Origin of the sequence: Flavobacterium sp. BFFFF1 (assembly GCF_002256285.1) — a bacterium.
Taxonomy (GTDB): domain Bacteria; phylum Bacteroidota; class Bacteroidia; order Flavobacteriales; family Flavobacteriaceae; genus Flavobacterium.
Window position 1 is genome coordinate 101851 of the sequence record NZ_NKJE01000001.1, and the last position, 57671, is coordinate 159521.

Below are 57671 nucleotides of genomic sequence, written 5' to 3' on the forward strand. Positions count from 1 at the left end.
GCATCGGCCTGGGAGCGGCTTCGCTTCCTTTGGAAACCTCCACTAGGCAGCAACGGCATTTTCCGCCGCTTCCCTTCAATTTGGAATAGTAGCACATGGCCGGCGGGACAGATTCCCCACCGATCATACGCGCAGCCTGCAGGATCGTTGTTCCTGGTTCTACGTCTATACTTTGACCGTCAATTGTTACTTTCATAATTTTAGTCTAAAGTCCAAAGTCTAAAGTCTAAAGTCGGATTCAGCGGCTGCTTCTTGCGACTTGGGACTTGCGGCTTTCGACTGGTCTTATACTGTTGCTTTTCCGACCAAATGCTTCACCTGCTCAAACGGCTCGGCGACAAAATGGTCCCTGTTCTTTATTTTCTCCGGAAAACGGACATGGTATTCAAATTCGTCCCTGAAATGACGGATCGCAGCCGCCACCGGCCATGCCGCAGCATCTCCTAATGGACAGATGGTATTCCCTTCAATCTTGCTCTGGATGTCCCACAACAAATCAATATCTTCTTCCCTTCCTGTACCCGTTTCAATGCGGTGCAATACCTTTTCCAACCAGCCTGTTCCTTCACGACATGGCGAACATTGTCCGCAGCTTTCGTGGTGGTAAAATCTGGAGAAATTCCAGGTATTGCGCACAATACACGAAGTGTCGTTATATACTATAAATCCGCCGGAACCCAACATCGATCCGGTAGCAAAACCACCATCACTTAAACTTTCATAAGTCATCAAACGGTCTTCACCATTGGCGGTCTTATAAATTAGGTTGGCCGGCAAAACCGGTACCGAACTTCCTCCGGGCACAAATGCCTTCAAAGGACGATCAGAACTCATTCCGCCTAAATATTCATCAGAATTCATAAACTCGTAAACACTCAATCCCAATTCAATTTCGTAAACACCAGGATTCTTAATATGTCCTGAAGCAGAAATTAATTTGGTTCCCGTAGACCTTCCAATACCGATTTTAGCATATTCAGCACCCGAATTGTTCACAATCCAAGGCACTGCCGCAATCGTCTCCACATTATTTACTACGGTTGGGTTGGCCCAAAGACCTGAAACTGCAGGAAACGGCGGCTTAATTCTTGGATTGCCACGTTTCCCTTCGAGTGACTCAATCAAAGCGGTCTCTTCGCCACAAATATAGGCTCCGGCGCCGCAATGTACATATAACTCGAGGTCATATCCTGAACCTTGTATATTTTTACCCAGCCATCCCGCGTTTTTGGCTTCAGCAATAGCCCTTTCAAGGATTTTATAAACCCACATGTATTCGCCACGGATGTAGATGTAAGATAAGTTTGCACCCAATGCATAACTCGATGTGATCATGCCTTCGATCAATAGGTGCGGAATGTATTCCATCAGGAAGCGGTCCTTAAAAGTACCCGGCTCTGATTCATCGGCATTGCAAACCAAGTGCCTCGGCTTTCCTGATTTCTTATCGATAAAGCTCCACTTCATACCAGCCGGGAAACCCGCACCGCCACGCCCGCGAAGTCCTGAAGTTTTCACTTCCTCGACCACTTCATCCGGAGTCATTTTCAGGGCTTTCTCTACAGAAGCATAACCACCTTCACGGCGATAAACCTCATAGGTTTTGATGCCCGGAACGTTAATCTTGTCTAATAATATTTTTTTTGACATATTATTTATCGTGTAACGTGATTTTATTATCGCGGCAATCAACAATCAGCTGATCGATCTTCTCTTCGGTAAGATGTTCTTTGTAAAAATCCCCCAGCTGCATCATCGGTGCGTAACCACAAGCCCCAAGGCATTCCACGCCACGCACTTCGAACATACCGTCCGGAGTAGGCTCGCCTACTTTCACACCCAACTTACTACAGGTGTAATCCATCAGGTTTTCCACGCCATTCAGGCAACAAGGCGAGGTCTGGCAGAACTCAAACATATATTTCCCGACTGGCCTTTGATTATACATCGTATAAAAAGAAACCACTTCATATACCTCAACCGGCTTGATCCTGATAATTTCAGCGACTTTATCCTGTAATTCGATACTGAGCCAGTTGTCATGGGCATCCTGGACCTCGTGCAAAACAGGCAGCAAAGCGGATTTCCTTTTGTCTTCAGGATAGTGGCTGCATAACTCTTCTATACGGGCCATAAGCTCCGAAGAAATATTGATATCCTGTTTATATTGTTTTCTTTCCATTTTCTCTATTTTAAATTTTGAATGCTAAATTTCAAATGTTTCGAATCTCATTTATAATTTAAAATTCATCATTTATAATAATCTATTATGCGTCTAATTCTCCGGCAATCACATTAAGGCTGGACAAAGTCGCAATCGCATCGGAAAGCATCTGTCCTTTTACCATATCGTTAAAAGCCTGGTAATAAATAAAACATGGCCTGCGGAAATGCAGTCGGTATGCCGTACGGCTTCCATCAGTCACCAGATAAAAACCCAGTTCTCCGTTTCCACCTTCAACCGGATGGTACACTTCAGTTACCGGAACAGGTACTTCTCCCATTACAATCTTGAAGTGGTAAATCAACGCTTCCATATTGTTGTAAACCTCATCCTTCGGTGGCAGATAGTAATCCGGCACGTCAGCGTGATAGGGCCCTTCAGGCAGTTTCGCCAAAGCCTGTTTGATGATGCTTAAACTTTCCCAAACCTCAGCGTTCCTTACGCAGAAACGGTCATAGGTATCTCCCGATTTCCCAACCGGAATATTGAATTCAAAATCTTCATAGGAAGAATACGGCTGCATCACACGGATGTCATAATCAACGCCGGCAGCACGCAGGTTTGGTCCTGTAAAACCGTAACTGATCGCCTTCTCGGCAGAAATAGAGCCCACATCAATCGTACGGTCCATGAAAATTCTGTTTCTTGTCAATAGGTTTTCAAATTCTGTCCAGATTGGCGGAAATTCTTCTAATAAGGTATTTAATTTTTCAAAAGCCAGCGGACTCCAGTCTCTTTCGAAACCGCCGATCCTTCCCATATTTGTGGTAAGACGTGCGCCGCAGATTTCTTCGTAAATTTCGTAGATTTTTTCACGGTACTGGAACACATACAAAAAGCCTGTTAACGCACCGGTATCCACCCCCAAAACGGAGTTGCAGATGATGTGGTCAGCGATACGTGCCAATTCCATCACGATCACGCGCAGGTATTGCGCCCTTTTGGGAACTTCAATCCCCAATGCCTTTTCCAATGTCATCCACCAGCCCATGTTATTGATAGGTGACGAACAATAGTTCATCCTGTCGGTTAGTGGCGTAATCTGGTAAAACGGCCTGTTTTCGGCAATTTTCTCAAAAGCCCGGTGGATATACCCCACAGTCCCTTCGCCATCAACAATCCGCTCCCCATCCATTAACAGGATGTTCTGGAAAATTCCGTGAGTAGCAGGGTGTGTCGGACCTAAATTAAGAATCGAAAGCTCACTTCCGTCTTCATTCTTACGCTGCTCGATGATGCCCGCATACCTTAATTCAGGTGGTAATAATAAGTCTGACATTTGATGTTATTTCAATGACATGATTAGCAATTATCTGTTGTTCTTCCGAAGAAACGGTCGTCTTTATCAGTCCTCCCACCGTCCTCCATTGGAAATTCCTTACGCATCGGAAAAGAGACCATTTCATCCATATTCAAAATACGTTTCAGCTGTGGATGCCCTTTAAAAATGATTCCGTAGAAATCATAGGTTTCACGCTCCTGCCAGTTGGCACTTAGGAACAACCCTGTTACCGTATCAATTTCCGGTTTATCCGCCGGCATAAAACATTTGATGCGGATTCTTACATTATCGAGCCAATTGTGCATATGATATACCGTCCCAAATTGCCTTTCCGGACTCGCATCAGGAAAATGCATGCCGCACAAATCGGTCAGGAAATTAAAACGCATGGTTTTATCATCCCTCAGGAATTGCATCACTTCAATAATTGCATCAGTATCGACTTCAAAAGTCAGGATGTCGTGGATTTGGATAAAGTCGCTGACCTTAGAACCAAAATGATCTGTAAGCGAATTTTGTATAACCGAATTTTCTAAAGCCATTATTATTTGATGTTATAAGAATTCAGCAATTCTGTATACTCGGGCGAACTTCTTCTTCTTACAGACTCCGTCCTTACCAATTCCTGTAACTGCATGATGCCGTCCAAAATCTGTTCCGGCCTGGGCGGACAGCCCGGCACATATACATCCACCGGAATAATTTTGTCGATCCCCTGCAATACCGAATAAGTATCAAAAATACCTCCAGAGCAAGCGCAGGCACCTACTGAGATTACCCATCTTGGCTCGGCCATCTGCTCGTATACCTGGCGTAAAATGGGCGCCATCTTCTTAGCTATCGTTCCCATTACCAGCAACATATCAGCCTGACGTGGAGAGAAACTCATACGCTCCGAACCGAAACGCGCGACATCATAGTGGGAAGCCATCGTCGCCATAAACTCAATGCCGCAACATGAAGTAGCAAAAGGCAATGGCCAAAGTGAATTGGCACGCGCCATCCCAACAACTGAGTCAAGTTTCGTGGCAAAAAAACCTTCCCCTGAATATCCATCAGGTGCGGGTGCATTTGTTATTATTTTTGAATCGCTCATTTCTTTTAATATTTTAAATTATAAATTTTGAATTTTAAATGTCCGCTCAATCCGTTTTGTCATTTAAAATTTAACATTCAAAATTCATCATTAATTTCTATTCCCACTCCAGGCCTTTTTTCTTCATCACATAAAAGAAGCCAACCAGCAGCAAAAGCATGAAAACACCCATTTTCAACAACCCGTCGATACCCATTTCCTTGAAGTTTACCGCCCATGGATACAGGAAAATAACCTCCACATCAAAAAGCACAAAAAGTATTGCCACCAGGAAATACTTTACTGAAAATGGAACGCGTGCGTTGCCGATAGATTCGATACCACACTCAAAATTTTTGTCTTTATTTTTGGAATGCCTTTTCGGGCCTAGAAAACTGGATCCTATGATTGTCAACACGACAAACCCGACAGCAAGAAGCATCTGTATTAAAATCGGAAGATAATCCGTTTGGGTAGACTGCATAATTTCGTTTAAAAATTTTGGATACAAAGATAGCTTTCATGTATTTAAATCACAACCCAAATCACAAAATTAGTGCACGCTATATCGATGTAAATTCGTAATTTTTATTCATTATAAATAATAGGGTGACCGTATCAGCGATTCAGCCACCATATGCTTCCATTGAGTACCGTTGCGAATGTCACCCACAAAAGGTATGGCACAAAAAGATATCCTGAAACCGCATTAATCCTACGGAATTTAAACCATGTTTCATAAATCATCAGCCACAAAACGATAATTTCAATAAATGCCAGCAACGGGTTTTTAAGCATAAAAAACAAAAACGACCACGCGGCATTCAGCAACAATTGGATCCAGAAAAAACGAAGTGCCCCAGTCACTTCCTCCCGACGTCCTTCAATCTTATCCCAAACCAGACCTGCTGCGATTCCCATAAACACATACAGCGTTGTCCACACTGGCATAAAGACGGCAGCTGGCGGATTAAATACCGGCTTTGTAAGCGTTGGAAACCAGTCTTTCACACCGGATTGCGTGGCCATCCCGGAAAAGAATCCAATTCCAAGACAGGTGGCTACAAAAATTAAAATCTTAAAATATCGGTTCATCTTTTTTCCTTAAAAGTAATAAAAACAGCCGGAAATAAAAATTTAGTCCGGTGTCCATTCTAAATTAACAACGTGTGTCTCCCCAAAAAAAGGTTTCAGCCTGAAAATGCATTGCTCCTCCCGGGTTTTATACACCGCAAATAAAACACAACAAATCAGGAAAATAGACAGCATAAAATACTATTATGATAATATTATAGTAAGGTTATAGTAACTTTATAGTAACTTTATAGTAAGGTTATATCTATTTAATAAAATATAAAAGTCAATCGCAAGACCCTTCCCCGACGCTAGTGAACAGCAACCCATTTAGCGTAACTGTCCTTAAAATTCCATAAAATCATAGAAATAAAATATCTTTGCAACAAATAAACCCTATGGCATCAGTTTTGAATTTCATCCCTGCCGATTATAAACAAAGCATCAATAACGGATCAATTACCGTTTCAGCGCCAAGCAACATCGCATTGGTAAAATACTGGGGCAAAAAGGAACACCAGATTCCGGCAAACCCATCATTGAGTTTTACGCTGAATCACTGTAAAACGATTACAACATTGGCTTTTTCCAAAAAAGATAATGCTGATGAATTTTCATTTGACCTACTTTTTGAAGGAAAACCAAAAGAAGATTTTAAACCAAAAATCCAAAAGTTTTTCCAAAGGATTGAAGTTTATATGCCCTTCCTGAAAACGTTTCATTTCACCATCGACACCCAAAACACGTTCCCACACAGCTCCGGAATTGCATCCTCCGCATCCGGCATGGCCGCTTTGGCAGTCGCATTGATGCAGATTGAAAGACAGCTTAATCCGGAAATGGATGATAAACACTTCAATCAAAAAGCATCATTCTTAGCACGACTGGGTTCGGGAAGTGCCTGCCGCAGCATCAAAGGCAGCGCTGTTATCTGGGGAAAACACGCTGATTTTTCAGAGAGTTCAGATTTATATGGCGTTGAATTCCCATTCCCCATCCATGAGCATTTCAAAAATTATCAGGACACCATTTTACTGGTCGACAAAGGTAAAAAAGAAGTGTCCAGCTCGGTCGGACATGATTTGATGCACGTCCATCCGTTTGCTGAACAGCGGTTTTCACAGGCGCACCACAATTTACATCACCTAAGTACCGTTATGCAAAACGGAAATCTCAGCGATTTCGTAAATATAGTCGAAAGCGAAGCGCTGACGTTACACGCGATGATGATGACCTCAATGCCGTATTTTGTTCTGATGAAACCAAATACATTGGAAATTATCAACCACATTTGGAAATTCCGCAGAGACACCGGCATCCCCGTTTGTTTTACGCTGGATGCAGGCGCGAACGTGCATGTCCTTTATCCCGAAAACGTTAGCGTTGAAGTTTTAAACTTTATAAAGAAGGATTTAGTTGGCTATTGTGAAAATGGTCAGTATATTTGTGACTTGATAGGACAGGGAAGTAAATTAATAATGAATAATTAATAGTTAATAATTTCTGTCAGACTCAGCTATACGCCATACAACAATGATCAATGAGAGAAAATGTTCTTAAAGAGAAATCTTTTGCTTTTGCTTTAGACATCATACGATTATACAAAACACTCTGTTTTGACAAAAAGGAATATGTGTTATCAAAACAAATGTTACGCTCTGGAACATCAGTTGGCGCAAATATCAGGGAAGCCGAATATGCTCAGAGCAGAGCGGATTTCATCAACAAATTATCAATCGCCTTAAAAGAGGCAAATGAAGCTGATTACTGGATTGAGTTACTCTATTTATCAGAATATATAGATTCAATTTCATATCAGCAAATAAAAATAAAAGCAACCGAGCAATTAAAATTACTCACGAGTATCATTAATCGTTCAAAACAAAGTAATTATTAATTATCCATTATTAATTATTAATTTATTCTTATGAAAGGACCTTTATTCTACTCCAAAATACTACTCTTCGGAGAATACGGTATCATCAAGGATTCCAAAGGCTTATCAATTCCTTATAACTTTTACAACGGCGCATTGAAATCAGACGGCAACGCCGCCCCTGAAGCAATCAAGTCCAATGCCAATCTTAAAAGATTCATTTCACATCTCGAAACGCTTCAGTCAGAACAGCCGGATTTGGTTCAATTTGATTTGGAAGGATTGAAAAAAGATGTCGAAGCCGGAATGTATTTCGATTCCAGCATCCCCCAAGGGTATGGCGTAGGCAGCAGCGGCGCATTGGTCGCGGCGATTTACGATAAATATGCCAAGAGTAAAATCACAGTTCTGGAAAACCTCACCCGCGAAAAACTGCTTACACTGAAAACGGTTTTCGGACAAATGGAATCTTTTTTCCATGGAAAAAGTTCAGGCCTGGATCCTTTAAACAGTTACCTGAGCATTCCAATCCTGATCAATTCAAAAGACAATATCGAAGCGACCGGAATTCCGACGCAGAGCACAAACGGCAAAGGCGCCGTGTTCTTGCTCGATTCAGGAATCGTGGGTGAAACAGCCCCGATGGTCAACATTTTCATGGAAAACCTTAAAGACAAAGGCTTCCGCGCGATGCTAAAAAATCAATTTGTAAAATATACTGATTTGTGCGTAGAGAATTTCCTTGGCGGAGATAGGAAATCGCTTTTCTCAAACACCAAAAAGCTTTCCAAAGTAGTCCTCAATAACTTTAAGCCGATGATTCCGGAGCAATTTCACGGTATCTGGCAAAAAGGCATCGATACGAATGACTATTACTTAAAACTTTGCGGTTCGGGCGGTGGCGGTTACATCCTCGGATTTACCGAAGACCTCGAAAAAGCACAGGCTTCACTAAAAGATTATAAGCTCGAGGTCGTTTACCAATTCTAATTAATGATGAATAATTAATAATTAATAGCGGCTTGCATTTTGTGTGGCCATTACTTTCCGTTATTAATCATTAATTGTTAATTATTAATTGTTAATTATTAATTGTTAACTATTAATTAAATGCGTCGGAAGAACAGGCTACTACTGATGAAAATTGCGAGTTTGTTTTCCGTAATACGCGGCTACAATATCCCTGTCATTGTCCTAGCGCAGTACCTTTCCGCTATTTTTATACTCGCCCCGGAAAACAGCCGTGCACTTGATGTTGTCCTTGACTCGAATCTTTTTATACTTGTCATCGCGTCGGCGTTTTGTATTGCATCGGGTTATATCATCAACAATTTTTATGATGCCAAAAAAGACCTGATCAACCGGCCTCAGAAATCAATGCTGGACCGGCTCGTAAGCCAAAAAACAAAGCTTCAGGTGTATTTCGCGCTGAACTTCATCGCGGTCGCGATGGCGCTCTTGGTTTCCTGGAGGGTGAGTCTTTTCTTTTCAGTGTATATTTTTTTATTATGGTTTTATTCCCATAAGCTCAAGAAATTTGCGATTATAGGAAATATTTCCGCAGCATTGCTGGCGGTGTTCCCGTTTTTCGGTTTGCTGATTTATTTTTTTAAAACCCAGCATGAGGATTACGACCTACAGAAAGTGGGGATCATTTTCTGCCACGCTACTTTCTTATTCCTGTTGCTGCTCATCAGGGAAATTATCAAGGACTTTGAAAATCTCGCCGGTGACCTGGCCAACAACTACAGCACAATTCCGATTGAGTACGGCGAAAAAACAGCAAAAAAAGTCATTACGGCATTGGCTATCGCTACAATAATCCCGATATTCCTTCTCATCGAGGACTATGACGTAGGTTATATGGACATTTATTTTTACAGCTGCCTGATCACATTAATTTTCTTCATTGGCTACCTATGGAAATCAGAGAATAAGGCGCAATTCCTTCGCCTCCACATTACGCTGAAAACGTTAATTGTCTCAGGAATTTTCTGCATTATCCTCATTGATCCTGCCGTCTTATGGCATGGCAGGAACCTACTTTGATTTTTTAATTGGAGCTGTTTCCGGCTGTTCGCTGTATCTTTTTATTGCCCATCAACGATTGGCATTCAATTGAATCAAGTCTCAGGGCAAATAAAAAGGATGCCGCTTCCATCCGGGCTAGGGCATCTCGTTGATAATAAAACCCTATCTTTGCAAAAAATTTCAGAATACCATGACGAACAGGGAAGGAAGTAACAAAAGAGGAGGTTCGAGGCCAGGCAGCGGCAGACCATCATCCAATAAGCCAAAACCGGCGATGGCAAAACGCGCCCAGGGACCAAAAAAAGCAAAGCCGACAACAGCATCTGATAAAGATAAACCTGCGAAAACATACAGCAAGCCGGCCACAACACCCAAAGCACCAAAAGCACCAAAAAATCCTGATGAAATACGCCTGAACAAATACATTGCCAATTCCGGCATGTGCTCCCGTCGCGACGCAGATATTTATATCCAATCCGGAAATGTCAAGGTAAACGGCGTTCCCGTTACTGAAATGGGCTATAAAGTCAAAATTGGCGACGTGGTTAATTTTGACGGCAGCCTGATTACTCCAGAAAAGAAAGAATATATCTTATTAAATAAGCCTAAAAATTTCACTACTGCTTTTGACGAAGGCGCCGAACTGCGCAACGTGCTTGAATTGGTGAAAGGTGCTACCACGTCAAAAATGACTGCCGTCGGGAGGATGGATAAAAACACCACCGGATTACTGCTGATTACGAATGACAATGACATGATCACGAAGTTTACACAGACCAGCCAGAAATCATCAAAAATTTATCAGGTGTCCTTAGACAAAAACCTGAAATACGAGGATCTCGAAAAGATTTCCAAAGGCCCGATGATTGAAGAACATAAGATCTTTGTAGAGGAAGTGAGTTATGTGGAAGAACAACCGAAAAGTGAAGTCGGGTTAAAACTGAAAACTTCCAACGTGAAAGTGGTGCGAACGATTTTTGAACATTTTGGTTACGACGTTTTGCGCATTGACCGTGTCGCATTTGCAGGGCTTACAAAGAAAAACCTTCCAAGGGGCAACTGGAGATTCCTGACCGACCAGGAAATCATCAACCTCAAAAATATGTAAACTTGGAAAACCAGAACGAAAATATCGCGAGACAATGGTTTGATGCCTTCAACAGCCACAACCTCGACAAGTTGTTGTCGCTTTATGATGACAATGCGGAGCATTTCAGTCCAAAACTGAAGATTCACAGGCCGGAAACAAATGGTTTTGTAAGCGGAAAAGCAGCGTTACATAACTGGTGGCAGGATGCATTTGACAGGTTGCCGGGTCTACAGTATAAAGTAACATCGCTAACCGCAAACGGGGAACGAGTTTTTATGGAATACATCAGGATTGTTGCCGGCGAAGGAAATATGGTTGTTGCTGAAGTGCTGGAAATAAATAACGGAAAGATTATTGCTTCACGCGTATACCACGGATAATAACTTGACTTTTAAAAAATTAACATAGATTAACACCGGCTGCTTTTGCAGGCTTACCAAAAAACGATATTTTTACGGACTTAAAAAATTTTGTCCCTCAAAATAAAAAAAATCAAATGAAAAAATTATTGATCTTAGCCACGATTTCAGTGATGTCAGTAACCGTAGTATCGGCACAGTCGAACATGAGACTGACAAGTAAACTCAATACAACAAACGGCGGCAGTGCAGATCTTGCTGAAAAAATCGGGAAGAAAGAGTCTCAGTCAGCAACTGGAAGCCCATACACACTCCCATCTTTTGTACTTGCAAGCATTAGCAATGTCAAAGAAATGATCCTGGTGAAGTACAATGCTTACACGGATGAAATGGAAGTAGACAACGGAGATGGGAAAATATTTATCCTTCCCAAAGAACAGGATTTCAATACGATTACCTTAAAAACCGGAACGGTATACAAATACCTGCAATACAATAACAGCGAAAATGAATCGGTAAAGGGTTACATGGTCGAGACAACTACTGTAAACGGCGTAACACTTCTGAAAAAAGAAAGAGTTACCCTCATTCCTGAAAAACAACCTATGAATGGTTATGGAAGCTATGCCCCACCTCGTTACGACAAACAATCTGAAGAATATTATCTTCTGTTAAAAAACAACAAAGTGGTTTCATTTCCAAAAAACAAGAAGAAATTACAGGAACTTTTTCCTGAGCAAAAAGAGAAAATAGACACTTACCTTAAACAGAATGATCTTTCTTTCAAAAAAGAAAATGACATGGTAAGACTCACACAGTTTGTCGCCACGTTTTCTTAAACAGTTGGCTTTGAAGTAAGAAAAAATTCTTTCAGATAAAAAGGCTCAAAATAAGCGACATCAACGGTGTCGTTTTTTTTATGCTTATCAAAACTGATGGCACACATCTCTTTGGCCGATGGATAAACGATGCCTTCGACAAAAGTGAATCTCCCCGCAGTGAGTACTGGGCGGCACTTTTCGGCACAATCGCCAACAATATAGATTAAGGAATCAATATCCTGAAAGCTTTCCGGAGTGACAATTTCTGCCTGTGTGTCCCGTATTTTCTTAAATTCAGCGTCAAAAATGGCGCTGTATACCTCCATTCGGCGCGCATCAATCATCGGAATTACAACTGCATTTCCCGATAATGCCAGAGATTTCGCCTGAAGCGACAACGTTTCCAAAGTGTCAACCGCAATCAAGGGTATATTCAACGCATAACACAATCCTTTCGCTGCTGAAACCCCAATCCTAAGCCCGGTATATGAGCCGGGACCCTGGCTAACCGCTATCGCAGAAAGGTCATTATACCGGACATCATTCTCCTTTAGGACATCATCAATAAAAACGTGGAGTTTTTCGGCATGGGAATAGCCCAAATCGGCTATTTCCTTATAACTTATAACAACTCCATCTTGGGCGAGCGCAACGGAACAATTCTTTGTTGCCGTTTCAATATTAAGGATATAAGACATTATTTTTTAGCCGCATTTTTTTCGCTTCCGGTGAGTACCATATCGCCGGAATTGAGCTCTTTTGTCAAAACGTTGTAAGGACCTACGATGATGCTTTCGCCTTCCTTCAACCCGGAAATAATTTCAATATTCGTATCGTCCTGGATTCCGGTCTTAATTACACGGATTCTCGCCTTATTGCCGGATTTCACAAAGACACACTCTAGTTTCTTATCGGTTTTGGGTAGTGATTTTTCATCCTCTGGTCCTTCCGTATTCTTTACTGGCAAAGTATCCGATTTAATCACAACGGCACTGATTGGAATGGAGAGCACATTTTCCCGGCGCTTGGTTTCGATATCGACAGTAGCAGTCATTCCGGGACGGAAGGGAGAATAGGTCTCTGGTTTTCCTTCGAGCAAATCAGCGTATGATTCTTTCAGTATCCTTACCTTCACCTTAAAATTGGTCACCTGATCTGCAGTTTGGGTCACACTCGCTGAATTCGAAATACTGGTTACGATTCCCTTAAATTTCTTCTTTAGGTAAGCGTCAACTTCAACGTTTGCGGAATCACCGACACTTATTTTCACAATATCATTCTCATTGACATCCACCTCAACTTCCATATTGTTCAGGTTTGCCACCCGCATCATTTCGGTTCCTGTCATCTGCTGTTGTCCGAGCACCCTTTCTCCTAGTTCCACAGCAAGCGTCGAAATTGTGCCGTCAGCAGGTGAGTAAATTGTAGTTCTTCCCAGATTATCCTTGGCTTCATTGACTGTTGCTGAGGCACTTTGGACGGAGTAGTAAGCCGATTGCTTACTTGCTTTTGCTACTTCAAAAGCTGAGATCGCTTTGTCCCAATCTGATTTGGAGATAATGCCCTTTTCAAAAAGCGTTTTGTTCCTGTCGTAATTGGATTTGGCCTCGTTGAACTGGGCGTCCGCCTGACTAAGACCTGCTTTTGTCTGCGATAAACCTGCAACGGTCCTGTTAAATCCGGAAGTATATAAATCCGGGTTGATTTTCACTAGCAAATCTCCCTTTTTCACAGCCTGGCCTTCTTTTACAGGCAATGCTATAATTTCACCAGACACTTCCGGCATAATCTTGATTTCGATTTCCGGCTGGATCTTTCCGGTTGCCGACACGGTTTCGATGATCGTCAACTGTTTTACACTTGCAATTTCGACTTCCTTTCCCTTATCCTCTTTCCCGGTAAAAAATTTGTAGCCGATAAATACCAGCAGCAATACAACAAGCGTAATAATGATTGACTTTTTTGACATGTTCTTATTTTTGCGTTATGGGTATGCCGAAATAAAATTCAACAACTTTTACCCTGAAAATATAATCGAATTTTGTTCGTAGTACTTCTGACTCCGCGTTGGCATATAGCGTTTGTGCCTGATTCAGGTCAAATGCATTCATCAACCCCACGTTGAACTTTTCTTTAGCATAATTAAACGCCTCTGTTCTTGCCTCCAATGCAGATACTGCTGCTTCGTAAGAATTCAGCGCGCCTTTTGCATCTGTAAATGCGGTATAAACATTTCGTTCCAAGTCCAACTCCTGTTGGCTGTAGGCAATCTTAGAACGTTCCAGGCTGATCTTAGAACGCTCAACATTATTCCTGACTGAAAACCCATTGAGGATTGGGATGTTCAATTGCAACCCAAAAGAATGTCCTTTGTTGTCGCTGAACTGATCAAATAAAGGCTGCGGCCCGGCAACAATTGGATCCCCGTTGCCGTCAACGCCCAAAATACGGTCTGAATACGAAGCCCTCGTGCTAAAACTGTAAAAGCCGGTAAGGCTGGGTTGAAATCCCCCTTTTGCAATTCTTACATCCTTTTCAGCAATCTGAAGATTGGTCCTGGCCAACTTGATTTCGGCACGCTCTTCTTTGGCTTTTTTAAAGATGGCGTCAGGCGTCTGCATCATGGTTGGGCTATCCTGTACGTCAAACTTTTCGTCGGCAATATCAAAATTCTCATAGTCTTCCAATTGCAGCAACTGTGCGAGACTAAGCTTAGAGATCAGTAATGTGTTTTCAGCAATAACTACAGCCTGTTTGCTTCCTGCTACCGTAGCCTGCATGTCTAACAAATCGCCCCGTGGTACGGAACCCGCACTCACCAATTCCTGGGTACGGGACTGCTGCTTTTCATTATTTTGAAGAAGTTCCTTTTGGACTTTTAGGTTTTCTTTATTGAAAAGAATCTGGAGAAACGCATTTGCGACGTTCAGGGATATATCGTCGCGCATCTTTTTCAACTGGTATTGTGACGCGATAATACTAAGCCTGGCACGACTGAGCCTGGTTTGATTTTGAAGCCCGCGGTAAATATCAATACCCATATTCAATCCTGCCGAAGTGAACTGCGTGGTCTGATTTTCCAGCAATCCGGTAGTGATATTCTGGTTTAGCCCGATGTTCCAGGAATGGGATGCATTCGCATTAACTGATGGAAGGAAGTTTCCAAGAGCGTCCTTTTTGTCAATCTTCGCGACCATCGTATCCAATTCCGTCTGCTTTATCGAAATATTGTGCTGCAATGCATATTCAACACATTCCAGTATCGTCCATTTTTTAATTTGTGCCTGCGCGTTGAGGCTACAAATCAGGAAAAATACCGCTGTAATTAATTTTTTTTGTTTCATGGGTGGATATCATGCGCAGCATGTTGCGCAAATTTAATTATAATTTGGTTATGTTTTGGCTTAGAATCAGGTTTAGATTATTTCTTTTCTTCCTCTTTTTCAATTCCCTGGTTCCATACTTTAATCTTGTCGGATGCTTTGATGCCATCTTTAATTTCCGCATAAATCCCATCGCTGACACCAAGCTCAACATTCCGTTTTTCAAATTTCTGGTTTGCGGTCTCTACCTCAACGAATGATTTCTTTGTCTTTTCATCAAACTGGATCAACGACTCTTTTATGGCCAATACGTTTTCTGCTTTTGCCAATATAATGGAAGCATTGGCACTCAGTCCCGCCCGGATGAAAGTGGTATCGCGATTGGTAAGCTTTGCCTTTATCTCAAACTGGATGGCACCGTTCTCCGTTTTGCCTTTCGGTGCGATATAATTCAGTACTGCATCAAATTTCTTGTTCTCGATGGCACCCACGGTAATTTCGATTGGCAGGTTTTCTTTGACTTTACCGACTTCCGATTCATCGAGCTTCCCGATAAAGATCATTTTCCCCACATCAGCGAGACTTGCTATGGTGGTTCCCTCATTGAAATTGTTGCTTTCAATAACCTGGTTTCCGACTTTTACGGGCACCTCAAGGACCATTCCGGTAACGGTGGAACGAATGATCGTGTTGGCTGCGCTACCAAGACCTGACGTGGTTCCGGTCTTGACAATCTCATAACTCTGCTTGGTTGCGTTATAATTTTGCTTCGCCTGTTTATAAGCCAATTCGGCCGCTTCGAAATCATTTGCGGAAATAACGCCTTTCTCAAACAGCACTTTCTGCCGTTGGAAAGACTTTTCCTGATTTTCGAGATCGTTTTTGGCACTTAACACCTGATTGTAAGTACTGTTCAGGCTGTTGACGTTGGGAACGACACGTATTTTGGCAATCATGTCGCCCGCTTTGACAAATCCTCCCGCCTCAACATATATTTCCTCAATAATCCCGGAAATATTCGGCTTGATCAGAACCTCTTCGTCAGGCACGATACTACCGGTTGCGATGGTATTTTTGACAATGGTCTTTGTTTCCGGTTTATCAGTTTCAAAAACGATAGGTGATTCCGCGTTTTTATTGTAGAGGTAATACAATGCTGAGCCGAATGCAATGGCAATCAGGATTAAGACAGTAATGGTGATTCCTTTTCTCTTCATTTTGTGTTTGATTTATGCGATTTTATGTTACTCTGCTCTTAATGCATCTACAGGTTTTATCTTAATGGCAATTTGGGCGGGGATAAATCCGGCCAGTAAACCGGATAATATCAGTATCACCAACGCCGAAAATACGACCCCCAGATTAACGCTGGGATTGGCAAACATCATGTCCTCTGAAGGCATTGAATCCAACACCAAGTTGATGATCGCCAAAACACCCGAAGCCGCTGCGATACCCAGCATGCCGGCTATAATGGTCAGAAAGATAGACTCTGTCAGGATTTGTGAGCGTATCCTGCCCGGGGACGCGCCGATCGCCCTTCGGATGCCGATTTCCTTTGTCCGCTCTTTGACAACAATCAGCATAATATTCGAAATCCCAATTACGCCGGAAAGCAATACAAGGATTCCAACGAAATAAGCGATAAACTTCAGGATTACAAACAAGCCGTTGACCTTGCTGAATTCTTCATAAAGGTCGAAATTCCCGATGGCCCTTTCATCATCAGGATGGACATCATGTCGTTCCCGAAGAAACCTGAAAATCTCCTTTTTCATGTCGGTAATCGAGGCGCCGTCTTTTGCCGTAATTGACATCCATCCGACCACATCACCATAGTTAAATGCCTGTTGAAAAGCGGTAAACGGGACATATACCTGCTTTTGCTCTTCCTCTGCGTTTCCGTTCCTCCCTTTGGATTTATAGACGCCTACGACCATGAAATTGACGCCGTTAACTTTAATGTAAGATCCTAATACCTGTTCTCCTTTTTCATACAAACCACTGATAACTCCTTCGCCAATGACGGCAGTTTTTCTTTTCTGGTTGATGTCATTGTAGTTTATAAAACGTCCTTTTACAATTTCCTTTGATTCCTGGTATGCAAGTTCAGGGTAATCACCATATACAGTATATGCGGCAGTTTTTGTGCCCCTGACCACATTATTGGCGCCCTGGTATCCTCCCAGTTGGTTCCTGGGCGAAATGTATAGTAGGTCTGGAAATTTCTCCCGCAAAGCCTGCACATCGCTATTCTTAAAATTATAATCCCTATTTTGAGGTAGTCCTTTGTAGGGTTTGGATGTTGACTGCGTCCACATAAAAACGGAATTCGTTGCCATTCCTGAAAATCCTTTCATGACCCCATTTTCCAGCCCTTTCCCGGCGGCAAGCAGGATGACCAGAATAAATATCCCCCAAAACACGCCAAATGCCGTAAGCACCGTTCGGAAAACGTTGGCACTTAGTGCCTGCAAAACCTCATTCCATTTGTCTTTATCAAACATATTATTCGTCTTTAAGCGCTACAATTGGCCTGATTCGGGCCGCACGGTAAGCGGGGAAAAACCCTGCTACCGCACCGGAAAACACTAAAATGAAAAGCGTCGTAATGGCAACGTTAAAGTCGACTTCCGGATTCCGAAAAAAATCGCTGTCAACATTCGGACCGACCAATTCAAGTAAACCGAGTCCCATAAGCAAACCTACAAATCCAGATATGGTAGTAATGAAAATAGACTCGTGTAAAATCATTCCGATAATTGAAATTGGCGGCGCACCAAGGGCTTTTCTGATGCCAATTTCCTTTGTCCGCTCTTTGACAATGATCAACATGATGTTGCTGACGCCAACCACACCGGCAATGATGGTGCATATGCCGACGCCCCAAAAGAAAAGCCTGATGTAAAGATTGAGGGAATAAATATTTTTTACGTTTTCAACCGAGCTATTTACTCCGATGGCACCGTCGTCGCCAGGATCCACCGTATATTTACTTTTCAGCATTTGCTCCATTTCAGCTACAAACTTGTTTGATTCCTTAAGCGCTTCTTCATAAGTGGCACTTTTCTTAAGGGTATAGGAAAGATTGCTGATTTTATCGCCGGCGCCATAGACTTTCTGCGCGGTAGAAATGGGCATGTAAACCCTTGCCTCTTCCCTTTCGCCGGCAGGGTCTGTAAAAACGCCGACAATCTTAAACGGAATGGTATTTATGGCAATGATTTGCCCCAGTGGATCTTTTCCTTTGAACAAATCCAGACTTACTTTTTGTCCGATTACAACGACCTTTTCATAAGTCCGCAGATCATTAAAATTCACAAACCTGCCATTGATTATCGTCATATTTTCAATGCGCTGATGATCCGGATAAACTCCGCGAAATGAATAATTCCCCGACTCTTTCTGGTAGGTAACCTGTGCACCCCAATTGCTATAGCTTGCCGATTTCAGTCCGAGCATATTTCCAAAACGTGCCAATGACAAGTCGTAATCTCCATTATGCATCTGGATTTCCCTGCCGGGATTCAGGCCCTTGTATTCCTTTGTTGTGGTGCCGGACCAAACTTCAATTAATCCCTCAGCGTCCCTTTCAAATTGTTTTTCAACACCGTTTTGTAAACCTTTGCCCACCCCAAGTAAAATCACAAGAATGAAAATCCCTGACGCCACTGAAATCCCGGTCAGGAAGGTCCGCAGTTTGTTTTTGCCAATGGCTTCAAAGATTTCGTTCCAGCGCTCGATGTTAAACATGGGCTTTCACTCTTTGTTGTACAATCATTTTGTCGTCTATGATTTGCCCGTCTTTTAAGACCACATTCCTTTTGCACATGGCTGCAATATCCGGTTCATGTGTTACAATCAGGATTGTTTTTCCTTCGTCATTTATGTTTTGGATTAACTCCATTACCTCGTATGAAGTCTTGGTGTCTAACGCACCGGTCGGCTCGTCAGCGAGCAAAACTTTCGGTTGTGAAGCCATGGCACGTGCAATAGCCACGCGTTGCTTTTGCCCTCCGGAAAGCTCTGACGGAAGGTGGTGCGAGTGTGATGCGAGGCCTACCTTCTCGAGATAGCTCATCGCCATTTCCTCACGCTGCCTGCTTTTTATTCCCTGATAGTATAATGGCAATGCGACATTGTCTAGTGCCGATTTGTAGCTAATGAGATTAAATGACTGAAAAACAAATCCGAGAAATTGATTGCGGTATTTTGAAGCTATTTTTTCGTTTAGGTTTTTGATGGGCAGTCCATCCAGCGAATATATGCCGGAATCGGCCTCGTCCAAAATGCCGAGTATGTTTAATAATGTCGACTTTCCCGACCCGGATGATCCCATAATAGCGACCAACTCACCTTCTTTAACACTAAAATTAATGCCTTTTAAGACATGTAAACTGGAATTTCCGCTCTTGTATGATTTGTGCAAATCGGTGATTTCAATCATATTGTAGGTGATTTTTGACAATATTAAATATTCTGGACGGTAAGCTGTGATAAAAATTTGTTAATATCGACTGCGTATAAGACTTGAATTCCGCTAATATGTTACTGCAATCTCTAAACATATATCCCGATTGGCTATTTTTACGCAAAATTTATAAGATGAAACGCATGAAATTTTTCAATGTTGCTTTATTGCTTATTTTGTTAAGCGGTTGCGGATCGACCAAAAAGATTGAAACCCTGCGGCCAGAACCGGACGATGCGACACCATTAATATATGATAATGAGAGCTCTTTTATCGATCTTCCAGTGACCATTAAGCTTAAGGACATTGAAACACAGGCCAACAAAACGCTGACAGGATTAATTTACGAAGACAATAATATAGAAGACGACGACTACACCGTGAAAATTTGGAAAACGGGAAACATCACTTTGGAAAATCAAGGCGGTAAAATCAAGACAATATTGCCATTGAAAGCGACGGTTAACTATCGGTATGGTTTGGGTAGGCTTCTCAGTGATACAAGGGAAATTAACCTGAATGGAAAAATTACTTTATCCAGCGGCATAAAACTCACAAACTGGAAACTGAATACCACTACGGAACTGAAATCACTAGATTGGACTGAAAGTCCATCGGTTACAATTGCCGGGAGAAGTATTCCCATTACCTACCTGATAAATCCGGGCATAAAATTGTTCCGCGCAAAGATTGAAAAAAGCATTGACAATACGATTGACAAATCGATGGATTTTAAATCCAATGTATTGGATGCCCTTGAGAAAATCTGTACGCCATCAGAAATGAGTGCTGATTATGAAAGCTGGCTTCGGATTGTTCCGCTGGAATTATACTCCACAGACGCGACATTGAACAAGGACGTTATCAGCATGGAAATGGGATTGAAATGTTACATCGAAACATTGGTCGGTAAAAAGCCGGATTCGAAATTCGACCGCACTAAGATCGTCCTAAAACCTGTGGCGAAAATGCCGGACAAGATTACTGCCAATATTGTAGCAGTGTCCACTTTTAAAGACGCTTCCAAAATCATGACAAAAAATTTCCAGGGTCAGGAATTTGGGTCAGGGAATAAAAAAGTGACTGTGCAGAATGTAAACCTTTGGCACAAGGATGGCAAGATGGTCATTGCATTGGACTTACTGGGAAGTGTCACCGGGACCATTTACCTCGCGGGTTTTCCGCAGTACAATGATACCTCCAAAGAAATATTTTTTGACCAATTGGATTATGCGATTGATACCAAAAGTAAGCTGGTGCGTGCCGCAAACTGGCTGGCGTCAGGATATATTTTGAAAAAGATCCAGGAAACCTGCAGATACTCCATCAAGCCGAATTTGGAAGAAGGCAAACAAAATATGCTTAAGTACATGAAAAACTATTCTCCGATGCCTGGTGTCTTCATCAACGGTACGATGAATGACATTCAGTTCAAGAAAATGCAATTGACCAATAAGGCGATTATAGCATTTCTATCGATCGACGGAAAGGTTGATGTGAAGGTCGATGGTTTAAAATAACATCATGACGTTTTGCTCGTTGAGGGAAATCACGAATCGGCATTAAACCAAATCCACTTTTCGCTTAATAATAGGGTACATCAATGATGATTTCGGCATCAGTGAACCGCGTTGGATAATCGCCTTTTTTCAACTTCATCCCGCCAATTGTTATTTCTTCGTCTACATTGAAGGTCCTAAAATCTTCAATATTATTCCCGGGTTGGCGCACCAATGCATAAGGAAACAAAAATGTCAGCACTTTATCTGTTTTTTTTGGGACGGCGATCACCTTCACACCCCGCTCTGTTAAAGTCGGCGACAATGGCTCGGAATCATCGGGAGTACAAACCAAAATCCATCGGCTTCCGGTACAAAACCAAAAGCCACTTTCGCAGTCATACTTCGGGCGTTTAAACCTGAACTCACTAACTTCAACGAAGTAACAAATATCTGATGACCCGGCGCATGGACTTTTTTCCCCGACCGCTTTTCCAGAATTTACCTGTGCCACTGTACTTTGATGCATCAGGATAGAAAAAGAGCATGATAGCCCTAACATTATGAAATTTCTCATCTTTTCATTTTTTAATTGATTCGTTTTTCTTCAGGCATCTACCTGATTAAGCAAAACTATCTCTTATCTAAAAAAGAATTTTGATGAGTTTTCGGAATAAATGTTAAATAAATTTCAGGAATTTTCCTGTTTCGGCTTTCTGGTTCGCATCCTGTAAATCACAAAAGCCAATAGGCCCACAAGCAAATAGGGAAAAACCATCAGGTAGACAATTCCGTCATTGACCGCCTCTGCTTTATTTCCGCCGTCTTCGGTTTCAAGTACAGCACGGCACATCGCGCATTGGGCCGATGAGGAAATAGACCAGAAACAAGAAATGAGAAGAAAGAACAACGCGTTGCCTTTTACTTTCGACTTTCGACCTTCGACTTTAAGATGCATAGTAAGGCGAAATCATTAGATATACGATCGGGCCGGTCGCCGCAACATACAGCCAAATTGGATACGTAATTTTAGAGATCTTTTTGTGCCTGTCAAATCGTTCTGCCAACGCCCTGACATACGAGATCAGTACCAGCGGAATTACGGCCACTGACAGCGATATATGCGTCAGCAGTATAAAATAGTACAAGTAGCGAATTGGCCCTGCAGCGATTTTCTCAGCTTCTTCGACAATACCGTTGTGGTTGGTATCACCAAATTTTGTATCCCCGGAGGTCATATGATAAGCAACATACATCGCCAAAAACGCCACCGAGCAGCCAATAGCGATTTTCATCAATCTTTCATGCTGGATCCGCTTACCTGCTTTTATGGACTGAACAGCGGCAATGAGTAACACTGCTGTAATAGCATTTATCGCGGCATATATCGGCGGCAGGAAACTTAAAGGTTTCACGTCAAACCCGATGTCTTTCAATTTGACACTAAAAAGCACCACTACCACCAACGGTATGGCAACGGACAGCAGCACAATCCATTTGTTGTATTTCTTCTCAATTGCGTTATTTTCCATCATTCGTCTAATAAAATTTTAATATCGTGTTCTAAATCGGCTACGCCCTGATCGCTTAAACCGTCATAATAAATAATTGGATTTCCGTCTTTGTCTTTTCTGGAACGGATGTTTCCGTCCTTATCAATCAATGCAAAAAGCCCGGAGTGCTCGAAGCCACCGTTATTCCCATTTGGAAGTTGGCCTGCGTATACGTTAAAGCCTTTATTCGCCAGGTCGAAAATATAGTCCCGCTTTCCTGTGAGGAAATGCCAGTTCTCCGACTTCACCCCAAGGGTTTCCGCATGCTTTTTTAAGACATCAGGCGTATCGTTTTCAGGGTTTATGGTAATGGATGCAATTCCAAAACTGCGGTTGCCGAAAAACGCATCCTGAATTTTCAGCATATTGGCATTCATCTTGGGGCAAATCGTCGGGCAGGTCGAAAAGAAGAATTCCAGCACATATACCTTCCCCTTATAATCTGCTTTGGTGATGATTTTGCCATTTTGATCGGTCAGGCTGAAGTCGGGTGCTGGGCCTTTCGTATACAATGACGCATTTTTATTTCTTCCGTTTCCGGATTCAATGTTGAGGCGGTCTGACTTTACAATGTCGTCGTTTTTGATGCGCTCGACAATTCTTGGGACCACCAGAATTCCGAATACCAGGATAATGAACGAGATCCCGATGTATGATTTATTCTTCGACATTTCTCTTTTGATTTCTTAGATAGGAATTGTTTTTCTTTAGTGCCGCCCTGTATTCATAAAGAATGATCTTGAAATCGTCGAGCATTTCATTACTCAGCTCCGACGGATGAAACGTGCTGTAGCCTTCCTTATATTCTTTGGGGTCTTTACGACCGCGGAGATTTCGTTCTTTGTCGATGATGTACACGTGGTCTGTGCCCAAATCATCATTTAATTTGCCCTTCAGTTTAAGTGTTTGAAAATAGGCATTAATTTCATCCTCTTTTGCAAAAACAAAACTCCAGTGCCGCGTGTCTGAAATCGCACCAATCGCCTTAACGATCGCTTGAACGTCCTGCTGCGTGCCTTCTGGGCAGATGGTCACAAACTGCAAATCCTTAAATTCATGATAGCGCTGGTAAATCTTTTGGTTCAGGTTAAAAATATTACCGCGGTTTTCGAGGACTTTCTTTCCCCCGAAACCCAGCACCGTGATTTTTTTATCCAGCGAAACGGGCTTTCCATCAAGGGCTTTCCACGAAGCCGGAAAATCAGGGACTTTAGCAGTGACCGTAGGCAGTTTTGAAAAACTGTTTATTCCTGAAGCGAAGAAAAGATAGGCAACAATAGGGAGTACAAAAAGTACGAAAAGGACCAGATTTTTCTTCATTTGGAAAATGTGATAAATGTCTTGCAAAAATAAAAAAAGGCACGCAATGCGTACCTCTTTTTTTGAATTAATATGTGGTTAAAAATTCCATTTTATGGTAGAATTCTTAAACACCTCAAATATATAATCGGCTTCAGTCAAAAGTATAAACAACAAGTATAATACGAGGAAAATAACCGGCAATACTACAGCCCATCTGAGGCTCTTTTTCTCGCCTTCCATGTGCATGAAAGCCCAAACGATGTAATACGCTTTAAAAATGGTCAGGATGTAAAATACCCAGTTCAGCAGGTTCATCCCCAGGACATGCCTTCCGTGAAGCACTTCGGGCTTATATATACCCAAAATTACTTCAACAATAGTGACCAGTGAAAGCAATCCGAAAACAAACCAGATTCTTTTAATATTTGAAACGTGCTCGTGATGCGCCATGATAATAAACTTTTAAAATTTTAAACGAGATAGAAAACAGTGAAAACGAATACCCAAACCAAATCCACAAAGTGCCAGTAAAGACCCACTTTTTCAATCATTTCATAACTTCTTCTTTTCTCATAAGTCCCTAGAAGAACATTAAAGAAAATAATGATGTTGATGATTACACCTGAAAATACGTGGAAACCGTGAAATCCAGTAATAAAGAAGAAAAAATCTGCGAACAGCCTGTTGCCGTACTCGTTTCTCTTAAGATTAGCGCCTTCTACCACCATGTGTGCATTGGCCATCATCTTTTCTGACGCTTCACGCGTAAGGATTGCCTTGTGCTTGTGCTCTGCAGTTTCCATCAACTTATGGTCTACCGTAGGATCGTTTTTGGCGCTGCTTCCTTCTTTGTAATTTACTTCGGTCCTCACTCTTAATTCAGGATGTGCAGCAAATGCCGCCTGAACCTCAGTAACTGAAAAGGTAGACAGTGTAGGTTCGTCCATAAACCATTTTCCTTTACTACGGGTCAATTGCTCACGTGCTTCTGGCAACTGTACCGCAAAATCCTCGAGTTTCACCCTGTTTCCGTGGTCGTCCACAATTTGCAACAGGCTTCCTCCTTTGGTTTCAATGGCACCATACTCACCTTTGATGAAGTTACTCCACTCCCAGGCCTGTGAACCAACGAATATTAAACCTCCAATAATGGTCAGGAAAAGATAAAAAGTAACTTTCGCTTTATTCAAATGATGTCCTGCATCAACGGCAAGCACCATCGTGACAGAAGAAAAAATCAGGATAAACGTCATCAACGCCACATAGTACATGGGCGCAGGGACACCGTGCATAAAAGGGAAGTGTGTAAACACCTCATCAGCATTAGGCCAGGTCTCAATAAATTTAAACCTTGAAAAACCATATGCCGCCAGGAATCCTGAGAAAGTTAAAGCATCCGATACGATGAAGAACCACATCATCAGTTTACCGTAGCTGGCGTCCAATGGCTCATTGCCGCCGCCCCAGGTTTTCACTTCGTTTTTTGCAGTAGTAGCTGTCGCTTCCATAAAAGTTATCCGTTAAAAAGTCCCCAAATTTACGTTTTTTTCTTATTTAAAGAAATATAAAAATAAAAACAGATATAACCACAGAAAATCGAGAAAGTGCCAAAACATCGCACCTAGCTCTAATCCAAGGGTTTGACCTGAATTGTATTTTTGTTTAAAATGATTATAAATTACGACTAAAAGCGAAATCAATCCTCCTGCAAGATGCGCCAAATGCACAATCACAAAAACGTACAGGAACGATACCGTAATTTTACTGGAGCTGCCAGAAGGAAAAAGATTCCTTTTATACAGCTCATGAAAACCGTCAAACTGGAAATAAACAAACAGGCTTCCCAGCACTAACGTAATCAAAAGGAACAAGCCTGTCATGCTGCGATTGTCTTTTTGAATGGCCTTTTTAGCAAGGTGAAAAGTGATGCTGCTGATCAGGATAATCACCGTACTGATGTAAAACGCCGTCGGCAAATCAAACGGCACCCAATCCTCCCTTTTCTTGCTTACAATATAACCACTCGTAAGGCCCGCAAACACCATAATCATGCTGACAATAGCAAACCACAGCAGCATTTTTTTAGAACGAATGTTCTTCTGTTTTTCCTCTTCTGAAAATGTCATTTCGATCATTATCGTAAAAATTTATCAAATATATAAATCATCTGTAAAAGCGTGATGTAAGCGACGCTCGCCAACATTAAAGTTTTAGCGGCTTTTGCAGTACGGATCTTGTAAAGACGGATGGCATGATACAACATCCACAATCCTAAAACAAAAACCAACGCAGCACCAACGATGGAAAGTGACAACTTCGTATACACAAAATACGGCAGCACAAATGGCAGTAATGAAGCAGCGATAAGCCAAACCGTGTAAAGGATTACCTGCAATGCCGTAGTGGTGTCCTTTTTACCCGAAGGCAGCATAAAAAATCCTGCCTTTTCATAATCCTCATACAAAAACCAGCCAATAGCCCAAAAGTGGGGAAACTGCCAGAAAAATTGTATCAGGAACAAGGTTCCGGCTTCAATCCCGAAATCGCCCGTCGCAGCAACCCAACCCAGCATAAAAGGAATCGCACCGGGAAAAGCACCCACAAACACAGAAAGCGGCGTAACCGTCTTCAGCGGCGTATAAATACTGGTGTACAAAAAAATCGAAACCGCACCGAACATGGCCGTTTTCGGATTAATGCAATACAGTATGATCAATCCCGCAACCGTCAGTAAGCTCGCAACAAAAAAAGCCTGTGTTGTGCTCATACGCCCCGAAGGAATCGGACGGTTCTTTGTCCTGTCCATCAATGCATCAAGATCTTTTTCAATGATCTGGTTGTAGGCGTTCGACGCACCAACCATACAATAGCCGCCAACAGCAAGCATTACCAACGTCGTAAGGTTAATGGCCGCAAAATTAGGCACGCCGAGTATAAATCCGGCAATGGACGAAAAAACCACACTGATAGCCAAACCTGCCTTCGTGATCTCTTTAAAATCGGTAAAAATTGATTTGACAGAAATTGTCGTTGAAGTCGCGCTCAAAACGGTTTTCATTTGTGCCGCAAAGGTACTTGATAGAAAGCGAATGCGCAAAATTACAGCGATAAAAATGAAGGTGTTTTTTCAGGAGCATGATCCTGCTGTCCGCTGTATCTTTTCCAGCATTTGGATGGAATCTCTTAAAAGAAACCGCAGTCCGAAAATACTGCAAAAGGATGCCGCTTCCATCAGGGCTAGGCGCCTGACGCCAAAAGTTGAAGTTCGGTGTTCATTGACCGCAACTTCGAACGCTAAACAGTGAAATTACTAATAGTCAAAATACCAATTAAACAAATCCGCACGCAGCCCCACCGAAAACCAGGTCGTATTATCCTTAAAAACTGCAGCCGTTTCCGTTTCCGGATCAAAACTCCTGTAAATCAGGTTCGCAAAAAGCTTCAGGTTCGTAGTCGGGTTGACCAGATAACCTGCCTGAAAATCCGCAATAAAAATATTGGTCCTATTTCCCTGCCCAATCGAAACGCCGGTATCGAATGGCCTGTCATTATTGTAATTTTTATAGATATTCCCACCGTAATTAAACGTGTCGGTCGCAGAATCGAAGTCAAAACCACGAATACCGTAAGTCAATTTGGCATCCGCAAAATAACGGTCCTTATGGTAGCGCGCTATCGCAATCAGCTCGCGCGCGTTTCCGCCCCAGGGATGCCCCATGCTTTGGTTGTTGTGTCCGTAATTCGTAATGGGATCACTGTGTGAGTATACGTATGGACGAATGGCATTGTACTCAAATTGCAGCAATAAGTTATCGATGTCAAATGCGTTGAAATATTTCGCCCCAACCTGAATTCCGGATTTGTTCAACCAGCTTTTATTCTGTTCTTTAACCGCGCCCAGCGAGAATTCATCCAATATAAATTGTCCGTACAAATTAATGCTGTTGCTCCATTTGTATTTCCCGGTCAATCCCAGCACGGCATTTCCGCTTCGCGCTGACGAGGTAAACTCGACCGTCCTGTAAAAAATAATGGGATTCACGAAATTCATATCAAAACCGCGGCCGTTGCTGTTGGTCCAGACCACCGACTCGAAAAATCCGATATTAATCCGTTTGTTGATGTTCCAGCTCAGATAATGGTTTGCCATAAATTTGGTCGCATAAGTGCGTTCCTCGGTGACTTCCGGGCGCACATCTTTGAGCCACATGTAAGTATTGGTGTACTTTATCTTCCAGAATTTGGTGTTGACTTTGATGTAAGGGTAAGGACTCGCGGCGTCTCCCAACAGCAGCGAACGGTAGCCATCCCCAATGAAGTTTCGCCCATATCCCAATTGCAGGTCAATAAATTTTGAAGGGGTGTACGTCAAATTAGCATCGGCCGATGGGAAATCGTATGCGTCAGTTTTGAAAGGCTTTGCTATCCCAACGCCTGGAATGATCGCAGGATCGCCTCCGGACGGCTTTATCGATTCGGCATATTGGTTAAAATAATCGGCAAACCGACCCTGGCTTTCATAAATCGTCGAGGTAAACACCAAATTCGTTCCCAAACCTGCCTGCAACTGTATCCCGCGCGTATTCTGGAAAGTGGAAACTGACGTTTCCCCTTTGCTTTTACCCACCCTCAAATCGATGATCGGATTTAGGGTAACCCAATAATCCTCTCCCTGAAATTGCACAAAATGCTCGTCAAATATTTTCTTTCCCCACCATCCTGTTTTATTCTTAATCAACTTCTTATTTTCAGCGGCAAGGTCATAATATTTTGAAACTTCTTCATACGTGAAGGGCTTTGAACCGGTATGGTTATTGCTCCCAACCTGGTTTACTGCCGCATCAAAACGCGCATAACCGACATGCGTAAACGGAATATTCAAATGGCTTTTCATCACCGGATTGTCAAATTTGTGGTAGGGCAGGCTGTCAATTTCCGTAAGTTCCTTGTCTTTCAGCACCATTCGTTGTTGCACATCATTTTTGACCGCCTGTGTATCGGTTTCATTTTGAAGCGGGATTTTTATTTTATAGGTATATTTTGCATACACTGGTTTACCATTATACGTGGCCGGCTTAATTTTAGGTAGTGAGGAAAAAACCCTTTTGGCTTCGGTTATCAATTCCGGATAAATAGCATCTACATATTGTACTTTAAATGCGCCCGTCGAATCGACTTCAAAAAGCACATTGACATTTCCCTTATAGCCATTCTGCTTCAGATTATCTGGAATTTTAAAATTGTTAAAAACATGATCCTGCAGCTGTGTATAAAAACAACGCTCAGTTTCTAATGGGTTTTTATCGGTACAATTCGGAAACACCGGAAATTGTTCGGCAGTCACCTGCGCGGCTGCGGTTCCAATATTCAGTAAAAAAAATAAAGAGAGTAAAGTGTATTTCATTTCTATGTGTTTCACAATTAATAGCCGCTTTCGGAAACGCCTCCTTCGGAAATTGCTTTTGCCGACGATGTTCCGATCCGTTTAACGCCAAGGCGAATCATCGCAGCGGCTTCGTCAAAGGTACGCACACCACCTGCAGCTTTAACAGGCAATGGTGAAGCATTTTCGATCATCATGGTGATCGTCGGAATCGTTGCGCCGTTTGGCAGGTTATTTTCCGTTTTATAGAATCCCGTGGACGATTTTACAAAAACAGACCCATACTGATCTTCCTTGAAGTTTTTTACGATAACGTTCTTAATTAACGCCGAAAGCCTTACGATCTCATAATTGTCCAACGCAGCCACTTCGATAATCCATTTTACGGTTTTGTTTGCAGCGAGTCCCAATGCGGTACCATGCAATACTTCGTCCTTTACCAAATTCGTTTGACCGTCTTTGAAAGCCTTGTAATTGCATACAAAATCCAGATCATCAGCGCCATGGGCGATCGCCTTTTCTGCCTCGGCAAGCTTAACCTCCAAAGCCGACTGTCCTAACGGAAAGTCAATGACTGTGCCTATCAATAATTTTGATCCGGCTTCCAGGATCATTTCTTTGGCCAAAGAAACCATATCCGGCCTGATCATGATTAACTTGAAATGTTCGGTTATCGCCTCCCTGATAAACTGCTTAACGACTTCAGTGTTTTCTGAAATAGAGAGTCCTGCCTGCTCTGGGGTCTTCAGGTAAGTTGAATCGAGATATTGTCGAATGTCCAATAGAAGTGATTATTTAGTTGATGGGATAAAAATAAAAAAATCCCGCCGAAGCGGGACTTATTTTTAAATATTATTCTAGGCGGTTTTTTTTAATGGTTTTACAAATGTCGAAAACGTGACAACCGCCAAAATAGAGCCGATAACATTGGCCAATACGTCCATCACATCGCCGCTTCTTGTATCGGTTAGCGTCTCCTGGATTATTTCAATAGTGACCCCATAAACGAATGAGAATAAAAATGCCCTGAAGAGCGCTTTCTTGTTGTCGTTCAGCCTCTGAAACCTGAAATACAAAAACCAGAATGCAGTCAGCCCAAAATGAAAGGTAATGTGTCCGAATTTATCGAAATTTTTTTCGCCGATTTTTGGAAGCTCGTTAAAACTTACCAGACAGAAGTAGGTTACTACGGCAGTCCAGCCTAACGCGAGCCAAAGATATTTTCTCTTACGCTCCAATGAGTGCCTTATAGTCGTCTGCTGACAATAATCCGTCAAAATCGGCTACATCAGCAACTTTTATCTTAATCATCCAGCCCTCGCCGTATGGATCTTTATTCACTTTTTCAGGATCTGACTCCAACGATTCGTTAAACTCAATGATTTCTCCTGCCAAAGGCAAAAACAGGTCAGAAACCGTTTTGACAGCCTCTACCGTTCCGAAAATCTCATCTTTTTCAAGGGATTGGTCAACCGTTTCTACTTCTACGTATACGATATCGCCCAGTTCTTTCTGCGCAAAATCTGTGATGCCTACGGTAGCTATACCGCCGTCAAGACTTGCCCATTCATGATCTTTAGTGTATTTTAAATTAGCCGGAATATTCATCTTTTATGTTTTAGTTTGTTTATTAAGCGTTTTATGCAAATTTATTGTTTCCTGATAAACCACGAAATGTTTTCACTGATTTTAGTTTCCGAAATTATAACGCAACGTAAATCCAGCCCTGATGTTTGTAATCGGGAATGCTGTTGAAATCACTGCTTTAGTAAAGGAGTGGTCGTAGAAAAATATCGCAGTCAGGTTTTTGCTGAAGGAATAATCGGCAGTCAGTTTCAGGTTCCATAAATTTTGGCCACCCGCGAGTTGGTTGTTATCATAATCCAGGTAACGTACAATCGTTTTGCTGTCCCTCAGCGAGAGGTCGGCCTTGATATTGATATCACTTTTGATAATTCCCTGAGGATTGTCCGCCAGTGCCGAGTTGAATATGACGTCCTTAATCCTGTAACCAAGTCCAATCGAATAATCCATTCCCTGTACTTCTGTGAGCAGGTTGTTGTCAAAGCTCATCGATAGCGCGCGGTCCTTTTTAACCTCTGCCGTTACTTTCATCGAGTTCTTCATCTCCATGTCGACTTTAATCAGTGGATTGAACTGCTCAACAAGGTTAACGTTTGAAATAAGCAACTTCGGGTTTACGTTTCCGGATACGTCGACGCCGTTCGGATTTTTATCGTATTCAAAATTGGAACGGAAAGAGTTGACGGTGTAAGACGCTTTATATCCGTGCTGCAAAGAGAATCTCTTGAACCTGTCTTTGAAGAATTTATAACGCATCAGTCCGCTGTATTTAATGTTCCAGTTCGGAATCGGCACATCCCTGAATGCACCAAGTGCCACCGAAGAAGGCTTGTTCCCGGAATAGGCCGCCAGAAATGCCGGCAATAAAACTTCCTGGCTGTTTTTACCGAATCCAACCGGATACCCATCCGCATCAACGATAAATGGATCATACCCTCTTCTCGCAGCCACACGCCTTGCAATGACAAGCCTGTTATCCCTAAACTCATCAAAAATAGCCGAGCCATTTTCATCACTGGCCGAAAAAGCTGTTTTTATCAAAACCGTCGAAATCGAGAAGTTTCCGAAGTTATACGGTGACCTTGAATTGTAACGTCCATCAGCAGAAACGTCAAATTGTTCTGAGAAATTATCGCCATAGCTACGGTTTCCGGTCAGATCAATCTTAAAATCAGGAAATAGGTCCATGGAAGCCGTCATGTCCAGATTCTTGGAAGTCACCTGAGTAAAATTTTGGTTAAACTCCTGGTAATCGGTCAGCCAACCACGCTTCGCAGCTTCATAACGCACGTCAGACTGGCTTCCGAAAACAAATCCCAGTGTCGGCTTTGAAGTCCCGAAAAATCCAATCCCAGGCAAATAACCCGGAAGCACCGTTCCGGAAGTTTCGGTGTAATTCACCTGTAAATTCTTGAGGCTGGTTAATACGCCAATCAGTCCATCCACGATCACGTTTCGTTCGTTTTGAGCCACTGGCTGGGTATTAGTAACTTTCTGACCCGGTTTAGGCGGAGCGGCATTTTTTGCAGGTCCTTTCGCTGGGGTTTTTGACTTTGTCAACCCTAAATATTTGTAAAGAAGCTCAAAGTTCAGGGTGGTATTTAAGCGATGTGCGCCATTATTCTGGATGGTATTCCCCAGATTATAGAATGTCCCGTCTCTTGCCTCAAAATTAGAAGTGGCTTCAGATGCCCGTTGCCAGCTGTAATCACCGGTATATGTGTAAGTCGATTTGATAAAACTCAGGAATGGCAGTTTATTCAGTGGCAATTCATAATTCAATGTGAGCTGCTGTGTATGCTGGTTTGGCTGCCCGGTGTTCCAGTAATCGTCGTAAATTGTCACGGCATCAATTGGCCTTCCCAACGCATCAAAATAATTCTTAACGATGTTGTTTGAGGCGCCTGTGTAATTGATTTTGAGATTTTTCGTCAGATTATAATTGAAACCGTATTGGTAATTGAACATAAAATTTCTGCGATACAGCGGATCAATCGCAATACCTTCAATGCCTTCAACCTGCCTGAATTGCTGGCGGTTGTATTGCCGAATGATCGACGAACTGAAAGTGAGGCTTGAGGGCAGGTAATTAAAGTTAAAATCGCTTAATAGTTTCCAATAGCTGCTCTTCGACATGAATTTTGTTTTCTTGAAAGGCTCGACGGCTTTCGGCTGGAAATTAAAACTGTAATCTACTGTACTTCGAACCTGTTGGTCTACATATTCCTCGATTTCAAAATCATGCTTCAGCGTTTCGTTAAAGGAGTGCGAAAGGGTAATGTTTTCAGGATCATAAATGTGCTGTTTCTGGTCTGCTCCTCTTTCTTTTTTAACCCCGATAAAGTTGATACTGGTGTTCTTGGTGTACTCGATAGCGCGGTTTTCGATGTTATTCCGCTGCGACACACTAGGTGTTTCATTAAGCAACAAATCGAGCAAAATATCGCGGTTGTACGGGTCATATTGCGGTTTTACAATTTCTTCGCCCACACCGTAATTGAAAGGCAGTACAATTCCCCATTTCTTTGGGAGCAATTTCCCGAGGCTGACATTGGTAACGATACTGTATTGCTTTTGATCTTCGCGGCTCCTTTCGTTTGCGCCATCTTCCAATGCACCAAAACCGATCGTACTCATCTTACCTGTGGCCGAGAGTGTCATAAAATCAGCGAAATTGGTGTCCATACTGGCCACGGCGGCCATACCGCCTTTGTTGTCCATTTCTGAAAGCCGGAGTTCATTGAACCATACCTCACCGGTAACAGGAGTAGGCGTGAGGGGCGTTCCATCAGTATTTAACCCGGTAAGTGTATTGTTTTTTATCCCCACCATTACCGTACGAACCTGTCCAAAATTTGGATTCCCTTTGATACTTAAAGTGAGTTTATTAGGCTTGTCTGCCGCGGAAGGATCTAGTTCCTCCTCGGATTTGGTAAGAACCTGATTGACGAACTCTTCTGGGTGGCTCATGGCATAAACCTTAAGCTTTGTAAGAAGGTCGAGCTTTAAGTCGAGCTCATTCTCCTCAGGCCATATCTGATCTGCAGTAACCGATGTTGCTCCCGGAACCGTTATTTTTAACGGAAGGACAATCTCGTAATAGTTTTCCTTAATGTCGTTTCCAAAACGCAGAAATCCTGCGAGTTGGTTATCGTAAACCGGGCTTTGGGGCGTTGGCTGAGACTCACCATGCAGGAACATTTTCAACCTTTTATATTGCCGCATGTCGACATCAATATTTTTGAAAACGCCTCGTGAATCACCGTCGAGTAAATTATTGACTCTCAGCGAAAGTGATTGCTCATTCTGGTTGATTACAGTATTATTACTGTATAGCTGCTCCCTTACTACATTTGGAGGCGTTACGTAATTTATCGGTTCCCTGTCACCATTTTCCTGAACGTTCACTGCAAGCACATCAAAACTTGTTGGGTCATCCTCTGGATCGTCGTTATTTGCCTCAAGTGAATTGGCGTATCTTCTCCACTCGCCCCTTACCAGATCAAGTGTGCCAAAACGCACTGTAATGGGCTGGGTAAATTTGGTCATAAACATACGCATGAATCGCACAGACCTAAAGTCTTCAATCGAGCCTACTTTCGGCGTAGTTCGTCCCTGGTCAATTGGAATCTTAAACTGGATCCAACGCACAGGAATGGTTTGATTCCCAGGTCCCGGTACCCTGCTATTCGTTTCAAACGCATTGGTAATATAGTTTTCGCCGGTCTGCATGTTGGGCTTAACATCGATTTTATATTGGTAGTAGGCGTCTATGGTGCCCATGGTGTTGTCGCGATTGATGTCTTCGGCGTCCGGCAAAGTCGAGTTCCCTCTATTATTGTCCGAAACATTTACGGGTGAGTTTTTTTCAAGTCCATTATAATTCTTATACCGCTGAAGCACATCACCGTCTGCGCTCAGGTAAAATTCATAGTTGTCGGCGGCGGGATCCTTTAACGCCCCAAATGCCGGGAACTGGTCGATTTCGCCAATATCGGTGAGTCCGTCAAAACCAACGTCCTGCACAGCACGATTGGCCTCACTGGTATCAAAAGCATAAATCAATGATTGCGACGCAGGGATGCGGCCCCATACAGAAGGCGTGGTCGCTTGTTGTGAATTGGCCTCCGGGAGTCCATTTTCATATTGTTTCCTGCCATCCTTCAGCACGTCTTCGGAAATTTCCCCAAGGTTGAAATACACTTCTCCGGTATTTGCAGGGTTCTCGCTATTTGGATCTGAAGGCGGGTAATAAGGGTCCATCATCCAAAACTGTATATACTCTACATTACTCTGCTCAAAGTTGGTTGAACTGATCGCCCGCATGATCCCACCGAAATTATCCTGTGGATTGGGCAAGGTATTTGTCCCGTTTGCAGCAGGGTTAAAATTGTATGGTCCTCTTTCTTCAGGGTAATATGATAAATCCAGTGTGTTCAGCACATTTTGCTGCCCATCGGCAATATCCTGATTAAAAAGTTCCTGGATATACACCCTTCTGGTAGCATTAAAGGCAAGGTCTTGGTCCGTCAGCTCTCCGGGCCTGTCTGAAGTATAAAATACCGGATCAATCGTGTACCAGGACAACTTTGCACGCTTGTAACCATAATCCAAACCGGTAAGGGATTCTCCAAAATCAGGATTTGTCGCAGTATCCTTTTTGGCAGGAACGGAGGACAGGCTCCACGCCAAAGGTGATTTCATATCAATTGTAGTTTGAGAGCCCTCGAAATCATCAACATAAATAGTGGATTCGCCTTCAAAACGATCGGCTTTTGGAGTACCCGGTTTCAGCCAGGCCACCTCGCCGCGAAACGAGAAATTAGAAGGGACATCGGTATCGAGATTAGGCAACTTGTTTACCAGCCTGGTTAGGAAAGGTACTTCGGTTGCAAAATTACCATTGAAACCAAAAATCGTGTTATTAACGGACTCCTGACCGTAGTTTGACTTTTGCGTAAACGGTCTTTCAGACATCTTCAGGAATGTCGCCCCTAATACAAATTTGTCAGAAAATTTATGCTCGACATTCAAGCCAAAAAACCTTCTGGTTTGCTGTCCAAAAACGGAATTATTTTCTACGGAAATGTTAATGGGCACGTTCGATGTGGCTAATGCCGGATCCAGTATTATGACGCGCCCGAGCTGATAATTCACAGAGTAATCCAATCCTTCCTGTAACACACGCCCCCCTGCAGTAACGACGACAGATCCCCTTGGAACGTTGTAAGCCCCAATGGCTATACCGTCGCCAGCAGTGGATTTGTATTTTCCGCGCAGCTCGAATTTATTTTTTTCGCTTTCCTGCAACGCCTTTGCCTGCGTACTGCGATACATTGTACGAAACACATACTTTCGTTGGTTTGCGTTGTAATCATCGTCGATATTGGAATCTCCATCATAATCCTCCGCTGGCGATGTCCTCAATTTGTTAAATAAGTACTCGCCAAATGGCTCAACGGTGGTAAACATAATCCTGCCGTTTTGGGAGTCAATTGTGACATTCGGAATAAAATCGAAAAAGCCGTCACCATAGGTCCCATCGCTGTTCAGCTGAGGGTCGTTTGTCGCGTTAAGGCGGTCCACGCGGAACACTTTCAAAAGAGGTGTATTGGTTACGTCAGCAGGTAATGTTGTAGTACCGACGGGCGTGATGTAATTCAGCGGAGAGGGATCAGAATACAGGATGTTAAACCTGAAATCCTCCTGTTCCAATTGTCCGCCTGGCGCAACCTGATAAATATTCTTCATCATCAGATTCCAGATTGGCGTCGTATAGGTAACCGGCCCGGATGGCGTATTGATTGTCTTTTCAACATTCGTCAGATTACTTTTCAGTAATTTCAGGATAAGGCTTTGTGTCACAATCGTCTGGTTCTGCGGGATTGTTCCATTTACAACTGTGGATTCCACGCCACCATTTCCGAATTCACCTACTTTATACACTTCGCCACCAATCGTATACTCGTATGCGACAGCCAAAACCTCATCATTGGCGAGGCGTTGCTGCAAAGAGATGTATCCCAATTGGGGATTATACGTAAATTCTGTAGCCGTTAATTTTCGTGCATTCTCAAGTTTCACATAATCCTGTCCTTCAGAAATTTGGACTGGCGGTGCCACAGGCGGAAACGAAAACGCATCATTGTTTGTCGTGGCCACTTCCCTGACAGCGTCTTTCAAATAGCCATTTGGCGTTCCGATGGCATCCGGATTATATTTGTTGTTCCGGTTGTCTGATGGAAGGTCAATGGCCGGACCGGAAGGATTGATGGGATCCGGATTGAAAAACCCACTTGGATTGCTGATGTTGACAATCTCGGCATCTTCCTTATTCGAAACCCTGGATTCACCCAAATCCTGAAGTGCTACGATGTTTCGAAGGTTGTTGTCCTGTGTGGTAACCCGATTTTGCTTGTTGGTGACCCAAACTTCAATCCTGGTGATTTGCACACGGCTGTCGATGTTTGGATAGGTTCTTAACGCAGCGTCGTACTGATTCCGGAAATATTGCGATAGGAAAAAGTGCCGGTCCGAATCGTAATCCAAGGCGAAGAGGTCAAAATCCTGTACGGTTCCACCGCCCTGCGCGACAACTGCTTTTGTTTGTGATTTCTGTTCCGAATAAACACCGGTAATCGTAGTTTTTCCAAACTGGAACTGTGCTTTCACCCCAAATAGGCTTTGCGCTCCCTTGATTAACGTGCTGTTCAACGGCATACTGACGTTACCTACCTCAATTTTCTGCAGGATGTCATCTTCCGTCGGCGCATATTCTAACTTAATAAGATTCTGAAACGCAAACGTAGACTGGGTATCATAATTGGCATTCACGTTTAGCCTGGTTCCTACTTTTCCCTGTAGCGCTACACTAATACGCTGTTGGAAATCAAATGTAATCGCCGAACGGTTTCGTGGCGAAAAGGCAGGGTTATCCTGCTTTGTATAACGCACCCCGAGGTCCATTTCAACGGAACCGGTTGGCTTAACATCAATGGTATTGCTACCGAAAATGGTCTCAAAAAAACTGTTGTTTACATAGTACTTCGGAAGCAGGTCTCGTTTCGCATCCTCGCTGCCCGGCTTTTTCCCATCGATGGCATCTGCTTTTTCCTTGAAATATTTATGCATTGACTCCTTCAAAACCAGTTGTTCATACTCTTTTGGCGTAAGGATAATTGGATAAGTTACATTGAAATTACCAACATTATTGGTGTAGATGTACCGGTCAGTAACTGGATCGTAAGTGTAAGAGGCAACAATACTAGGCGGATTATTCAACTCGAGCCTGCCCGCGTTGTATCCTATCGTATCTTTTGGCTGATCTTCATCTTCTTCGTCAACCTGCGCCTGAAGACCTGGGGCTGCAAATAAAATCAGAAAAAAAACACTGACTTTCAATATGGCTTCAGAACCCTTTATGTATAATGTTTTCAAGTATTATAAATTTTTTAAAGCTTGTTTTATAATCGATTCCACCGTGGCATCGGGTTGATCCCGCACGATTTTATCGACAGCCCTTTCAGCCAATTTTTTGTTAAATCCTAAAACTTCCAATGCTGATAACGCCTCTTCTTTATTTGTATTGCTTTGTGAAATTGAAACTTCGTCCAAATCGTACAACTTTAACACCTTGTCTTTTAGGTCTAGAATGGCACGTTGCGCAGTTTTCGTCCCAATGCCTTTGATCGATTGGATTGTACCCACATCACCAGAACCAATTGCGTTTACAATCTGCTTAGGCTCTAAAGACGAAAGCATCGTCCTGGCAATGCCTGCGCCAATCCCGGAAACCGACAACAGCATTTTGAAAATCTCGCGCTCCGATTTCTGCATAAAACCAAATAAGGTGTGTGCATCCTCCTTAACTTGAAGATAGGTGTAAAGCTTAATGTTCTCAGAATCGGGAAGCAGGGAATACGTGTGAAGCGAAATGTTGATGTGATAGCCGACGCCACCGCAGTCAATAATGACATCGGTGGGTGTTTTCTCTATCAATCTGCCTTGTATATGTGCAATCATCCGGATAAGTAATGCCCAAAAGTAACAAAAATCTTTTATTAAGCGGAATGTGAACGGCTGTACCGCAAAATTTACCGCTGAAAACTACTTATTTGACAATTTTTGGCGCTTTTCCTTTTCCTGCGCATCAACAACTGCTACTGCCGCCATATTGACCATCTCCTCTACGCTGGCGCTGATCTGAAAAATGTGGACGGGTTTATCCATGCCCAACATTATCGGACCAACGGAATCCACATTATAAAGTTCTTTCAACAGTTTGTAAGTGATATTTGCCGCCTCCAGGTTTGGAAAAATCAATGTATTTACTTTTTTCCCTGCCAATTTTGAAAACGGGAATTTCTTACGAAGCATTTCGGCATTCAATGCAAAATCGGTCTGGATTTCACCATCCACGATCAGGTCAGGATAATATTTATGAAGATAAGCTACGGCTTCACGCACCTTTGCGGCGCTTTCATTGGTTGACGATCCAAAATTTGAATAGGAAATCATCGCAATGACAGGCTCCATTCCGAACATCTTCACCGTCTTGGCGGTCATCAGTGCGATTTTCGCGAGGTCATCCGCGGTGGGATTGGTATTGATTGCTGTGTCAGAAAGGAACATTGGTCCACGGTTGGTCATCATCATGTTTGTTGTCGCAAACAGAGAAATCCCAGGCGCCTTGTCAATCAGTTGCATCATCGGTTTGATAACCGAGGGGTAACTCCGGGAATAACCGGTTACAAGAGCATCAGCATCGCCTTCATTGACCATCATGGCAGCAAAATAGTTTCGCTCGCGCATCCATTTTTGGGCATCGAGCAGTTGGATCCCGCGGCGTTGTCTTGACTTCCAGAAAATTTCGGCATAACGCAGCCTGCGTTCGTCTTCTTTCTTGGTTTTAGGATCGTAGATTGGCACTTCTGCATCGAAGCCCAATTCTTCTTTCAAGGCAAGGATGACTTCCTTATTGCCCAGCAATATTGGGTAACCAATTTTTTCCTCCCATACAATCTGTGCGGCCTTCAGTACATCAATATGATCCGCTTCAGCAAACACGATGCGTTTAGGATCCATTCTGGCACGGTTGGTCAATAAACGCACCATTTTATTGTCTGAGCCGAGACGCTCCAACAATTCTTCTTCATATTTTTCCCAATCTTCAATCGGGTGCAAGGCCACACCCGAATCCATTGCTGCTTTAGCAACGGCTGGTGCTACGGTAGAAATTAATCGGGGATCAAATGGCTTTGGGATGATATATTCTCTTCCAAAAATCAATTTCGTTTCACCATAGGCGATGTTGACCTGTTCCGGAACAGATTCTTTTGCCAAAGCAGCAAGTGCGCGTACCGCAGCCATCTTCATTTCCTCGTTAATCTTCGTAGCCCTTACGTCAAGTGCCCCACGAAAAATGTAAGGAAATCCGAGGACGTTATTTACCTGGTTGGGATGGTCACTGCGGCCTGTTGCCATAATGATATCTTTTCGGGTATCAATGGCAAGGCTGTAATCGATTTCAGGTATGGGATTGGCCATTGCAAATACAATTGGATTGGGCGCCATGCCCAACAGCATCTCGGGTGAAAGGATATTTCCGGCTGAAAGGCCCAGAAAGACATCTGCTCCCTTTAATGCTTCACCAAGATCAATTCCCGGCTTGCCCTTAGCGTATTTTTGCTGTAAAGGAGAAAGATCGGTACGTTCAGACGACAGCACACCATTGACATCGAACATGATAATATTGTCAGGCTTTACGCCAAGCAATACGTATAAATTAGCACAAGCTAAAGCGGCTGAGCCTGCGCCGGAGACGACAATTTTAATGGTTTCGACATTCTTTTTTGCCAACTCCAAAGCATTGAGCAACGCGGCGGACGAAATAATTGCTGTACCATGCTGGTCGTCGTGCATGACAGGAATCTGTAATTCTTCGACAAGCCTGCGCTCAATTTCAAAAGACTCCGGCGCTTTGATGTCTTCAAGGTTGATTCCCCCAAATGTCGGCGCGATATTTTTTACGGTTTCTATAAAAGCATCAATATCTTTGGTTCCTACTTCAATATCAAAAACGTCGATATCTGCAAAGATCTTAAATAAGAGTGCCTTTCCTTCCATCACGGGCTTTGATGCTTCCGGCCCAATATCTCCAAGGCCCAAAACGGCCGTTCCATTCGTAATTACAGCCACAAGATTTCCTTTTGCCGTATATTTATAGACGTTATTGATGTCTTTCGCAATCTCAAGGCAGGGCTCTGCTACCCCGGGAGAATAGGCCAATGATAAGTCCCGCTGGGTGGCATATTTTTTAGTGGGTACAACCTGGATTTTTCCGGGTTTCGGTTTGGCGTGGTATAATAAAGCTTCCCTGCGTTTGCTGTATTTGTTCATTTTTGTGGTTTTTTTTCCGACTTACAAAGGTATAAGTCTGGCGGTAAAAAGGAAATTTTTAATGGGATTGTTTTGTTAAGATGTTGGTCATGAAAGTCATTATTCATTTTGATGTGTCGGAATAAAAATGTCAAAAGTCGTTCCCTGACTGGGTATTGCGGTAGCGGTAATCCGTCCGCGGTGGTTGTCTACAATTTTTTTTACGATCGTCAGACCGATTCCGGTCCCTTCAAATGCCTCACCGTCATGGACCCGTTGAAAGATTTCGAAAATTTTGTCTTTGTATATCGGATCAAAGCCCATCCCATTATCTGTAATGCTGATTTGAATATAGTCACCCAAACCAGGCAAGGCAACCGGGCTGTTTGTTTCGTTGACGATATTACATTCGATTGTAATGTGTGGCGATCGGCTGGGTTCAGAAAATTTAATGGCGTTTGTCAAAAGGTTTTGCATCAATTGCCTGAATTGAAAAGGAATGATGCATACTTCACACAGTCTACTGAATTCAATAGTGGCGTTTTTCTGCTGAATATCTTCTTTCAGCGAGGCCATCACTTCCCTGATAATTTTAGTAAGGTCGGTATTTTCAAATTTCCGCTCAGAGGCGGTGGTTCGCGAGTAGGCCAGTAAATCGTTGATCAGGGTTTGCATGTGCAGGGCTGAAAGCTGCATGCGCTCAAAATAATATTTGCCTTTTGCGGAAAGGTTTTCATAATCGCCTGTGAGCACGCGGTCTGAGAAAGACTGTATCTTTCGTAAAGGTTCCTGCAGGTCATGACTTGAAATGAAAGTAAAGGATTCGAGTTCCTTATTGGCAATTAGCAGTTCTGCGGCACGCTTCTCTTTCTCGACATTCTGAAATGCAAGCTCTTCATTGGCAACCAGCAATTCTGCAGCACGTTGTTCCTTTTCACGATTTTGGAAAGCCAATTCTGTATTGGCGATGACCAATTCGGCAGCACGTTTTTCCTTCTGCTCGTTTTGAAACGTCAGTTCACGGTTTGCAATCGCCAATTCGGCGGCACGATTCCCTTTCTCCTCGATTTGAAACGCCAATTCCCGATTAACAGCAAATAGCTCTGCTGTGAGTTTTTCCTTTTCTTCATTTTGGAAAGCCAATTCGCGGTTGGCAATGATTAACGCAGCATGATCATCGAGCCGGTCGGCGGAAACGTTTTGATGATCTTCCGGTTTCTTTCTCATGACTATTGTAATTGCTTACAAGGTAGTGCTTTTATCACCGATAGTCTGAAATAGATTCATTTTAACCCGCTATTGTCCTTTATGGTATCGCAATATCGCTATCCCTATGGGATAAACTGCATACAATTTCACAACAGTCTCATCAATATCAATCGAATTGTACTGCTTTTACTGAAAAGTCTGATTGGAGACTATTCCTCTATTAGCTTTTTTATATTGATATTGTCCGGCAGCCTGCCAACATTCTGCAATTTTATGGCAGCAAGTTTTTGGGCAATTGTCATGCTCTTCTCCAGGTCTTTCTGATGCAACTGGGCATACAGGAATCCGGTCCAGAAAGCGTCTCCAGCGCCGGTACTGTCTTTGACTTCATTAATAGCCATGGCTTTTTGGAAGAACAATCCCTGATCGACGTCAGAGACCGCCACACCGTTTTTACCTTTAGTCAGGCAGATTGTTTTAGCGCCCAATTCATGAAAAAAATCAAAAATATACTCTTCTGATTTCACTGCGGCAAACAGTCGGTAACAGTCGTCTTCGCTTAATTTCACCAGCGGATCATTTGCCAGATATTGTTGCAGCACCTGTTTCGCCTCTTCACGGTTAGGCCAGATCCTTTCGGAAAAATTGATGTCTATACTGAGTTGCAAACCGAGTTCTTTCGCTTTTTGGGCACGGTTCAAAATGGTTTGACGTGCTGGATTTTTACTTAAGGCAAAGCAGGTCGTATGAAATATACGGGCATCGGCAAGCACGTCATCGGGCAGCTGCGATTCGTAGATCTCACAGTCGGCTTCGCGATAAGGGATAAAATCCGGGGTCTCAGTTGATTTGGAAACGAAAATAACGGAAGTTGGTGATTGATCGGATTTGCCAATATTATCTACCGAAACATTGTTGTCCTTTAGCTTCCTGAGGATGTAATCACCCAATCCATCCTGGCCGCATGACGCTACAAGCAGCGCATTCAGTCCCAAACGTGACGCGTTTACCGCCACATTCGTAGGAGAGCCTCCTAAAAAGCGATGGTAATCTTTGGTCCTGTTGATCGAAGTGTTCATTTCATGACCGATAAAATCAATCAAAACTTCTCCTACGCAAATGATATCTATTGATTTCAACTTAAATTAAAAATTTAAAATTATGGTGAATAGCCCGATCTAATAAAATGGTTGCCGCTGCACTCCAGGCGCAAAAAGCAACCCCGTTTGGCGCAGCCGTACTGGTATTGAAGTTTTCGTAAAAAGAAAAATCATTGACGGCATTGGCCGAATTTATCTTTTGCAAAATGAGCGAAGCGCGCTCATTTTCAGATTTCGATATCAGCGCCAATCCAAAAAATCCGTTTACCATGGGCCAGCTTCCGCCATTATGGAACTCATAGGGATGATTCCGGAACTCGTATTTATAGTTGTTTTTTAGCAAATGCCAGTCTTCATCATCATCAAAAACCGGAGGCCAGAAAGCGGGAAGTAATCCCAAATCAGTGGCTGATGCTATTGAAACCGCCTTTTTTACGATATGCTTTTGAAAGGCTTTAGCACCAATATTTAAAAGCAACGCGAGCGAATTGGCGAAAGCGTCAAATTGGGTTTTATAACCCGAAGGCGAAAAGGAGCAGGGCAGGAAATCCTGGAAAGTATGCGAATCGTATGCGCGTTCATGGAATTTTTCGCCGGTAACGCGCGGGAGATAGTTGGCCTCAATTTGAGCGGTTACCTGAACGATTTTCTCCGCAATTGATTCCTTCTGCGCAAAATGATGATAACCCTTTAAGGCCCATAACCGCAACAATTGGTCATACAATACATAGCCGTCAGTGATGTATTCATCGGCCCAGTTTCCAGACAGCGGCACATAGAGTAAATGCTTGTTGTTGAATTCCCACGCCTGTAAGAGCGAAAGGCATTTTTCAATTTTAGGAATATATTGATTTAGAAATGTATCGTCTCCTGTATGAAATGCATATTGCGTCACACCGATGACAAACCAGGTCACCGCATCGACCCTTCCTGCCAATCCGCCATAACTGATTTCAATTTTACTCCCTTCGACCAAAACATTGGATGGAATGGTCCCGACTTCATGTTGGTTTTCTGCCAATGTGATTAACGTTGCCCTGAAAGCCGCAATCAGTTCCTCATCTTCGGACGCCAAAGCCGCCAGGCCACAAATGACGCCGTCACGCGCCCAGACCCGGCTGTAATTCGTAGTTTGCTCAGCGCTGGCTACAAAACCAGCTGGCGTAGTGACCTTTCGCAATAAGGCAATGGCTTTTTCGTATGCTACGTCAGACATTATTATGTTCTTTTTTTGTGGAAATAAGCAAGGTGAAGATGGCGCTGACGGCCAGCAATATTCCTGCAAAAGTGACTGCAAGCCGCGCATCATTGTGTAAGAAATGCTCCATGATATACCCAAATGATATGGTTTGGACAAACATCGGAATGACAATCATCATGTTGATGATCCCCATGTAAACTCCGTACCGCTCTTTCGGGATATTGGAAACGATCATCAGGTAAGGGATCCCCATCATACTGGCCCAACCGATACCGAACCCAGTGATTGCTGGGAATAACAGGTATTTATTTTCGATGTGTGGAAAAATTAAAAACCCTATCGATGCCAAAATTAAACAACTAAAATGAACCCATTTCGGGGAGAACTTTTTCGCGAAATACACCAATGAAAAAGCGCATAAAAACGTCACAATATTGTACCAGCCGTTTACCAGGCCGGTCCAGCCTACCGCTTCCTCATACAATTTAATATCCTTTTCAGGTGTAGTATGCCACACCGAGAGTGCGATGCTTTTAGAAGAATTTTGCCAATAACAAAACAGCGCATACCATTGGAATAAGTAAACCAAAGCCAGCTGCCACATGACCTTCGGCATTTCCTTTACGGCGATGGCAATGTCAATGAATGGGGTCAGCACGTTGACCTTTGCTGATTTTATCAATTTCAATTCTTCATCTGTCGGGGGAATTTCCTTCGTCGTGTATGAACTCCACCACACCGATCCTATCGAACATAACGATCCGAGAAAAAATGAGGCGTAAACCCATGTTGGCAGTTTTCCGATGGTTCCTACAAAAATCAATGGAAAGATAAAAAGCGAGAGGTTCGCCAGGGTTTGCCCAAATCCGGTAAAAAAGCTCTGTGCCTGGAAACCTGTGGGCTGCTGGGATTCATCAAGCTTGTCGGCGATAAAAGCGCGGTACGGCTCCATCGCAGTATTGTTTCCTGCATCGAGTATCCATAGCAAACCGGCAGCCATCCAAAGCGAACTGCTGAATGGAAACAGAAACAACGCGATACTGCAAATCAAGGCTCCAATAAGGAAAAATGGCTTCCGCCTGCCGCCCAGTCGCGGAGACCAGGTTTTATCGCTGAGCGCACCGATGATCGGCTGAATCAGCAATCCGGTCAAAGGACCGGCCAAATTCAGTAACGGAATCTGGTCCGGGTGTGCGCCGAGAAAATCATAGATCGGGTTGACGGCACTCTGTTGCAGACCAAAGCTATACTGAATACCGAAAAAACCGACATTCATTTTGATGATCTGCCAAAAACTGAGGTTTATTTTCCTGCCCATAATTTATACTTCCAGCTGGTTGAATTAAATGTATCAATTTATGCTTTTAAAAAATAATTCCCACACCATGATTGGCATAGGAATTATAAAAACAAAACATGAAATCAAACTTAAAACTTATATGATAACGACATAGAAAGCGATCTTCCCGGCAAAGGTCTTGCCCTTACATAATTGACCGTATTCTCTGTAATACTTCCTTCTTCCGCTTCCGTAATGGCTAATGTGTTGAGTAAATTGTTTCCGGAAAGGTTTAACGAAAGCCCTTTGGTCACTTCAAATTCTACAAACCCATTTACAATAAGGAACCCATCCATAACCAGCTGGTTGCTGTCCTGGGTGTAGGCTTTGGTCTGGCCGATAAAGCTCAATCCGACAGCATTCCTGTTTTGTGAGAATTTATAAGTTGGAATGAAGTTGTACATCATTTTTGGCTGCCTTCTCGGATCATTGCCTTCGTTAGCGCCAGTCGTCACTTCCGCTTTCGTGTAAGTAAAACCACCGCGCAGGTTCAGGCTTTCGGTGGCATTGTATGACGTTTCCAATTCCAGTCCCATTGACTTATAATCGTTGTCGATGATGCTGTTTGAAGTCGCTTCATACCCGCCTTGCTCATTTGTTTTTGCACTGAATACGGTTGCATACACATAGCCTTTATCGAATTTTCTTTTATATCCTACTTCTGCCTGGTTTAGGAAATCCAACGCGTTGATCTTATCTCCGTCAAGGTAGTTCAGCCCTGAAAACAGGATTCTGTCTGCCTTCGCAGATGCTCCCCTACTGTACCTTGCAAAAACCGACTGCCCTGCATCAATCAGGTAATTAGCGCCTAGTGTATAAGAAACATAATCATATTGATAATCTACCGCAGTGCTGTTCGCTGTATTTACTGCAAATACATTTTGCTCAGGAACTGAAATGGCACCATCATTGTTGATATCGAATGCAGCGGAAGTCCCTCCGGCAAATGACCCGTTAACCTGGCCTTTGTCATAACGAACACCACCTTCAAGGGAAAGCTTATCGGTAGCATCAAAGCTAATATTTGCATAAGGAGCTGACACGTTGTATTGCGTATCATAATTTCTGGCCAGATTGCCCCATGCCGGCGTTCCATAAGCATAAAGTCCGTTTTCCGACAACAGGTTGCCACCAGCATCAGTAACATTAATCAAGCGCGGATTGCTATCAGACACTTCCTGTAGGTAAGAGTTCCAAAGCCACGACATTGAAATGTTTTGGATGGACTTAAAATACCCTGCTGTCACGCCCACTTTGTTAAACTTTTTAGTAATACGCAAATCGTTCATAAAGTTATCCATATTGTTGAGCTGCGTGTCAAACATGTGGATACGGGCTACCAAACCGTTGGCAGTGTTAAAAGCGCTTCCATCGTTCGCATACGTTAATGTCGAACCGGCGCCAAACGAAGTTGCAATAGCTGCTGCGGTACCCACTTCAGCAGGGAATGGCGCTATGAATAAACCACTGTTCGATGAGAAACGCCCATTCTCAGTTACTTTCCATCCATCGCCCAATTGGAAATTGGCGCTTGCCCCGATTGATTTCGACACCGGATGCATGCCGTCCGACACTTTCGCGCGACGCAATTCACCATTAGGACCTAAGCCTACGTTTTGGTCAAGAAAAACCGACTGCATCGCACCTGATGTGGCGTCATAACCTTTGATGCTTCCCCAATTTGGGCTTGCGTTTGTGCCGGAAACTTCTAAAGGCATTGGCATGTAAGCCGCCGCACGGTCATTCAGGAACTTTGCATATACGGTAACCGAACCAGTTTCAAATTCCTTAGTCACATTAAATTTCACCTGTCCGCCGTTGTTGGCAATAAACCCTGGGCTTCTCACCCCTTCACCTGCCCGGTAAAAACCTCCTGCATGAAAAAACAGTCCGTCACCAATTTTGGCTCCGTATTCTAAATCTGTACGGAAATCATTGTAGTCCAGACCGAAACTGGTCGCCATGCTTCCACCTTCCGTTTTTCCAGTCTTGCTAATGAAGTTGATGATTCCGCCCGGTGCGTTTGACGATAAGGTCGACGCTGATCCACCACGGATGGCTTCAATTTTAGCAATATTCCTGTCAAATCGCGTGAAGATGTCAGCGGTAGCAAAAGCGATATCGCCATACAGCAACACAGGAAGTCCATCCTCCTGAATTTGCAGGTATTTCGATCCTCCGGAAGAGATTGGCACACCGCGCACAGCAATGTTCGCATTTCCTTCACCCCCTGACGATTCCGAACGTATGCCGGGAATGGTCCTGAAAATCTCGGCAGTCGATCTTGGTGCTGATTGCTCCACCTGTTTTACATCCAACGTGGTAATGGAAACGCTGGATTTAATTTTGGATTTTGGATTCACAACCCCGGTAACAACCACTTCTTCGAGTGATTTCGCGTCATCCTGAAGTTGAAAATTCAAAACCGTTTTGCCGGAAATGGCAACCGATTTTTTTTGTGTGGTCAGTCCTATAAAAGAGACGGTAACCGAAGTAGTCCCTTCTGCAAGGCCGGAAATACTAAAATTCCCGTCAGTATCTGTTATTGATGATTTGGAGGATTCAACAACAACATTTGCCCCAATCACTGGCTCTCCTTTGGCGTCTGTTACCTTTCCGGAAAGACTGCCTGATTGCGAAAATGATTGATTAAAGAGCATCACTGCCACAATAACCAGCATCTTTTTCAAAAACTGCGTAATGTTTTTCATTTGTTTTGGTTTAATAGTTAAATATGAATGTTTTTTTTCGAAATTAATTTTTTTAACGCCAAATTCTTACGAATTTCAACCGAAAACGTTTTCGAAATAACCGAAAACGTTTTCGGCGTTGTTTTAATATTTTTTTATCATATTTGTTAAATGAGAGATATCACCTTAAAACAGATTGCCGAAACGTTGGGTATTTCGATCACTACGGTCTCGAAAGCGCTAAAAAACTATCCTGATGTCAGTGCAAAGACAAAGAAGGCAGTTTTGGATTTAGCGCACTCCCTAAGTTATACGCCAAATAGTTTTGCGGTAAACCTGCGTACTAAAGAATCGCGTACCATCGGCCTTATTATTCCGGAAGTCGTTCATCATTTTTTCTCGAGTGTAATCAATGGGATTATCGATGAAGCTGAAAAACACGGTTATCTTGTGATCATACTTCAGTCGAGTGAATCGCTGGAACTCGAGAAGAAGCAAATGGAACTTCTGATGAACAAAAGGGTGGACGGAATTATCATGTCGTTGTCGAACGAATCAAACGATGATGAACATATCAGGGAGGTCATGCGAAAAGAAATCCCATTTGTGATGTTTGACAAGATTTCAAAACTGATTCCGTGCTCCAAAGTCATCATTAACGACCAGAAAGCAGCGTTCGAAGCGGTATCCCACCTGATTCAGAAAGGTTGTAAAAAAATCGCCCACATCCGTGGACCGGTGAATCCTCAAAATGCAATCGACCGTTTTCTAGGCTATAAAAAAGCGCTTGAAAAAAACAATATCCCCTATGACCCAAAACTGGTGTATACCTGCAAAAATGTAACTTTTGAGGAAGGGCGCCTATTTGCAGAGCAGATCGCAGCGGAACATGCTGATGTAGATGGTGTTTTTGTAATTACTGATTTGGTGGCGGTCGGCGTTTTGGACTACTTCAATGAAGTGAACATAAAAGTCCCACAGCAGGTCCGCGTGATTGGGTTTAGCAATTGGTTTATGTCACAAGTCATCACCCCGAAATTGAGCACGGTCAATCAGCCCAGTTTTGAAATGGGAACCGCCGCATTCAGGCTATTGCTGGAGGAGATGAACGCTAAAAAAGACATGACTTCTTTTAAAACAAGGACCATCGAATTGGAAACGCAGGTGATCGCCCGCGATTCTACCTTATAAAGTCGATATTTCTGAGCAGTCCTTCATATTTCGTGCGCTTTACTGCAGAATTCTTAAATACTTTCCGGAAGGTATCTTCGGTAATCTCTTCCCAGTCTTTTTTTGTCATGCCGAGCAGGTCTGGATGGGGATTAAGAAGCGGTTCGTCATGTGGGGTAGAAAAGCGGTTCCAGGGACATACTTCCTGGCAGATGTCGCAGCCGAAAGCCCAGTCATCAAACTTCCCTTTCATCTCGACGGGAAGGTTATCCTTCAATTCGATCGTGAAATACGAAATGCATTTGCTGCCGTCGACCACATAAGGCGCGATGATGGCACCCGTGGGGCAGGCATCGAGACAGGCGGTACAGGAACCACAATGGTCTGTCACTGCATGATCGTATTCGAGTTCGATATCAAGAATAAGTTCGGCGATAAAGTAAAACGAACCCACCTTCTGGGTTAGCAGGTTGCTATTCTTACCAATCCAGCCAAGTCCGCTTTTGGCTGCCCAGGCTTTGTCTAAAACCGGCGCGGAGTCCACAAAAGCCCTTCCGCCTACTTCACCTATTTCGTTTTGGATGGAATGAAGTAATTCCTTAAGTTTTTCTTTGATAACGAAATGATAATCCTGACCGTAAGCGTAGCGGGAAATCTTATAGGCATCCTCAACCTGTGCTTCAGCGGGATAATAGTTTAGCAGCAGGGAAACCACACTTTTGGCACCATCGACAAGCTTTGTAGGATCGAGGCGTTTGTCGAAATGGTTTTCCATATAAGACATCTGCCCATGGCGGTTGTGGTTCAGCCAGGCTTCGAGGCGGGGTGCTTCTTCTTCAAGGAAACCTGCTTTTGAGATGCCGCAAGAAAGAAAGCCGAGTCTTTTGGCTTCGGATTTGATGTATTGTGCGTATTTATGCCTGTTTTCGATCATGCGCTGCAAAGATACACAAAGCATCATTTGGAAACGGATACCCGCGTTAGGGATTGAAGCGGAAATCCTTTTAGCTTAACCCTTTCAGGGTTTCGAAGCCCTGAAAGGGTTGCTAAAAGATTGAAGCAGAAAGCCAGGCCGCAGGCAACGCCCAAAAATCATAAATGGCTGTTGATCCAATCCACAATGGAATCCAACACGATCTTCTCCGAATCGGGTTCATTCATGCCTACATCGTGGCCCTTGCCTGCCATGGTAATCAACTTTGAATCCACATTGTTTTTTTGTAAAAGTGCGCTCAAATCAACCGATTGCTGATAGGGCACTAAAGGATCGTCTGTACCGTGAATCAATAGCGTCGGGATGTTTGCGATTTGTGAATAAGGGCTTATGGCGGTAAAAGCTATGTTCGGTTTTCCTTTGCCGGAATATTTAGCGTTGGCAAGGAGTTCGATGTTAGGAAGCAGGCCATTCTTTTGGATGAATTGCAGCATCTCCTCCGTATCGAGACGTGAGGGAGCGCAGAGTGCGGTAATGGACTTGATTTTCCTACTGGTCGTATATCCAAACATCAATGCGAGATGTGCCCCGGCACTCACTCCCGCGATGTGGTAACCCGTTTGGCTATAGCCATAGGTCACCGATTGTTTTGAAACGAAATCTATTGCCTGATCTATATCATTGAGCAGATCTGCCGCATGAACTTCGTCGCTTACATAACGGTAATCGACATTCGCCACAACCATGCCCTTATCTCGAAGGTCACGGGCGTGCTTCTCGGTATATTCATTGCCACCCATCATCCAGGCGCCTCCGTGGATAAGAATCAGTACCGGAGTCCTGGTATTGATCGTATCCGGAAGGTATAAATCAAGACGATGTTGCTTTTCTACGCCGTATTGCAGATGGATATCCTGTTCCTTGTTTTGGCTGAAAACAATGGTGGTGAAAAATAACAATGCAATGGCCGGTATGCCTTTCATAGTCAAGTGATTTAGGTTTCGTTGTTAATCGGTATAGAAAAATACGCTATTCGATTTGGCGATCTAAAATAATCCGCCCTGAATATTAATTTTGACCTTGCCGAGATGCTTATAGGCTTTTTCGGTAACTTCTCTTCCGCGCGGGGTACGCATGATGAAGCCCTCCTGGATCAGGAACGGCTCATAAACTTCTTCGATGGTTTCGCTGCTTTCAGAGACTGCTGTCGCCAATGTCGAAAGTCCAACAGGACCACCTTTAAACTTATCGATGATCGTGATTAGGATTTTGTTGTCCATTTCATCGAGGCCATGGGCGTCCACATGCAATGCTTTTAAAGAGTACCTGGCGATTTCAATGTCGATTTTGCCATTTCCCTTAATTTGGGCGAAGTCGCGTACCCGGCGCAACAGCGCATTGGCGATACGTGGTGTTCCGCGGCTGCGTCCGGCAATTTCTATCGCGGCTTCCATAGTTATCGGCATTTTTAATATGGACGAGCTGCGCTGGACTATGGTGGTGAGTAACTCGGTTGTGTAGTATTGAAGTCGGCTCTGTATCCCAAAGCGCGCGCGCATCGGTGCTGTGAGCAAACCTGAACGTGTTGTAGCGCCCACGAGTGTAAAGGGATTCAAATTAATCTGGACTGAACGGGCATTGGGACCAGATTCAATCATAATGTCAATTTTAAAATCCTCCATTGCAGAATAAAGGTATTCTTCCACAACTGAACTTAAACGATGGATTTCGTCTATAAACAAAACGTCCCGGTCCTCGAGATTTGTCAGGAGTCCAGCAAGATCCCCGGGTTTATCCAATACCGGCCCGGATGTAATTTTGATCCCCACACCAAGTTCATTTGCAAGAATATTAGCCAATGTCGTTTTCCCCAAACCGGGCGGTCCATGAAATAAGGTATGGTCCAGCGCCTCGTTTCTTTGATTTGCAGCCTCAACAAACACCTTAAGATTGTCTAGAACCTGATCCTGTCCTGCAAAGTCATCAAATGCCAACGGACGGAGCCGCTTCTCAAGGTCAAGCTCTTCAATGTTAAAGTTTTTATTGGTAGGGTCTAAATTTTCATTCATGGGGCAAATATAATTATTAAGCCGTTAAAAATCCGCTACCCAACATGATATCCAAGAGCTAATATAGCCTGAAACTCCGGATGCCTGGTAAGATACTTGGCTACAAAAGGACATAGTGGTGCCAGTTTGTATCCATGGTCCGTGATATAAAAAAGCGTGCGTTCTACTATGCGACTACCGACACCTTTGCCCTCAAGTGCATGAGGCACTTCGGTATGTGTGAGAAACATTGTATTATCGGTTGACAAAATGTATTCGATGAAAGCAATGTGGTTGTCCACTTTAAGCTCGAACCGCTTTTTCTCTTCATTGATATTAAAATCATCCATGGGTAGTACTGCCTTTAGTATTATTAGTGTAAAATGAAAGCGCTCCCGACGGACATGCTCCAATCTGCTTCATGAGCGCATCTGATGGCGCACCGAATTGATCTATCCACGGCTTTTCCTTCGGTTTAAAAACGTTGGGAAGTCCACGTGCACATACTCCCGAATGTATACACAGTTTAGGCTGCCAAACTATTGTGACATCGCCATTCGAATATTCCTTTAAATCTTCCATGCGAATATAATTTGCATAAATATAAATAATAAAACCCGACTGTAACAAAAAAGCCTTCCGTTGTGGAAGGCTTTTTTATATGAATTTTAGTGGTGCAACTCTTCTTCGCCCGGCTTCATTGGAACATTCTGCGGAACGAAATCTTCATCATGTCCAGGTTTGCTGTAATCATATGGCCACCTGTGAACTTCAGGAATTGGTCCATCCCAGTTTCCGTGGATGTGTTCAATTGGCGCAGTCCATTCCAAAGTGTTAGAACGCCATGGGTTTTGTACCGCTTTTTTACCGTAAAACATACTGTAGAAAAAGTTAAAGAGGAATACCAACTGAAATGCTCCACCAACTAGTGCGAACGTAGTAATCAAAACATTTACGTTTTGCAAATCGTCGAACAGCGGAAAGTTTGTATTCGTATAATACCTCCTCGGCAATCCAGCCATCCCGATGAAGTGCATTGGAAAAAACACCCCATACGCACAAATGGCAGTTACCCAAAAGTGGATATATCCTAAATTCTTATTCAGCATGCGCTTAAACATTTTCGGATACCAGTGGTAAATTCCAGCAAACATTCCGTACAATGCTGATATACCCATTACCAGGTGGAAGTGTGCAACGACAAAGTACGTATCGTGAACATTGATATCGAGCGTGCTATCTCCAAGAATAATTCCAGTAAGACCACCAGTGATAAAGGTTGACACCAACCCAATAGAGAATAACATCGCCGGATTCAGTTGGAGATTTCCCTTCCACAATGTAGTGATATAGTTAAAGGCTTTTACCGCAGAAGGAATCGCAATCAGCAATGTGGTGAATGTAAATACGGATCCAAGAAAAGGATTCATTCCCGAAATAAACATGTGGTGGCCCCAAACAATTGTTGATAGAAATGCAATCGCTAAAATGGAAGCGATCATCGCGCGGTATCCGAAAATCGGTTTACGCGAATTCGTAGCTATGACTTCGGACGTGATTCCCAAAGCAGGAAGCAGTACGATATAAACCTCAGGGTGACCAAGAAACCAAAACAAATGTTCGAATAACACCGGAGAACCACCTTGGTAATGCAGCACTTCTCCAGCAATGTAAATATCAGAAAGGAAGAAAGAAGTTCCAAAGCTTCTGTCCATAATCAACAACAATGCTGCAGATAACAATACAGGAAACGAAACAATACCAATTACAGCAGTAATGAAAAACGCCCAAATGGTCAACGGAAGCCTCGTCATGCTCATTCCCTTGGTCCTTAAATTGATTACGGTAACCACATAGTTCAGTGACCCCATCAAAGACGAAGCAATGAAAATTGCCATGGATACCAGCCATAGGGTCATACCAGCACCGGAACCAGGAATAGCCTGTGGTAATGCACTAAGTGGCGGATAAATCGTCCATCCAGCCGACGCAGGACCAGACTCCACAAACAATGAACATACCATAACCACGCTTGAAAGGAAAAACAACCAGTATGAAATCATATTCATAAAACCAGATGCCATATCACGCGCACCACATTGCAGCGGAATCAATAAGTTACTAAACGTACCGCTAAGTCCGGCCGTAAGCACGAAGAATACCATGATTGTACCGTGTATCGTCACAAGAGCAAGGTAAATATCATTACGCATCACTCCATTAGGAGCAAATTTATCACCTAAAATAAAATTAAAAATCTTAAAAGATTCTTCTGGCCACGCCAATTGCATCCTGAAAAGCATTGACATCCCAACACCGATTACACCCATAATAATACCGGTAATCAGGTATTGCTTTGCGATCATCTTATGATCGATACTAAAGATATATTTGGTAATGAATGTATCCTTATGGTGGTGCTCATCGTGAGCGTGTTCATCGTGTCCGTGATCGTGAGCTATTGCTGACATATGTACTTTAATTTTTATTTTAAAAGAAAATTATTTTTTAACTACTTGTGCTACAACTTTCATTGAGTCAGCAGCAGCGGGCGTTCCCACAGGCTTTTCAGCAGGAGCCTCTTTAGAAGCCTTATCATCTTTTATAGCCTGAGCTAAAGTTTTTTGGCTGTCTATCCACTTCTTGTAATCCTGTGGCTCATCAATTACTATTTTCATTTGCATGTTGTAGTGAGACTGACCGCAGATTTTGTTACATAATAATAGATAATCAAAAATGTATGGATCAAGTGGGGATTTACCTTCAGCCACCAAAATCTTGCTTTTCTCAGACCGAATCCTATTGATATTCTCTACTTTCTTGATCATATCCCCATCAGCACGCATCTCCACTGTTGTGATAGTAGGCGTAAACGAGAACTGGGTAACCATTCCCGGAACACAGTTCATTTGCGCCCTGAAATGTGGCATGTAAGCGGAGTGTAATACATCCTGTGACCGGAATTTAAAAAGTATCCTCTTTCCTTTCGGTAAATGCAATTCGGTAGCTGTCTTATCGTCCTGAGCATGTGGGTCGGCCATGTCTACACCCAAAGTATTTACTCCTTCGATATATCTTACGTTAGCCTTACCAAGCTTGTTATCTTCTCCAGAATACCTTGCCTCCCATTGAAACTGCTTAGCATACAGTTCAACCACGATTACGTCGTCGTTTTCATCTACGAACATGATATTGGTCCAAGCATATAAACCATAAAGGATTAAACCTGCAAGCACTACCGCAGGAATAACACTCCATACAAACTCCAATCTACTGTTGTCTGCAAAGTATAATGCTTTTTGGTCTTTTCTACCCCTGTATTTAAAGGCAAAATAATGAAGCAAAACTTGTGTAACAGCCTGAACAATAAAGATAAGCACCCAAGTAATATTCATCAGCCTGTCTATCTCTTTTCCGTGCTCGGATGCAGGATTTTTCAGTACAAAGTGGCCCCAAGTCAACAACCCATATATCGTGAAGATGTAAATGAAAGCCAAAAAGCCAAACATTAGGTAGCCCTGAATATTATTATCCTTGTCATCCGCAATCTGGGAATTGTCCCCGTGGCTTCCGACCTGAGTTAAATCAAATATTTTAGTCAGTTGCCAAACGGCAATAGATAATAGAACTAAAACAATAATTACCAACCAACTTGTCATCTGTTTGTACTTTAAATATTAATAATGAAAATGTTTACTTTCTTCAATAAACGGATTGCGTTTCGCCAACAATGGCACTTTAGTCAATGCAGTAAAGACGACCAAAATAAACAATCCTATGAAGAAGCACAATGATCCAATCTCAGGAATACCAATAAACCAACGGTCACCAACAGTTCCCGGCATAATCATATTGAAGAAATCAACATAGTGACCGAAAAGTATTACAATACCAGCCATTACAACCACCCACGTAAGGCGTTTGAAATCCGAATTGATTAAAATCAAAATTGGAAAGACAAAGTTCATAACCACTGCGCCAAAGAAAGGCAAGTTATACAGTTCAATCCTGGTCCAGAAGTAAGTTACCTCTTCAGGGATATCAGCGTACCAGATCAACATAAACTGTGAAAACCATAGGTAAGTCCAAAACACGCTGATGCCGAACATAAATTTCGCTAAGTCGTGGATGTGACTATTGTTTACAAATTCTAAATATCCTTTCGATTTCAGGTATAGCGTAACCATCGCAATTGTAGTAATACCGCTTACGAAGAAGCTGGCGAAAACGTACCATCCAAACAAAGTACTAAACCAGTGAGGATCCACTGACATAATCCAGTCCCATGACATAATCGATTCTGTTACAATAAAGAAAACAAGGAATGTCGCTGACATCTTAAAATTCTTTTTGTAAAATGAATTATCGGAAGACTCATCCTGAGCCAGACAATTCTTTCTTGAAAAATACCTGTAAAGGTTCCACCCGATAAGGAATATTGCAGCCCTGATGATCCAAAAAGGGAAATTAAGATACCCAGATTTAGCAGCAACAAGTTTGTCATAATTCTCATGTCCTTTCTGAGTGACACCTTCCGCCATCCAAACGAAAAGATGGTTGTAATGCATTCCCGCAAGGATCAACAACACGAAGAAAATTACCGACCCTACTGGAAGATAAGCCGTAATTCCCTGCATCACCCTGAACAACACGGGT

53 protein-coding genes (1 of these 53 running past the window's edge) are annotated in these 57671 nt (G+C 43.0%); 9 read left to right on the top strand and 44 right to left on the bottom strand.

What is annotated here, in order from left to right; all coding sequences use genetic code 11:
- The 8 genes from CFE23_RS00355 to CFE23_RS00390 form a co-directional block, all read right to left on the bottom strand.
- A partial coding sequence (locus CFE23_RS00355; protein WP_291082341.1) for a 2Fe-2S iron-sulfur cluster-binding protein occupies window positions 1–196 on the bottom strand: 196 nt, incomplete at its 3' end.
- 89 nt (window positions 197–285) lie between these two features.
- Window positions 286–1650 (bottom strand): NADH-quinone oxidoreductase subunit NuoF, encoded by a 1365-nt coding sequence (gene nuoF / locus CFE23_RS00360; RefSeq protein WP_291082344.1) that lies wholly within the window; start codon window positions 1648–1650, stop codon window positions 286–288.
- 1 nt (window position 1651) lies between these two features.
- Window positions 1652–2182 (bottom strand): NAD(P)H-dependent oxidoreductase subunit E, encoded by a 531-nt coding sequence (locus CFE23_RS00365; protein ID WP_291082347.1) that lies wholly within the window; start codon window positions 2180–2182, stop codon window positions 1652–1654.
- 85 nt (window positions 2183–2267) lie between these two features.
- Window positions 2268–3503, bottom strand: a complete 1236-nt coding sequence (locus CFE23_RS00370) for an NADH-quinone oxidoreductase subunit D (RefSeq protein ID WP_291082350.1) — start codon at window positions 3501–3503, stop codon at window positions 2268–2270.
- A 23-nt stretch (window positions 3504–3526) separates the two neighbouring features.
- On the bottom strand, window positions 3527–4048 hold the full coding sequence (locus CFE23_RS00375) for an NADH-quinone oxidoreductase subunit C (RefSeq protein WP_291082353.1): 522 nt from the start codon (window positions 4046–4048) through the stop codon (window positions 3527–3529).
- Window positions 4049–4050: 2 nt separating this feature from the next.
- On the bottom strand, window positions 4051–4602 hold the full coding sequence (locus tag CFE23_RS00380) for an NADH-quinone oxidoreductase subunit B (RefSeq protein WP_291082354.1): 552 nt from the start codon (window positions 4600–4602) through the stop codon (window positions 4051–4053).
- A gap of 97 nt (window positions 4603–4699) precedes the next feature.
- Entirely contained in the window at window positions 4700–5065 is a 366-nt protein-coding gene (ndhC, locus tag CFE23_RS00385; RefSeq protein WP_291082356.1) for an NADH-quinone oxidoreductase subunit A, read from the bottom strand.
- Between the two features lie 134 nt (window positions 5066–5199).
- Window positions 5200–5676, bottom strand: coding sequence for a TspO/MBR family protein (locus CFE23_RS00390; protein WP_291082358.1), 477 nt, complete (start codon window positions 5674–5676; stop codon window positions 5200–5202).
- Between the two features lie 377 nt (window positions 5677–6053).
- Here CFE23_RS00390 and mvaD point away from each other — a divergent pair, with 377 nt between their 5' ends.
- The 7 genes from mvaD (at window position 6054) to CFE23_RS00425 (ending at window position 11850) form a co-directional block, all read left to right on the top strand.
- Window positions 6054–7145 carry a diphosphomevalonate decarboxylase gene (gene mvaD, locus CFE23_RS00395; RefSeq protein ID WP_291082361.1) on the top strand — a complete coding sequence of 364 codons (1092 nt, stop codon included), beginning with the start codon at window positions 6054–6056 and terminating at the stop codon, window positions 7143–7145.
- 50 nt (window positions 7146–7195) lie between these two features.
- Window positions 7196–7552 (top strand): four helix bundle protein, encoded by a 357-nt coding sequence (locus CFE23_RS00400; RefSeq protein ID WP_291082364.1) that lies wholly within the window; start codon window positions 7196–7198, stop codon window positions 7550–7552.
- A gap of 30 nt (window positions 7553–7582) precedes the next feature.
- The gene (locus CFE23_RS00405; RefSeq protein ID WP_291082367.1) at window positions 7583–8521 is read left to right on the top strand and encodes a mevalonate kinase; all 939 of its coding nucleotides are present in this window, start codon (window positions 7583–7585) and stop codon (window positions 8519–8521) included.
- Between the two features lie 120 nt (window positions 8522–8641).
- Window positions 8642–9580, top strand: coding sequence for a geranylgeranylglycerol-phosphate geranylgeranyltransferase (locus tag CFE23_RS00410; protein WP_291082370.1), 939 nt, complete (start codon window positions 8642–8644; stop codon window positions 9578–9580).
- Between the two features lie 172 nt (window positions 9581–9752).
- The gene (locus tag CFE23_RS00415; protein ID WP_291082372.1) at window positions 9753–10670 is read left to right on the top strand and encodes a pseudouridine synthase; all 918 of its coding nucleotides are present in this window, start codon (window positions 9753–9755) and stop codon (window positions 10668–10670) included.
- A gap of 2 nt (window positions 10671–10672) precedes the next feature.
- On the top strand, window positions 10673–11032 hold the full coding sequence (locus tag CFE23_RS00420) for a nuclear transport factor 2 family protein (RefSeq protein ID WP_291082375.1): 360 nt from the start codon (window positions 10673–10675) through the stop codon (window positions 11030–11032).
- Window positions 11033–11148: 116 nt separating this feature from the next.
- Window positions 11149–11850, top strand: coding sequence for a hypothetical protein (locus CFE23_RS00425; RefSeq protein WP_291082378.1), 702 nt, complete (start codon window positions 11149–11151; stop codon window positions 11848–11850).
- Here CFE23_RS00425 and tsaB read toward each other — a convergent pair.
- The 7 genes from tsaB to CFE23_RS00460 form a co-directional block, all read right to left on the bottom strand.
- Entirely contained in the window at window positions 11847–12530 is a 684-nt protein-coding gene (gene tsaB / locus CFE23_RS00430) for a tRNA (adenosine(37)-N6)-threonylcarbamoyltransferase complex dimerization subunit type 1 TsaB (protein ID WP_291082382.1), read from the bottom strand. The two genes, CFE23_RS00425 and tsaB, sit on opposite strands and share 4 nt — an antisense overlap.
- A complete protein-coding gene (locus CFE23_RS00435; RefSeq protein WP_291082385.1) occupies window positions 12530–13801 on the bottom strand; it encodes an efflux RND transporter periplasmic adaptor subunit in 1272 nt (423 codons plus the stop codon). The genes tsaB and CFE23_RS00435 overlap by 1 nt, the downstream gene beginning before the upstream one ends.
- A gap of 4 nt (window positions 13802–13805) precedes the next feature.
- The gene (locus CFE23_RS00440) at window positions 13806–15176 is read right to left on the bottom strand and encodes a TolC family protein (protein ID WP_291082388.1); all 1371 of its coding nucleotides are present in this window, start codon (window positions 15174–15176) and stop codon (window positions 13806–13808) included.
- A 77-nt stretch (window positions 15177–15253) separates the two neighbouring features.
- Window positions 15254–16372, bottom strand: coding sequence for an efflux RND transporter periplasmic adaptor subunit (locus CFE23_RS00445; protein ID WP_291082391.1), 1119 nt, complete (start codon window positions 16370–16372; stop codon window positions 15254–15256).
- Between the two features lie 27 nt (window positions 16373–16399).
- Window positions 16400–17662, bottom strand: a complete 1263-nt coding sequence (locus tag CFE23_RS00450) for an ABC transporter permease (RefSeq protein ID WP_291082394.1) — start codon at window positions 17660–17662, stop codon at window positions 16400–16402.
- 1 nt (window position 17663) lies between these two features.
- The gene (locus tag CFE23_RS00455; RefSeq protein ID WP_291082397.1) at window positions 17664–18908 is read right to left on the bottom strand and encodes an ABC transporter permease; all 1245 of its coding nucleotides are present in this window, start codon (window positions 18906–18908) and stop codon (window positions 17664–17666) included.
- Window positions 18901–19602, bottom strand: coding sequence for an ABC transporter ATP-binding protein (locus CFE23_RS00460; protein WP_291082399.1), 702 nt, complete (start codon window positions 19600–19602; stop codon window positions 18901–18903). The genes CFE23_RS00455 and CFE23_RS00460 overlap by 8 nt, the downstream gene beginning before the upstream one ends.
- Window positions 19603–19769: 167 nt before the next feature.
- On the opposite strand from CFE23_RS00460, the gene CFE23_RS00465 reads away from it, so the two are divergent.
- Window positions 19770–21146 (top strand): DUF4403 family protein, encoded by a 1377-nt coding sequence (locus CFE23_RS00465; RefSeq protein ID WP_291082760.1) that lies wholly within the window; start codon window positions 19770–19772, stop codon window positions 21144–21146.
- A gap of 64 nt (window positions 21147–21210) precedes the next feature.
- Here CFE23_RS00465 and CFE23_RS00470 read toward each other — a convergent pair whose 3' ends face one another.
- The 21 genes from CFE23_RS00470 to CFE23_RS00570 form a co-directional block, all read right to left on the bottom strand.
- On the bottom strand, window positions 21211–21702 hold the full coding sequence (locus tag CFE23_RS00470) for a hypothetical protein (RefSeq protein WP_291082402.1): 492 nt from the start codon (window positions 21700–21702) through the stop codon (window positions 21211–21213).
- A gap of 114 nt (window positions 21703–21816) precedes the next feature.
- Window positions 21817–22083 (bottom strand): hypothetical protein, encoded by a 267-nt coding sequence (locus CFE23_RS00475; protein WP_291082405.1) that lies wholly within the window; start codon window positions 22081–22083, stop codon window positions 21817–21819.
- A complete protein-coding gene (locus tag CFE23_RS00480; RefSeq protein ID WP_291082763.1) occupies window positions 22073–22657 on the bottom strand; it encodes a DUF420 domain-containing protein in 585 nt (194 codons plus the stop codon). The genes CFE23_RS00475 and CFE23_RS00480 overlap by 11 nt, the downstream gene beginning before the upstream one ends.
- Window positions 22657–23349, bottom strand: a complete 693-nt coding sequence (locus CFE23_RS00485; RefSeq protein WP_291082408.1) for an SCO family protein — start codon at window positions 23347–23349, stop codon at window positions 22657–22659. The genes CFE23_RS00480 and CFE23_RS00485 overlap by 1 nt, the downstream gene beginning before the upstream one ends.
- Window positions 23336–23998, bottom strand: coding sequence for a hypothetical protein (locus tag CFE23_RS00490; RefSeq protein WP_291082412.1), 663 nt, complete (start codon window positions 23996–23998; stop codon window positions 23336–23338). The genes CFE23_RS00485 and CFE23_RS00490 overlap by 14 nt, the downstream gene beginning before the upstream one ends.
- A 78-nt stretch (window positions 23999–24076) precedes the next feature.
- A complete protein-coding gene (locus CFE23_RS00495) occupies window positions 24077–24430 on the bottom strand; it encodes a cytochrome C oxidase subunit IV family protein (protein WP_291082415.1) in 354 nt (117 codons plus the stop codon).
- A 20-nt stretch (window positions 24431–24450) separates the two neighbouring features.
- Window positions 24451–25488, bottom strand: coding sequence for a cytochrome c oxidase subunit 3 (locus tag CFE23_RS00500; protein WP_291082418.1), 1038 nt, complete (start codon window positions 25486–25488; stop codon window positions 24451–24453).
- Between the two features lie 42 nt (window positions 25489–25530).
- Window positions 25531–26112 carry a cytochrome c oxidase subunit 3 gene (locus CFE23_RS00505; RefSeq protein WP_291082766.1) on the bottom strand — a complete coding sequence of 194 codons (582 nt, stop codon included), beginning with the start codon at window positions 26110–26112 and terminating at the stop codon, window positions 25531–25533.
- A 2-nt stretch (window positions 26113–26114) separates the two neighbouring features.
- Window positions 26115–27026 (bottom strand): heme o synthase, encoded by a 912-nt coding sequence (cyoE, locus tag CFE23_RS00510; protein ID WP_291082769.1) that lies wholly within the window; start codon window positions 27024–27026, stop codon window positions 26115–26117.
- Between the two features lie 264 nt (window positions 27027–27290).
- Window positions 27291–29384, bottom strand: a complete 2094-nt coding sequence (locus tag CFE23_RS00515; protein ID WP_291082421.1) for an energy transducer TonB — start codon at window positions 29382–29384, stop codon at window positions 27291–27293.
- Between the two features lie 17 nt (window positions 29385–29401).
- Complete coding sequence (deoC, locus tag CFE23_RS00520) at window positions 29402–30145, bottom strand: deoxyribose-phosphate aldolase (protein ID WP_291082424.1); 744 nt, start codon at window positions 30143–30145, stop codon at window positions 29402–29404.
- Between the two features lie 75 nt (window positions 30146–30220).
- Window positions 30221–30601: a VanZ family protein gene (locus tag CFE23_RS00525; protein WP_291082427.1), complete on the bottom strand. Its 381-nt coding sequence runs from the start codon at window positions 30599–30601 to the stop codon at window positions 30221–30223.
- On the bottom strand, window positions 30591–30971 hold the full coding sequence (gcvH, locus tag CFE23_RS00530) for a glycine cleavage system protein GcvH (RefSeq protein WP_291082430.1): 381 nt from the start codon (window positions 30969–30971) through the stop codon (window positions 30591–30593). The genes CFE23_RS00525 and gcvH overlap by 11 nt, the downstream gene beginning before the upstream one ends.
- 81 nt (window positions 30972–31052) lie before the next feature.
- Entirely contained in the window at window positions 31053–38351 is a 7299-nt protein-coding gene (gene sprA / locus CFE23_RS00535) for a cell surface protein SprA (RefSeq protein ID WP_291082772.1), read from the bottom strand.
- A gap of 36 nt (window positions 38352–38387) precedes the next feature.
- A complete protein-coding gene (ruvA, locus tag CFE23_RS00540) occupies window positions 38388–38969 on the bottom strand; it encodes a Holliday junction branch migration protein RuvA (protein WP_291082433.1) in 582 nt (193 codons plus the stop codon).
- Window positions 38970–39053: 84 nt separating this feature from the next.
- Window positions 39054–41345 carry an NADP-dependent malic enzyme gene (locus tag CFE23_RS00545; RefSeq protein WP_291082436.1) on the bottom strand — a complete coding sequence of 764 codons (2292 nt, stop codon included), beginning with the start codon at window positions 41343–41345 and terminating at the stop codon, window positions 39054–39056.
- A 99-nt stretch (window positions 41346–41444) separates the two neighbouring features.
- The gene (locus CFE23_RS00550) at window positions 41445–42551 is read right to left on the bottom strand and encodes an ATP-binding protein (RefSeq protein ID WP_291082438.1); all 1107 of its coding nucleotides are present in this window, start codon (window positions 42549–42551) and stop codon (window positions 41445–41447) included.
- A gap of 191 nt (window positions 42552–42742) precedes the next feature.
- Window positions 42743–43672, bottom strand: coding sequence for a carbohydrate kinase family protein (locus tag CFE23_RS00555; RefSeq protein ID WP_291082440.1), 930 nt, complete (start codon window positions 43670–43672; stop codon window positions 42743–42745).
- Between the two features lies 1 nt (window position 43673).
- Window positions 43674–44849, bottom strand: a complete 1176-nt coding sequence (locus CFE23_RS00560) for a glycoside hydrolase 100 family protein (protein ID WP_291082442.1) — start codon at window positions 44847–44849, stop codon at window positions 43674–43676.
- Window positions 44842–46152 (bottom strand): MFS transporter, encoded by a 1311-nt coding sequence (locus tag CFE23_RS00565; RefSeq protein WP_291082445.1) that lies wholly within the window; start codon window positions 46150–46152, stop codon window positions 44842–44844. Before CFE23_RS00565 ends, CFE23_RS00560 begins: the two co-directional genes overlap by 8 nt.
- Before the next feature lie 110 nt (window positions 46153–46262).
- Window positions 46263–48884 (bottom strand): TonB-dependent receptor, encoded by a 2622-nt coding sequence (locus CFE23_RS00570; protein WP_291082447.1) that lies wholly within the window; start codon window positions 48882–48884, stop codon window positions 46263–46265.
- A gap of 150 nt (window positions 48885–49034) precedes the next feature.
- On the opposite strand from CFE23_RS00570, the gene CFE23_RS00575 reads away from it, so the two are divergent.
- A complete protein-coding gene (locus CFE23_RS00575; protein ID WP_291082450.1) occupies window positions 49035–50054 on the top strand; it encodes a LacI family DNA-binding transcriptional regulator in 1020 nt (339 codons plus the stop codon).
- Here the strand turns inward: CFE23_RS00575 and queG are convergent.
- The 8 genes from queG to CFE23_RS00610 all read right to left on the bottom strand — a co-directional run.
- Window positions 50044–50967 carry a tRNA epoxyqueuosine(34) reductase QueG gene (gene queG / locus CFE23_RS00580; RefSeq protein WP_291082775.1) on the bottom strand — a complete coding sequence of 308 codons (924 nt, stop codon included), beginning with the start codon at window positions 50965–50967 and terminating at the stop codon, window positions 50044–50046. The two genes, CFE23_RS00575 and queG, sit on opposite strands and share 11 nt — an antisense overlap.
- 158 nt (window positions 50968–51125) lie before the next feature.
- Window positions 51126–51950, bottom strand: coding sequence for an alpha/beta hydrolase (locus CFE23_RS00585; RefSeq protein WP_291082453.1), 825 nt, complete (start codon window positions 51948–51950; stop codon window positions 51126–51128).
- A 63-nt stretch (window positions 51951–52013) separates the two neighbouring features.
- Entirely contained in the window at window positions 52014–53036 is a 1023-nt protein-coding gene (gene ruvB, locus CFE23_RS00590; protein WP_291082456.1) for a Holliday junction branch migration DNA helicase RuvB, read from the bottom strand.
- Between the two features lie 35 nt (window positions 53037–53071).
- Window positions 53072–53365: a GNAT family N-acetyltransferase gene (locus tag CFE23_RS16580; RefSeq protein WP_363331539.1), complete on the bottom strand. Its 294-nt coding sequence runs from the start codon at window positions 53363–53365 to the stop codon at window positions 53072–53074.
- The gene (locus tag CFE23_RS00595) at window positions 53358–53597 is read right to left on the bottom strand and encodes a (4Fe-4S)-binding protein (RefSeq protein ID WP_291082459.1); all 240 of its coding nucleotides are present in this window, start codon (window positions 53595–53597) and stop codon (window positions 53358–53360) included. The genes CFE23_RS16580 and CFE23_RS00595 overlap by 8 nt, the downstream gene beginning before the upstream one ends.
- A gap of 86 nt (window positions 53598–53683) precedes the next feature.
- Window positions 53684–55486: a cbb3-type cytochrome c oxidase subunit I gene (locus CFE23_RS00600; protein ID WP_291082461.1), complete on the bottom strand. Its 1803-nt coding sequence runs from the start codon at window positions 55484–55486 to the stop codon at window positions 53684–53686.
- Window positions 55487–55516: 30 nt separating this feature from the next.
- Complete coding sequence (locus tag CFE23_RS00605) at window positions 55517–56674, bottom strand: cytochrome c oxidase subunit II (protein WP_291082463.1); 1158 nt, start codon at window positions 56672–56674, stop codon at window positions 55517–55519.
- Window positions 56675–56692: 18 nt separating this feature from the next.
- Window positions 56693–57671: the 3' portion of a quinol:cytochrome C oxidoreductase gene (locus tag CFE23_RS00610; RefSeq protein ID WP_291082466.1), read on the bottom strand. Its footprint extends 557 nt past the window's final position; the window shows 979 of its 1536 coding nt (coding positions 558–1536); its start codon lies off the right edge, out of view — the gene reads right to left on this strand; its stop codon occupies window positions 56693–56695.

What these genes read in the sequence shown, in the direction of transcription:
- nuoF (WP_291082344.1), bottom strand. Translation starts at nt 1,650, where the DNA reads ATGTCAAAAAAAATATTATTAGACAAGATTAACGTTCCGGGCATCAAA.
- CFE23_RS00365 (WP_291082347.1), bottom strand. Translation starts at nt 2,182, where the DNA reads ATGGAAAGAAAACAATATAAACAGGATATCAATATTTCTTCGGAGCTT.
- CFE23_RS00370 (WP_291082350.1), bottom strand. Translation starts at nt 3,503, where the DNA reads ATGTCAGACTTATTATTACCACCTGAATTAAGGTATGCGGGCATCATC.
- CFE23_RS00375 (WP_291082353.1), bottom strand. Translation starts at nt 4,048, where the DNA reads ATGGCTTTAGAAAATTCGGTTATACAAAATTCGCTTACAGATCATTTT.
- CFE23_RS00380 (WP_291082354.1), bottom strand. Translation starts at nt 4,602, where the DNA reads ATGAGCGATTCAAAAATAATAACAAATGCACCCGCACCTGATGGATAT.
- ndhC (WP_291082356.1), bottom strand. Translation starts at nt 5,065, where the DNA reads ATGCAGTCTACCCAAACGGATTATCTTCCGATTTTAATACAGATGCTT.
- CFE23_RS00390 (WP_291082358.1), bottom strand. Translation starts at nt 5,676, where the DNA reads ATGAACCGATATTTTAAGATTTTAATTTTTGTAGCCACCTGTCTTGGA.
- mvaD (WP_291082361.1), top strand. Translation starts at nt 6,054, where the DNA reads ATGGCATCAGTTTTGAATTTCATCCCTGCCGATTATAAACAAAGCATC.
- CFE23_RS00400 (WP_291082364.1), top strand. Translation starts at nt 7,196, where the DNA reads ATGAGAGAAAATGTTCTTAAAGAGAAATCTTTTGCTTTTGCTTTAGAC.
- CFE23_RS00405 (WP_291082367.1), top strand. Translation starts at nt 7,583, where the DNA reads ATGAAAGGACCTTTATTCTACTCCAAAATACTACTCTTCGGAGAATAC.
- CFE23_RS00410 (WP_291082370.1), top strand. Translation starts at nt 8,642, where the DNA reads ATGCGTCGGAAGAACAGGCTACTACTGATGAAAATTGCGAGTTTGTTT.
- CFE23_RS00415 (WP_291082372.1), top strand. Translation starts at nt 9,753, where the DNA reads ATGACGAACAGGGAAGGAAGTAACAAAAGAGGAGGTTCGAGGCCAGGC.
- CFE23_RS00425 (WP_291082378.1), top strand. Translation starts at nt 11,149, where the DNA reads ATGAAAAAATTATTGATCTTAGCCACGATTTCAGTGATGTCAGTAACC.
- tsaB (WP_291082382.1), bottom strand. Translation starts at nt 12,530, where the DNA reads ATGTCTTATATCCTTAATATTGAAACGGCAACAAAGAATTGTTCCGTT.
- CFE23_RS00435 (WP_291082385.1), bottom strand. Translation starts at nt 13,801, where the DNA reads ATGTCAAAAAAGTCAATCATTATTACGCTTGTTGTATTGCTGCTGGTA.
- CFE23_RS00440 (WP_291082388.1), bottom strand. Translation starts at nt 15,176, where the DNA reads ATGAAACAAAAAAAATTAATTACAGCGGTATTTTTCCTGATTTGTAGC.
- CFE23_RS00445 (WP_291082391.1), bottom strand. Translation starts at nt 16,372, where the DNA reads ATGAAGAGAAAAGGAATCACCATTACTGTCTTAATCCTGATTGCCATT.
- CFE23_RS00450 (WP_291082394.1), bottom strand. Translation starts at nt 17,662, where the DNA reads ATGTTTGATAAAGACAAATGGAATGAGGTTTTGCAGGCACTAAGTGCC.
- CFE23_RS00455 (WP_291082397.1), bottom strand. Translation starts at nt 18,908, where the DNA reads ATGTTTAACATCGAGCGCTGGAACGAAATCTTTGAAGCCATTGGCAAA.
- CFE23_RS00460 (WP_291082399.1), bottom strand. Translation starts at nt 19,602, where the DNA reads ATGATTGAAATCACCGATTTGCACAAATCATACAAGAGCGGAAATTCC.
- CFE23_RS00465 (WP_291082760.1), top strand. Translation starts at nt 19,770, where the DNA reads ATGAAATTTTTCAATGTTGCTTTATTGCTTATTTTGTTAAGCGGTTGC.
- CFE23_RS00470 (WP_291082402.1), bottom strand. Translation starts at nt 21,702, where the DNA reads ATGAGAAATTTCATAATGTTAGGGCTATCATGCTCTTTTTCTATCCTG.
- CFE23_RS00475 (WP_291082405.1), bottom strand. Translation starts at nt 22,083, where the DNA reads ATGCATCTTAAAGTCGAAGGTCGAAAGTCGAAAGTAAAAGGCAACGCG.
- CFE23_RS00480 (WP_291082763.1), bottom strand. Translation starts at nt 22,657, where the DNA reads ATGGAAAATAACGCAATTGAGAAGAAATACAACAAATGGATTGTGCTG.
- CFE23_RS00485 (WP_291082408.1), bottom strand. Translation starts at nt 23,349, where the DNA reads ATGTCGAAGAATAAATCATACATCGGGATCTCGTTCATTATCCTGGTA.
- CFE23_RS00490 (WP_291082412.1), bottom strand. Translation starts at nt 23,998, where the DNA reads ATGAAGAAAAATCTGGTCCTTTTCGTACTTTTTGTACTCCCTATTGTT.
- CFE23_RS00495 (WP_291082415.1), bottom strand. Translation starts at nt 24,430, where the DNA reads ATGGCGCATCACGAGCACGTTTCAAATATTAAAAGAATCTGGTTTGTT.
- CFE23_RS00500 (WP_291082418.1), bottom strand. Translation starts at nt 25,488, where the DNA reads ATGGAAGCGACAGCTACTACTGCAAAAAACGAAGTGAAAACCTGGGGC.
- CFE23_RS00515 (WP_291082421.1), bottom strand. Translation starts at nt 29,384, where the DNA reads ATGAAATACACTTTACTCTCTTTATTTTTTTTACTGAATATTGGAACC.
- gcvH (WP_291082430.1), bottom strand. Translation starts at nt 30,971, where the DNA reads ATGAATATTCCGGCTAATTTAAAATACACTAAAGATCATGAATGGGCA.
- ruvA (WP_291082433.1), bottom strand. Translation starts at nt 38,969, where the DNA reads ATGATTGCACATATACAAGGCAGATTGATAGAGAAAACACCCACCGAT.
- CFE23_RS00545 (WP_291082436.1), bottom strand. Translation starts at nt 41,345, where the DNA reads ATGAACAAATACAGCAAACGCAGGGAAGCTTTATTATACCACGCCAAA.
- CFE23_RS00550 (WP_291082438.1), bottom strand. Translation starts at nt 42,551, where the DNA reads ATGAGAAAGAAACCGGAAGATCATCAAAACGTTTCCGCCGACCGGCTC.
- CFE23_RS00560 (WP_291082442.1), bottom strand. Translation starts at nt 44,849, where the DNA reads ATGTCTGACGTAGCATACGAAAAAGCCATTGCCTTATTGCGAAAGGTC.
- CFE23_RS00565 (WP_291082445.1), bottom strand. Translation starts at nt 46,152, where the DNA reads ATGGGCAGGAAAATAAACCTCAGTTTTTGGCAGATCATCAAAATGAAT.
- CFE23_RS00570 (WP_291082447.1), bottom strand. Translation starts at nt 48,884, where the DNA reads ATGAAAAACATTACGCAGTTTTTGAAAAAGATGCTGGTTATTGTGGCA.
- CFE23_RS00575 (WP_291082450.1), top strand. Translation starts at nt 49,035, where the DNA reads ATGAGAGATATCACCTTAAAACAGATTGCCGAAACGTTGGGTATTTCG.
- queG (WP_291082775.1), bottom strand. Translation starts at nt 50,967, where the DNA reads ATGATCGAAAACAGGCATAAATACGCACAATACATCAAATCCGAAGCC.
- CFE23_RS00585 (WP_291082453.1), bottom strand. Translation starts at nt 51,950, where the DNA reads ATGAAAGGCATACCGGCCATTGCATTGTTATTTTTCACCACCATTGTT.
- ruvB (WP_291082456.1), bottom strand. Translation starts at nt 53,036, where the DNA reads ATGAATGAAAATTTAGACCCTACCAATAAAAACTTTAACATTGAAGAG.
- CFE23_RS16580 (WP_363331539.1), bottom strand. Translation starts at nt 53,365, where the DNA reads ATGGATGATTTTAATATCAATGAAGAGAAAAAGCGGTTCGAGCTTAAA.
- CFE23_RS00595 (WP_291082459.1), bottom strand. Translation starts at nt 53,597, where the DNA reads ATGGAAGATTTAAAGGAATATTCGAATGGCGATGTCACAATAGTTTGG.
- CFE23_RS00600 (WP_291082461.1), bottom strand. Translation starts at nt 55,486, where the DNA reads ATGTCAGCAATAGCTCACGATCACGGACACGATGAACACGCTCACGAT.
- CFE23_RS00605 (WP_291082463.1), bottom strand. Translation starts at nt 56,674, where the DNA reads ATGACAAGTTGGTTGGTAATTATTGTTTTAGTTCTATTATCTATTGCC.